Source organism: Glycocaulis sp., assembly GCF_050485565.1.
GTDB lineage: Bacteria > Pseudomonadota > Alphaproteobacteria > Caulobacterales > Maricaulaceae > Glycocaulis.
The window spans coordinates 112,757-168,313 of sequence record NZ_JBJHBQ010000003.1 but is presented as its reverse complement, the minus strand read 5'-3'; the positions used below and the strand labels follow the sequence as shown (position 1 = coordinate 168,313).

Genomic DNA, 55,557 nt, shown 5'->3' with positions numbered 1-55,557 from the left:
GGACCGGGCAATCTGCTCACCCTGATCCTGTGCAATTGCCGGTGCCGCCATCGCCAGAGCGATGAAAGCGGTAGTCGTGAGTGCGGTCGTGCGCATGGAATTCCCCTTCTGCCAACTTGTATGGCTTATAATACCACGTAACGCTGCACCAAGCCCGCACGCTCTGTCAACGCTATCATTCCGATAAGCCCTGAAAAACGCCGCCTGCCTGTTGCACAAAGGGCGCGGCACTCCCCCCGGCACTGGGGAGCGGGAATTGGTATATTGTACGCAAAACCATACAGCTGCATCAAACCCTGGCCTTAGCCATCCTGTTTCCAGGCGGCATCGGACGAGGCGCGCTTTCTTCGGGATTTAAGATGGTACTGGAACCGGTCAGAGCGGTAATACGCCGTGATCTGTTGAACAGCCCGGCCCTCACCGTCGCGCATGATCCGCTCAATGCACAACAGCGGAGAGCCTGCGGGCACGTCCAGCAAGGACGCAACGGCTACAGGTGCGCTTGTCGCCGTTATCCACTGTTCCGCCTCACACACCTCCACCCCGGCCTTTTGCAGCAGCACAAGCATGGGTTCGGTTCCGAATGCTTCGGCCGGAATCTTCCGTGCGATGGCCTCCGGGAGGTGGGTGGTGAGGTGGGAAAAGGGTTCGTCCTGCAATTTGCGAAGCCGGACGATCCGCTTCACTGGCGCGCCGGCTGGCAGGCCCAGAGCCTCGGCCAAGGCTTCGCCGGCACTGGCTGAACTGTGCTCGACAAGCTCGATCTGGGTTTCCAGCCCCATCAACCGCAGGGACTCGATAAGATTATCGAACGAGCCCTTGACCATGGGCGAGAACCCCGGAGCGGAAACAACGGTCCCTCGCCCGCGATGGCGGCTCACCAGCCCGTCGGACGCCAGCTCGTTCAGTGCGCGCTTCACCGTTATGCGCGACACATTCATCAGGCGCGCCAGCTCCTGTTCACCCGGCACGACGTCACCGGATGCCAGAACGCCACGGCGTATCTGGTCACGCAGTATCAGGTAGACCTGATGATAAAGTGGCGTCGGCAGCCGCGCGTCGACCATGCCCGGTGTGAAGTCCATCGTCTGGATGCACCCTTTCAAGAATCCCCGTGCAAGCTAGCGCCTCTTGCACACACTATCAGGCTTTCGGCGCACCAGGCTTGTACCCAATGTGATCAATTTCTTGACCCTGTGATCCGTCAGGCCGCGCACCACACTCACCAAGAACAGTTGCCAGTAACGCTCGAAATAACAGGCGAACAGCGTACGCATCATATTGTGAGAGTTCCTCCTTTGCGACCGGCTGATGGTTTCGGAGCAGGAACTCTCAAAGCTGGCGCGTAAGGCGCACTACCTCTCCTGGCCGGGATATTCTTCTCGTTCTCGTATCAGCCCACCGGAAGCATGTTGCGTAATCCGGTGGGGCTGTCATGTCGGCCTCTCGTGCTTGGGCAAGCACAAATCTTGCGGCCAGCGTCCAGTATCAAGTGCTCCATGCCCTAAAGGCTGGCCAGATAGTCCGCGAAGCGCTGGCCGGCGGCGGGCTGGAAACGTGTGTCTGTCAGGGTGGCGGCGCGCATGCGGTCGAGGCGGAAATTGCGGAACGCCCCGGCCTGTTCACACCACGCGGTCAGTAGCCAGGCTTCGTCAAACACGGTCAGGCCCAGCGGCCAGACCCGCCTTTCGCTTTGATGCTCTGACAGGCTGTTATAGCTCAGATCCACCACGCGCCGTTCGCGTATGGCCTGGCGCAAGAGTCCCTCCCACTGCTCGGCGGAGCGGTCCGTGTCATGGCTGCGTGACACCGCAAGCAAAGGCAGATTGTGGAAACGTTGGGAGCCCTCCCCGCCCAGCACGGCGGCAATCTTGCCGCGGGCGCGGGCGGCCGCGGCGCTGAGCGCAGCCTCGTTGCGCGCCGATAACAGGCGCAGGGCCAGCATCACCGCCTCCATTTCATCCGGACTGAACTGGAGGGGTGGAAGGAAATAGCCGGGCTCCAGCTGATAGCCCAGCCCCGCTTCGCCGCGCACCGGCGCGCCCATGGCCTGAAGGCTGGCGATATCGCGATAGATGGTGCGTTCTGAAACCCCCAGCCTTTCGGCCATGGTATGTGCAGCCACAGGGCGGCGGGCGGCCCGCAACTCGTCCAATACAGCGAACAGGCGAAGCGATTTCACGGCACCATTCTCCGGCACACTCCTGACAGAAACTGTCAGGAGTGGTCCCTAAAGCACCCTCCTGAGCACAACAAGGGAGCCAGAGTGCCATGTCCAGACCATGCCTTGAAATTGTAACCTACACCGTCACACAGGCCGATGAGGCCGATGCCCGGCGTGAAGGCGCCCGCGCCCTGGCTTGCGGCCTGCCCGGTTTCGCCGGCTGGCTGGCGCTGTCTGGCGTGCATGACGGCTCTGAACGCGCCGACCTGGTGGCGTGGACCAGCACGGATTCGGCTGATCATGCTGCGAAAACCGTAGGCCAGAGTGAGGCTTACGCCCCGTTCCGCGCCAGCATCAAGCAGATGGGCACCATGAATCATTACGCTCTGCCCGCTGGCGGGCTGGCCCTGATGCAGCCGGGCGATGGCGTGGAGATCGGATTATTCCGCCTGCGCGAAGGCGTGACGCAGGATGCCCTGCGCACTGCCCATACGGCCATGATCGCCAATCACCTCTCGCGCCAGCCCGGCTGGCGGGGCCAGCGGCTGGTAAGCCTGAATGACGGCACATGGGCCGACCTTGCTTTTGCTGAAACGCCCGCAGCAGCCGAGCGTATCTGCGCCAGCTGGGCAGGTCAGGCCGATTGCGAGGCTTTCCTGGCTATGATCGAGCCGGTCAGCATGAATTTCGGCACCGTGAACTGACCGCATTTCACAACGCGGCGCACCACGCTCATTAAGAACAGATGCCAGTAACGCTCGAAATAACAGGCGAACAGCGTACGCACCATATTGCGAGGGTTCCTCCTCTGCAGCAAACTGACAGGTCTGCAGAAACATGACGGGAGGCTGCCTGCCCATGGCATTTCTAGACAACCGCATTCCACCGCCTCTCGTGGTTCTGGCATCCGGCGCAGCAGGGTGGGCGATAGCGGAGCTGACACCGGACCTAACCATCAGCGTTACAGGTCAGGCCGCGCTCGGCCTGCTGGTGGCCGCGCTGGGCGTTGCGATAGCAGCCTCCGGTATTCTCGCCTTCAGCAAGGCCCGCACCACGGTAAGCCCGATTGATCCCGGTGCCGCGACCGCGCTCGTCGTCACCGGCATCTACAACTACACCCGCAACCCGATGTATCTGGGCATGGTGGTCATGCTGCTCGGCTGGACGATCATCCTGGGCCATCCAGGCGGGCTCGTGGGCGCCGCCCTCTTCGTCGCCTATATCGACCGGTTCCAGATACAGCCCGAAGAACGCGCCCTGCAGGCTCTTTTCGGTGATGCGTTCACCGCCTACCGCGCCCGCGTACGCCGCTGGATCTGAACCTGCCTCGCCTTTCGCATTGACCTTCCCATGATGGTAAGGTTCAGGGTGTGCGCCAGCCGCACCCATGAATGCCGATGGAAAGGACACCGTGATGACTGGCAAGACCGCTACCCTCTACCGCATGGATATGCCGGACCATACCTGCCCCTACGGGCTGAAGAGCCGCCACCTCCTGCGCAGCAAGGGCTACGAGGTTGAGGACCACCTGCTCACCAGCCGCGAGGAAACTGACGCATTCAAGGCCGAGCATGGCGTGAAAACGACTCCGCAGACCTTCATCGATGGAAAACGCATTGGCGGGTATGAGGCGCTGCGCGAGCATTTTGGCCTCTCTACCGACAAAGGTACCAGCTACACGCCGGTCATCGCCCTGTTCTCGGTGGCCGCCCTGCTGGCCCTCGCCGTCGCCTGGCAATCGAACATGCCGATCGTGGGCCTGCACACGGTGGAATACTTCATTGCCATCGCCATGGTGTTGCTGGGCCTGCAGAAGCTGACCAATATCGAAGCCTTCGCCACCATGTTCCTCAATTACGACCTGCTGGCGCGGCGCTGGGTGCCTTATGGGCGCATCTATCCGTTTGCCGAGGCCGGTGCGGGCCTTCTCATGCTGGCGGGCAGCCTTATCTGGCTCGCCTCCCCGGTTGCGCTCTTCATCGGCACCATAGGGGCCATTTCGGTCTTCAAAGCCGTCTATATCGAGCGGCGCAAGCTGAAATGCGCCTGCATGGGCGGCGACAGCCGCGTACCGCTCGGCTTCATCTCGCTGACCGAGAACCTGATCATGATCGCCATGGCGATCTGGATGCCGCTGCGCATGTATGGCGTGATCTAGATGAATATCGGCGAAGCGGCGAAAGCGTCGGGCATTTCGCGCAAGATGATCCGCTATTACGAGGAGATTGCCCTGCTCGAGCCGGGGCGCACGGCCAATGGCTATCGCGTCTACGCCCCGCAGGACATCCACACGCTGCGCTTTATCGGCGCTGCCCGGCGGCTGGGCTTTTCCGTGCCGGATGTAAAGTCCCTGCTCGCCCTGTGGCAGGACCGCTCACGCTCCAGCGCCGATGTCAAATGCCTGACCGACGGGCATATCAAGGCGCTGCGCGACCGCGTGGCGGAGATGAACGCGATGATCGGGACACTGGAAACGCTTGCCAGCGCATGTGATGGCAATGACCGGCCCGACTGCCCGATCATCAACGCGATTGCGGCGCATGATCCCGGTTCACAGCGCAGGTGAACACGGCTGGTAATCACACCCATCGCAAGAAACGGGCTGCTCCGGCCGCAAGCCCGCTCCATAAGCCTCCATCGCCATCACAGGCGCGGCAATGGAGGTATCAATGAATTATGTCGTCAGGGGGCTGGACCCTCAGCCCTTCGCACACCTGTTCGGTCAGTCCGGCGAAGCACTTGAAGTTCAAGGCGTGTTCCGCTTTCAGGCCGAAGCCGGGTCCGGACTGCCCGACCGTGTGGAGCTGCGCGATCTGGAACCGGGCGAAACGGCACTGCTGGTGAATCATGTTCATCAGCCTGCCAATACGCCCTACCGGGCAAGCCACGCCATCTTCGTTCTGGAAAATGCCGTCAATCCGGCAGTTTACGAGAACATCATGCCGCCCGCCCTGCAGACGCGCCTGTTATCGCTGCGGGCGTTTGACGCGGCGCACATGATGGTGGACGGCGATGTTGTGGACGGCCGCGAAGCGCCCGGCCTCATCACGCGCATGTTTGCCAATCGGGCGGTTTCCTATATCCACGCGCATTATGCCAGACGCGGATGTTTTGCCGCGCTCATCGAACGTGAATAAGGACGCCGGGATGCCACAAGCCAGCCAGGCCGAAATCGGGAAAGCCCCATCGCCGCTGGAACGCCTTCTTGCCATCATGGCGCGCCTGCGAGACCCGCAAACGGGCTGTCCCTGGGATGTGGAGCAGGATTTCGCCTCCATCGCGCCCTATACGATCGAGGAAGCCTACGAAGTTGCCGACGCCATCGCGCGCGGTGACATGGCAGATCTGAAATCCGAGCTGGGTGATCTGCTGTTTCAGGTCGTTTTCCACAGCCAGATGGCATCCGAGGCCGGGCATTTCTCCTTTGATGATGTCGCTGACGCCATCGCCGAAAAGATGGAGCGGCGTCATCCGCACGTGTTTGGTGATGGTGATACGCGCGACGCGCAAGGCCAGACAATCGCCTGGGAGGCGCAGAAGGCCGAAGAGCGCGCGGCGCGAAACCCGGACAGCTCTGCCCTCGCCGACATCCCCCTCGCCCTGCCCGCGCTGCTGCGGGCGCTGAAGCTTACAAAGCGCGCCGCCCGCGTCGGGTTTGACTGGCCGGATGCGGAGCGCGTGCTCGACAAGTTCGAAGAAGAAGCGCGCGAGCTGCGCGAGGCCATCGCCGCGAAAGACACCGCGAACATCAAGGAAGAAGTCGGCGATTTATTGTTTGTTTGCGCTAATCTGGCGCGAAAACTTGATGTTGATCCTGAAGATGCCTTGCGCGAAGCCAACGCCAAGTTCGAGCGCCGCTTCCGCGCGGTGGAGACCCGTATGGACGCCGCTGGAAATCCGGTTGCGTCGGCCAGTCTTGACGAGATGGAAGCCGAATGGGGCCGCGTAAAGCAGGCTGAGAGAAATTAGATGGACGGCTGACCGACGCAGGCTAAGAACCGGGAATGTCGCTCAGTTTTGAATTGCAATTACACGCAACCCAACCATAGTTGATTCCAGCCAAATGGGAGGGCGAATATGAAACGCTTGGTTTCAATTGCAGTATTTTCGGCGATTGCTTTAGCAGCCTGTGAATCAACATCATCATTACCCTATCAGCCATCCACTCAAAACGTGTTGGCGGCACAACGTGCGCTCGCGAGTAGCGATGCGAATCTGAGTGTGGGCGCGTTCTCGGCAGCGGACGGCGTGGGCAAGCCGACCTGCCGCCTTATGGGACAACTAGACATAGCGCCGGGAAAAGACGTTGCGACTTTCATCCGGGATGCTTTTGAGGCCGAGCTTTTCCAGACTGGTCGACTCAACGATGAGGCACCGCGTGTGCGAGGTGTGGTAGAAGCAGTCGACGTCGACACCGTTGGAACGGGACACTGGACCCTCACGCTCCGCGTCGCCTCCGACGCTAATCCTGATGGATATACAGTGACATCGACTCATACGTTCTCATCGAGTTTTTCGGCTTATAGCGCGTGCCAGAATGCTGCGACAGCATTCAATCCGGCGGTTCAATCGTTGTTGAATGCCGTAGTTACACACCCGGAGTTTTCGAGTTTAGGGTCTTAGCAGCGCGACGGTGAGCCGGTGCAGGCGAACAGCCTGCGCCGGCTACGCATCCGCCCCGTCATTCAGCACGGCAGCGAATTTCGACCGGAAACGGCCGGCATCCGGCCCGGCGAGCCGCGCCTCGATCCGTATCTGCCCGGTCTTGGCGTCGCGCCGGTCACTGACAACCTCGCCATGTTCATGCAGCCAGGCGGCGATTTCGGCCTGTTCGGGCGGCAAATCCAGCACGATACGCTCATCATTACGGCCAAGCGCCGCGTCGACAGCTTCCAGAAGCGCAGCCACCCCCTCGCCCGTGACGGCGGAAACCGGGTGGACCGATACCCGCGACTTGCTGGCAGCGATGCGTGCCGCCCAGACCACATCGTCGCGCGCTTCCTCGTCAAGCCGGTCGATCTTGTTCCACGCCTCGATCAAAGGCTGGCCATGGGCCGGGCCGCAATCGAGCGCCGTCAGCACGCTTTCCACGTCCGCCTTGCGCCCTTCATGGTCGGGGTCAGACAGGTCGCGCACATGGACGAGGATGTCGGCCTCCCTCACCTCTTCCAGCGTGGCGCGGAAGGCGGCGATCAGCTCGGTCGGCAGATCGGTGATGAAGCCCACAGTATCCGACACCAGTACGCGCCGTCCCGATGGCAGGCGAACGCCGCGCACGGTCGGGTCCAGCGTGGCGAACGGCATGTCCTTGGCCAGCACTCCGGCTGCGGTCAGCCGGTTGAACAGGGTGGACTTGCCCGCATTCGTGTAGCCGACCAGAGCGATTGAGGGCCATGGCGCGGCCTGCCTGCGCGTGCGGTGCAGGGCGCGCGTGCGCTTTACCTGCTCCAGCTCGCGGCGCAGCTTGGCCATCTTGCTGGCCAGCAGGCGGCGGTCGGTCTCGATCTGGGTTTCACCGGGGCCGGCCAGGAAGCCGCGTCCGCCGCGCTGGCGCTCAAGGTGGGTCCAGGTGCGTACCAGGCGCGAGCGCTCATAGGTCAGGCGCGCGAGCTCCACCTGCAGCGTCCCCTCACGGGTACGGGCGCGCTCGGCGAAGATTTCAAGGATCAGGCCGGTCCGGTCGATCACCTTGACCTGCCAGCGCTTTTCCAGATTGCGCTGCTGGACCGGAGACAATGCGCTGTCGATGATGACGGCCTGCGCCTCAAGCGCCTGAATGCGCTCATGGAGCGTTTCCAGCTTGCCCTTGCCGAAGAAGGTGCCCGCTTCCAGCTTGCGCACAGGCTCGATTATGGCGTCGACGGCCTCAAGGCCCAGCGCGATGGCGAGACCTGAGGCTTCCTCAAGGCGCGCATCGGCCCGGCTGGCATCCGTGCCCGGCGGCAATGGATGGATGACCAGCGCGCGTGTCGATGCCGGAGCGGTTTGGGTCAATCGCTATCCCCGTCCGCGCCGTCTTCGGCGCCGTCAAACAGCTGCACCGGCTGGCTTGGCATGATGGTCGAGATCGCATGCTTGTAGACCAGCTGGACCTGTCCATCGCGGCGCAGGAGGACGCAGAAATTGTCAAACCAGGTGACAATGCCCTGCAGCTTCACCCCGTTCACCAGGAAGATCGTCAGCGGCGTCTTGGTTTTGCGGACTGTATTGAGAAACACGTCCTGCAGATTCTGTTTTTTATCGTTCGACATGGCCATCCACCTTTTCCCCGCCCACACAAAGGGCATCACACACAAGGAACGCCATAGGTAGCGGGCGTTGGCCGCGCCTGCAATGGGGTTGGCCAAACACGGTCGTCAACCTTCCACCCCCGCCTCATAAGATTCCCTCAGCGCCCCGGCAAGCGAGCCGGGCGCGCCGTTGGCTACGGGTCTGCCGTCAATGCTGACGACCGGCATCACCATGGAACTGGCCGAGCTGATGAACGCCTCGCGCGCGCTCAAAGCCTCCTCAAGCGTGAAGGCTCGCTCCTCAAGGCGTAACCCTTGCGCAGCGGCGATGCGGATAATGCGCTGGCGGGTGATGCCGTTGAGGATGTCATCGCCTGCGGGCCGCGTTACCAGCACCCCCTCGCCCGTCACGATCCACGCATTGCTGGAACTGCCTTCTGTGACCTCTCCGCCTGCATTGATCAGCCAGGCTTCAAACGCGCCGGCTTCGCGCGCTGCCTGCTTGGCCAGCACATTGGGAAGTAGCGATATGCTTTTGATATCACAGCGTTTCCAGCGGATATCATCGGTCGTGATAACGCCAATGCCCGTTTCGGCGCGCGCTGCCACCGGTACCCGCGGGGCGGGGCGGACCGTGATGACGATGGTTGGCCGCACCGGCTTGACCGGAAAGGCGTGGTCGCGCCTGGAGACGCCTCGCGTGATCTGCAGATAGACCAGCGCATCGCCCAGCCGGTTGCGGCGCAGCGTCTCGCGCAAGGCGATATCCAGCGCCGCATCGCTCATCGGCAGATCAATGCGCAGCTCGCCGAGCGAGCGTTTCAGGCGCGCCAGATGCCCGGCATGGTCGAGGAAGTTTCCATCGCGGACCAGCCAGACCTCGTAGACACCGTCAGAGAACTGAAAGCCCCGGTCCTCGATCTGGATGGCCGGCGCATCGATGGGCAGGTAGCAGCCGTTTACATAGGCGATGCGGGCCATGATGCGTCAGTCTCCGCTGAACAGAAGGAACAGGACCGCAGCCAGCGGCAATATCTCGATCCGGCCGAGAATCATCAGGATCGAGGCGATTATCAGGCCGCCAGTGCCCACTTCGCCATAGGCTTGCCCCGCAATCGGACCGGCATTTGTCAGTGCCGCGCCCGCCACTGACCAGGCAAGCCCCATATCAGCCGCAAACGGCCCAAGCGCCAGAGCGCCAAGCGCCAGAACCACCGGATAGGCGAGCGCATAGGCCCAGACCGATACCAGAGCCGCCTCGTTGACCGCGCGTCCGGCAAAGCGTGATCCGCCAGCGGCAGAGGGCTGGACCAGAAGCAGGATGTCGCGCCCTGCCCGCCGGACCAGCAGGCGCAGGCGGGCCATCTTGATCCCGCCCGAGGTGGAAACGGCCGCGCCGCCGGCCAGCGCCAGCATCAAGAGGGCAATTACGGGCAGGCCCGCGCCTGCCGGACTGACCGAATAGCCAGACGTGGTGACCGCGAACAGCGCATCGAAGAATCCGGCAATCCCCGCCGCAGGGCTGGCCACAAGGGCCAGCATGGCACCGCACACCACCGAAATGATCAGCATGGAGCGCACATCGCCGAACCGGCGCGTCACCCGGCCGCGCGAGACATGCTCGTAAAGCACGGCCATATTGCCGGCACCGAGGACACACAAGGCCGCCAGCACGGCTATGGCGGGCATTGGCAGCCATTCTGTCAGCTCGCCGCCGCGCGGCACGTAGCCGCCTGTGGAAATGCCCGACAGCGCCAGGTTGAAGGCTTCGAACCCGCTGGCGCCAGCAAAAGCCAGCAACACAAAGCCGATCACTGTCAGGCCCGTATACACCCCGCCCAGCCGGACAAGCGCGCGTCCCAGATTGGAGAACAGATCACCGCTATCGATGGTGAGAAGTGATGAGCGGCGCAAGCCGGCACGCCGGTCATCCAGCCCTGCCAGTACCGTGACGGCCAGCACCAGCGTCGCCAGTCCGCCAAGCCATTGCAGGATGGAGCGCCAGACCACCAGGCTGCGCGGCATGGCGTCCGGCTCGGTCAGCGTTGCGCCAGTAGTTGTCAGCGCCGACACCGCCTCGAAAATCGCCTCTATCCAGCCATCTGAAACGGCAGCAAATGATGGCGCGGCCACCAGAGGGCCGGTCATCCACCCCAGCACGAGAAGGCGCAAGGCCGCTGGCGCGCCGACCCGGCGGTCAAGGCCCAGCGTGGCGGCAAGGCACGCCCCGCCGGCGAATACCCCGATCAGGGCGCTGGTGCCCAGCCCCCGCGCGGCAGACGCCTCGCCAAGGGCCGTGGCATAGAGCGTCACAGGCAATGCAGACAGACCGATGACAAGCCAGCTCCAGCCCAGGGCGCGTATCGTGCGGGGAGATGGCTGCATGGGATCAGAAATATTCGAGGGAAACCCGGAAGAGCTGCTCCACCTTGGGAACGGCCGCTTTCAGGGCAAACACTACCAGCCGGTCATTGGTCTCGATCGTCACATTGTCCCGGCGGAAATAGACCTTCTCGCCGCGCACAAGCGCGCAGACCGAGACGTCTTCAGGCAATTCCAGATCGCGCAGCGACTTGCCCACCAGCGGCGATGTGGCCAGCGCCACGCCCTCCAGTGCCTCGGCCTGACCGTCGGCCAGCGTCTGCAGGCCGGTAATACGCCCGCGGCGTATGTGCTGGAGGATGGTGGACACGGTGACGCCGCGCGGATCGATCATGATGTCGATCCCCAGCTCGGTGCGGACATCCTTCAGCCCCGGCTCGTTGACGAGGCAGAGCGTGCGCTGCGCGCCTTCGCGCTTGGCCATGACCGCCGACAGCAGATTGACCTTGTCGTCATTGGTCAGACAGATCGCGAGTTCCGCGTCCTCGACGCCCGCTTCACGCAGCAGGCGGCGGTCAAGACCATCGCCATGGAGGACAACGGTGCGCGACAGGCTGTCAGCGGCGCGTTCCGCCCTTGCCTTGTCCGCCTCGATGATCCGTACACGTACCCCCGCCATGCGCTCCAGCGCCCGCGCCACATACACGCCGATATTGCCGGCCCCGATAATCACCACGCGGCGCGCGCGCTGAACCTGATGGCCGAAAACATCCAGCACCCGTGGCACATGCGGCCCGGCGACGGCCACATAGGCGTCATCACCGACACTGAGCGGATCGCGGTCTTCGGGAATGAACACCCCGCTATCGCGGCGAACGCCGACAACATCCATGCCCAGATCGGGAAACAGCTCACGCAGATGCTCGCGATTGGTGCCGGCGATGGGAGAGCCGTCATCCACCCGCAGGCCCAGAAGCTGAAGCCGGTTATTGGCAAAAGGCGCCGTTGCCGACGCCCCCGGCGTTTCCAGACGCTGCAGGATGGAGCGGCTGACCTCCAGCTCCGGCGAGATCGTCACATCGATGGGCAACGCGCCGCGCGCAAACAGGTCTCTCCAGGACTTTGCCAGATAACTCTGGGCGCGCACGCGGGCGATCTTCAGCGGCGTATCGAAAATCGAATGCGCCACCTGGCACGCGACCATGTTCGTTTCGTCCGAATAGGTAACGGCGACCAGCAGGTCGGCATCGGCAATACCGGCGCGTTCCAGCGTATCGGGGTGCGAGCCATGGCCCAGCACGCCGCGTACATCCAGATCGGTTGTCACCCGGTCGATCAGCGTTTGCGACCAGTCCACCACCGTGACCGAATTGCCTTCGGCGGCCAGCTCGCGGGCGATGCCGTACCCTACCCGCCCGGCTCCGCAGACGACGGCTTTCATCAGCCTTCACTCCCCGTGGCAGGAGTGTCATCGCCATCGCCCTCACCGCGATCTGTTGCGCCCACGCCAAGGCTTTTCAGCTTACGGTGCAGGGCGGAGCGCTCCATACCGATAAACGTGGCTGTACGCGAGATATTGCCGCCAAACCGGCTGATCTGCGCCTTGAGGTATTCACGCTCGAAATTCTCGCGTGCATCGCGCAGGGGCAGCGCAATCATCCGCTCTGTATCCAGTCCGCCAGGACCGCTATCGCGTCCCACGACCTCTGAAGGCAGCGCATCAAGGGTGATGGCCTCGTTCGGGTCTCCTGTAGCCAGAATGAGCACGCGCTCCACATTATTGCGCAGCTGGCGGACATTGCCGGGCCAGCTATGCGCCTGCAGGGCCGCCATGGCGTCAGGTCCGATCTTGCGCGGGGTCAGGCCCGACATGGCCGTCAGACGCTCCAGGAAGTGGCTCACCAGCAGCGGAATGTCTTCGCGCCGGTCCGACAATGGCGGCACGTCGATCGGCACGACCGCCAGCCGATGATAGAGATCCTCGCGGAAGCGCCCCTGCCCGATCAGCGCGCGCAAATCACGCGAGCTGGACGACAGCACACGCACGTTCACTTCCACGTCCACGCCGCCGCCCATGCGCCGGAAGCGCTGCTCCACCAGCATGCGCAACAGCTTGCCTTGAGTCGCCAGCGGCATGTCACCGACTTCATCGAGGAATAGCGTGCCGCCATGGGCCTGCTCCAGCAGGCCGACACGTTCAACGCTTCCATCGGTGCGTTCGGCGCCGAACAGCTCCTCCTCAACCCGGTCAGGGTTCATCATGGCCGCACTGACCGGCACAAAGTTTCCACCCGCGCGCGGAGACCGCGCGTGGATAAGCCGGGCAATCAGCTCCTTGCCGGACCCAGCGGGACCACTTATCAGCACGCGTGAATTAGCTGCTGCAACCCTGTCAATTGTCTGGCGAAGCTGGTTTGCCGCTGTTGATTTACCGATCAGCTCGTTATGCATTTCGGTGCGGGCACGCAGCTCGGCCACTTCGCGGCGCAGCTGGCTGGCTTCAAGGGCGCGTTCCACCGTCAACAGCAGCTTGTCGGACTTGAACGGCTTTTCGATGAAATCGTAAGCACCCTTGCGGATGGCCGCCACGGCGGTCTCGATCGTGCCGTGCCCGGAAATGACGATAACGGGCAGTCCGGGATCGGCCGCGCGGATTTCATCCAGCAGTGCGATACCGTCCAGGCGGCTGCCCTGCAGCCAGACATCGAGGATGGCCAGCGAGGGTTTGCGCTGGCGCACAGCGGCCAGCGCCTCGTCGGCGTCGCCGGCATAGCGCGCCATATACCCTTCGTCTTCCAGCAAGCCGCCGATCAGCTCGCGGATATCGGCTTCATCATCAACGACCAGAATGTCGTGTGCCATGCGTTATGCCTCTCGGGACAGTGCGGACTCATTGGCCGCGTTCGTTGTTTCAAGCAAGGGAAAGGCCAACCGGACCAGCGCGCCGCGATTGCCATCCTCGCGTTCATCAAGCTCCAGCCGGCCGCCATGGTCTTCCATGACCCGCCGCACAATGGCGAGGCCCAGGCCAGTCCCCTTCTCGCGTGTCGTCATATAGGGTTCGGTCAGCTTTGCGCGGTCGGCAAAGGGCCATCCAAGCCCGTTATCGCGCACCTCGATCACGGCCGTGTCATCCACCACTTTCAGAGCGACGGATATCTCCCCGCCCTGCTTGGCTCCGTCCTCATCCAGCCGCGCCAGCACGCTTTCACCGGCGTTTTTCAGGATATTGGCCAGCGCCTGCGCCGTAAGGCGGCTATCGCACTCCACGATGACCGGATGGTCTGGCGTCTCCAGCGGCAGCTTGATGCGCGGCGACGCGACGCGCTGCGAGAACACGGCCCCCTCCACGACGCCCACCAGGTCGGCGGCCTCCATCTTCGGCGTCGGCATACGCGCGAACGCCGAGAACTCGTCGACCATCCGGCCAATATCGCTGACCTGACGGACAATGGTCTCGATGCATTTGTCGAAAATCTCGGCCTGATCGTCAGGTATCTCGCTGCGGTATTTGCGCCGGATACGCTCTGCCGATAGCTGGATCGGGGTCAGCGGGTTCTTGATCTCGTGCGCGATGCGGCGCGCGACATCGCGCCATGCGGCGTTGCGCTGGGCCGAGACCAGCCGCGTCACATCGTCAAAGGTGATAACCAGCTCACCCTCATCGTCGGTAGAGGCGCGCACATTCAGATTGAGCAGCGCGCCGTCATTGCCAGGAATGTCGATCTGCCGCTCGATAAGGACCGCGCGCGAGCGCCGTGCCTCCTCGACGATGGGCGCAAACATACCCAGCACGGTGTCCACCGGCTCGCCCGTGAGCGTGCCTGCCTCCACATCCAGCAGGGTTTCGGCGGAGCGGTTGACCAGCGTGATGCGGTTTTGCGGATCCAGCCCCACCACGCCTGCGCTGACGCCTGTCAGCACGGCTTCGATGAAATTGCGCCGGCTTTCCGATTCCGCATTGGCCTCCAGCAAAGCGCGCCGCTGGCTGTTCAGCTGGCGCGTCATCCTGTTGAAGGCGCGGCCAAGAGCAGCGATCTCGTCATCCTCGCGCTGGACCAGAACGCGGGCATCGAGATCGCCGCGGCGGACCCGCTCAGCTGCGCCTACGAGGCGGGCAACCGGCGTCACCACGCGCGTGGCCGCGCTCAGGGCGAGCCATAGCGCGCCGACCAGGATCAGCGCCACAGCCGCGAAATAGACCAGGATGAAGACCTGGCGCATCCCCTCCTCGCGCGCCACGGCCTGCCGGTAGGAGGCGGTTGCCTCCTCGGCAGCGGTCAGCACGCCCAGATCCACGTACCAGACCACATAGAGATAGGCGTCGTCATAGGCGGGCAGGTTCACCATCAGGCGCACATAAGCCGGACCATCCTCGCGCTGTGTCGGGTCGCTCACGCCGATATCGCGCGATGCTGCGAACTCGTACATCAGCTGTGACGGAGCTACGAAGGGCGGCGCGCCCGGTGCCTCGGCGCGCGCCAGCACGGTCGACTGGCTGTCAATGACGTAGGCGGCAGCGAAATTACGCCCGATGGCCTGATTGCGCAGATATTGCGTGTACTCGATACGGCTCTCGCTCATCGCCGCGACGGCTTCGGGGTAGGACAGATCGCCCGCCATGCTGACCAGTTGCAGTTCGGCCAGATTCAGCTCCAGCGGCGCTTGCGCGCGCCCGACCTCGGCCATGGTCTCGACAAGGGTGGTGACCCGCTCACCGAACCAGAACTCGACACCTCGGCCCAGCACCAGCGCCAGCAGCAAGGCCATCAGGATGGAGGGTGCCACCGCCGCCAGCGCAAACAGCGCCATGAAGCGCATATGCAGGCGTGGTGCGGGCGCGCCAAAGCGCCGCCCCATGAAAATGCGGGCCGCTCTAACACTGACCGCGCCGGCCAGAGCCGCGATGATGAAAGCCGATATTGTCAGCAGGGTGTAGAATAGCGGGGCCAGAGAGCCGATCGCGCCCTGCTCGGAGACGGCCAGAACCGCGCACGCAACCACGCCGATCGCCGCCACGAGAAAGCCGGTGGCGAAGAGCGACATACGCAGGGATTCGACACTGTTTTTGAGCCAGGATGGCAAGCTGATGCGCCTATGTTCGATACGCCCCGGCGCATGTTGGACCGGGTGTGGCCAAATATCAACGCCTAGTGTTGCAACTATTCCTCACCACCGCCATCCATGCCCAGCGCCGTCAGGCGGCGAGCGAGCGTGTTGCGGTTCAGTCCCAGATATCGGGCCGCATCGCGCCGCACTCCGCCGGTGTGGGCCAGCACGGTTTCAATCATCGCCTTGTCCACGATGGCCGCCACATCATTTGCCACATCCTGGCTATGCTCGCTCAGCCGGGAGCCGACAAAAGCGCGCACGGCATCTTCCAGGACCGCCCCGGTGCCCGGCGCTGCCGGTGCCGCCAGCGCCTCCTGCAGAGCCGCAAGCCCCAGCGTTCCCTTGTCGCCCTGCACGGCGAGGCGCGCGGCGCTGCGCTCCAGCTCGGCCACTTCGCCGGGCCAGGGATAGGCGTTGATGAATTCTGCCGCGTCGCGGGCAATCGCAAAGTCAGTGCGTCCGTGCTTTTTCAGGAAATGCTCGAACAGGCGCACGCGGTCCTCGCCGCGCGTACGCAGAGGCGGCAGCTCGACATGGCCGACCGCCAGACGCTCGAACAAGGCCGGTGCCATGACGGTACGCACATCGGCCAGAGCGGTGACGTAAAGGCGGGTGTCCCCCATCTGGTCAAGCTGCTCAAGAACCATGTCCTGAACGGCGTCGTCCCAGCGCTCGGCGCGGCGCAGCAGCAAGCCTGAACCACTGGCCTCGGAAAACACCTGCACGCCTTCGCGTTTCAGCCGGTCAGGCCCGGCCTCGACCAAGGCTTTGCCCGGCTTGCTGGCCCGGTGAAGCGTGCGCGCCGCGCTGGCCCGGCCAGACCCGTCCGGCCCGGTGAAGAGGACAGGCGCGCTAACGCGCGACAGGCGCGCCAGCAGGCGGAAGGCTGTCTGCATGGCCGGGGACCGCCCAACGAGATCCGGGAAGGGGTTAGCGCCGGAGCGTTGCTGGCCTGCCCGCTCGCCGGTATCGAGCGCGCGGCAGGCGGCATCTACCAGATCATCAAGATCGAACGGCTTGGGCAGGTATTCATACGCCCCGCCGCGGACCGCCTGAATGGCTGTGGCCGCCGTCGTCTGCGCACTGATAACCAGTACCGGCGCGTCGGGCCGGACATGCTGCAGCTCTTCCAGCCGGTCGAGAAAGTTTTCATCGCCCAGCAGCACGTCCGCCACCAGAAGGTCAGCGTCGCGCCGCGCCATCCGCTCAATGGCTGATGAGGGCGAGGCGGTAGCGCGCACGTCAAAGCCTGCCCGGGTAAGCGCGCGCGAGATGACCAGGCGCAAGGTCTCATCATCTTCAAGGACGAGAATGCGCCGTCCGCCGCCACTATCCTGTGTCATGCCGCCTCCTCACGCAGATAGATCCGGAACACGGTGCGTCCCGCCCGGCTTTCATATTCCAGCCCGCCGGCATGCAGCTCCGCTACCCGCGACACTAGCGCCAGCCCCAGCCCCTCGCCCGCCGGCTTGCCGGTGACAAAGGGTGAGAAAATCGACTCGCCCAGCTCCTCTGGAACACCGGGGCCATTGTCCATGATGTCAATCTGCAGGCGTGCCTCAGGTGCTACCCCGCCTGGCCGCGCCGTGCGATAGCGGGTGGTAATCTCGATGACGCCATCGCCCCGGTCTGCCAATGCCTCGGCGGCGTTAACGAGCAGGTTCAGCACGGCCTGAAGCACAAGGTCGCGGTCGCCAAAGGCGTCCGGCAGGGACGGATCATAATCCTCCACCAATGCCAATCCCTTGCCGCTGGCCGCCGACATGGAGCGCAGCGCCTCGCTGGCCACTTCGTTCAGGCTGAATGGCGCGAACGGGTGCGGCGCGATATCGCCCACCTTGCTCCAGCGGTCTGCGATGCGCAGCGCCCGGTCCAGCTCTGCCATGATGAGAGCGGCCATCTCCGCCGTTTCAGGGTCTGCCGACGAGGCAATCAGCTGCGCGGCACCGCGCGCGCCGGCCATCGGGTTTTTCAGCTCGTGCGACAGCATTCGGCCAAATCCGGCTGCGGCGTTGGCCGCCCGGTCGCCGCGCGCGACCGCACCGGCCTCCGGCCAGAGGCGGATGGAGATACAGGCACCATCCTTGTGAGGCGCGGCATCAATCGCTGCCCGGCGCGTGCCGTCGGGAAACTCCACACGTACATCATGGGCGAACACCGCCCTGCCCTCGCCGACCGCCCGGCTGGCCACTGTTCTGGCCGCCATGCCCCACGGACCCAGCCCGTCCAGCCTCTCTCCGGTCAGACGCCGCGCGGATCGCTCGAACAGCGCCTCGGCTGCGTCGTTCACGTAGGAGATGATGCCACCGGCATTGATGAGCAGTACCGCACTGGGCAGATAATCGGCAGCCTGGGCGGTCGTGGCATCTGACGGGTTCATGCGGCGCTGCGTATCCCGGCTTCGCGGGCAAGACGCTCCAGCCCGGCAATGGCCCCTGTAACGCTAGCCGCCTTGCACAGCACGCTGCGCCAGTTACGCGCCTCGCCCGGATCATCAAACAGATGGTCCACAAAGCCCGCATAGTGCTTGCGCATGCAGCGCACGCCCAGAATTTCGCCATGAAGGGCCGCGGAGTCCTCTGTCGCCCGCACCAGAGCGCCAATCATGTCCGCCATGGGCGGATCGAGCGCATCGCCGCCCTCAAGCAATGCCCGGCCAATGGCACCGGGCAGCCAGGGCCGCCCGGTGGCGGCGCGGCCTACCATCACGGCGTCCGCGCCAGATTGATCCAGCGCCGCGCGCGCCTCATCGGCATTGGTGATGTCGCCATTGACGACGACCGGGATGGATACGGCGTCCTTCACGGGCCGCACCGCCGCCCAGTCGGCCGTGCCGGTGTAGAATTGCTGGCGCGTGCGGCCATGCACGGTGACCATCTGGATACCGGCATCCTGCGCACGGCGCGCGAGCTGGGGCGCGTTGATGGTGTCATGGTCCCAGCCGAGGCGCATTTTCAGCGTCACCGGCACATCGGTGGCATTGACCGTCGCCTCGATCAGCTCCAGCGCATGGTCGAGATCGCGCATCAGGGCGGAACCGGAGAGGCCCCGCGTCACCTGCCGCGCCGGACAGCCCATATTGATATCGATGATCTCGGCCCCGGCATCAGCAGCGATGCGCGCGCCGATATCCATCCATTTCGCTTCGCGACCTGCCAGCTGGATCACGCGCGGCGCGACATCTGCATCGCCCGCCATGCGGCGCACCACGTCAGCACGGCCCTGCGCCAGCGTTTCACACGCCACCATTTCGGATACCACAAGGCCCGCTCCGAAGGCTTTGGCCTGCTTGCGGATGGCATAGTCGGTGACGCCAGACATAGGCGCGAGAATGCATGGCACGTCCACGCGCACCGCGCCGACGCTGAAACCCGGCCCCTCGGCCATATGTGACACCCTTGTCATAGCCGTGCAGATACAGTGTATGGACGCTGACCGCCAGACGCCGGACAGCGCTCTGCACGGTTTTGGTGCCAGAGTGCTGCACGAAAGAGACCTGATGACGCCATTCAGTGCATGCATCGTTGCCGCAGGCAGTGGCACGCGAGCTGGCCGCAGCCTACCCAAGCAGTTCGAGCCCGTTGCGGGCAAGGCCTTGCTGCGCTGGTCTGTAGAGGCGTTTGCCAGCCACCCTGCCTGCCGGGAAATCATTATCGCCGTGCCTGAAAACCATATCGATATGGCCGCCAAGGCGCTCGAAGGGCTTGATGTGACGCTGGTAGAGGGCGGGACCAGCCGCACGCGCTCGGTAAAGACCTGCATCGACAGGGCCAGCCAGCCGCTTGTCTTCGTGCATGATGCGGCGCGTCCGGGATTGAGCCAGACGCTCATTGACCGCCTGCTGCACGCGCTGGAGAACACATCGGGTGCCGCGCCTGCCCTGCCCGTCGCTGATGCGCTGGCGCGCGAAACCGGGGCGGGCGTCGAGGCCGTGTCCCGCGACGGGTTGATGCGGGTTCAGACGCCGCAGGCGTTTCACCTCGCCGCTTTGAGCTGGGCGTTCGATGAGGCGCGCGGCACGGACTATCCCGACGAAATTTCCCTGGTCCGCGCGGCGGGCCTTCAGGTTAAGCTGGTTGAAGGCGATGAGGCGGCATTCAAAGTGACCTACCCGGACGATTTTGCACGCGCCGAAACCCTGCTGGGCGGGCCGTCCGGCCTGCCGGTCATGGGTACGGGCTTCGATGTTCACAGGTTGACGGCAGGAGACGGCGTCCATCTGTGCGGCGTGTTCGTTTCGTGCGATCTGGCGCTGGTAGGCCATTCCGACGCCGATGTCGGCCTGCACGCCCTGACGGACGCCATTCTGGGCGCTGCCGGTGCGGGCGATATCGGCCAGCACTTTCCCCCCAGTGACGAGCGCTGGCGCGGCGCGGACAGCGCGCAGTTTCTTACCCACGCCCTGCAGCTGGCCCGTGAGGCGGGCATAAGCCCGGTTCACGCCGATATCACGCTCATCTGCGAGCGCCCGAAGATCGGCCCCGTACGCGATGCGATGCGGGCGCGTGTTGCAGAGCTGACCGGCCTGCCGCTGGCGCGCGTGAACATCAAGGCAACCACCACCGAAAAGCTGGGCTTTACCGGCCGGGGCGAAGGGATTGCTGCCCAGGCCGCCTTCACCGGAGTTCTGAGATGAGCACCCTGCCCGCTATTCTCACCGAAACGGCCCGCGAACTGGTGGCTTTGGCCACCGATAAAGGCGTTACGCTCGCCACCGCTGAAAGCTGTACAGGCGGGCTGGTCGCAGCCTCCATCACCGAGATCGCGGGCAGTTCAGCCGTGCTGGAGCGCGGGTTTGTCACCTATTCCAACGCGGCAAAAGCCGAGAGCCTTGCCGTTCCGGTCGCGATGATCGCCCAGCACGGCGCGGTGAGCGAGCAGGTGGCGAGTGCGATGGCCGAAGGCGCGCTTTTCAACTCCCACGCCGATATTGCCGTCGCCGTTACCGGCATTGCCGGACCGGGTGGCGGTAGCGATGAAAAGCCGGTGGGACTGGTCTGGTTCGGTCTGGCCCGGCGCGGGGAAGCCACACGCACCGAACGGCATTTTTTCGACCATCTTGACCGTCATGGCGTGCGCGAGGCTGCGGCCTTCGAGGCGCTACGCCTTCTCACCGACGCGGCCCGCATCTGAACCGACCGGCGTGTAGCGCCGGGCCGCCTCCTCGCGGAAACGCTCGATCAGATAGCGGATGGCGCGTGAACGGCTGGCATCCATCAGGGCGTTGAGCACCGGATTGCGGAAGCGGTAGCGGATCCAGAAGCTGACTTGTGTCGAGCCGTCCTCCAGCTCTGCAAAGCTCCATTCATTGGCCAGCTCATGGAAGGGACCGGAGAGATAGGAGACCTTTATGGTCCGGCCCGGACGGTCCAGCAGGACGCGCGTCGTGAAGCTTTCACGGACAAAGCGGAACTGCACGCGTGCTTCGGCATCCAGCTCACCCACGCCCTCATCCACATCATCACGTATCACGCGCAATGCACTGATAAGCGGAATGAATCTGGGATAGGCGCGCACATCGCTGACCAGATCGAAAAGTTCGTCAGGCCGGTATGGCAGGCGCAGGCTCTCGCGGTGTTCGGATGTCATCAGCTCGCCGCGCTTCAGACCTTGCGGCCCGCTTTCAGCGCCGCCTCACGTGCGTCGCGCAGCCGGGCAAAGTCATCGCCCGCATGGTAGCTGGACCGGGTCAGCGGCGAAGCGGACACCATCAGGAAGCCCTTGGCGCGTGCAATCGTCTCATAGCCCTTGAACTCGTCCGGCGTGACGAAGCGATCCACACCAGCGTGCTTGCGCGTTGGCTGCAGGTACTGGCCGATGGTGAGAAAATCGATGCCGGCTGAACGCATATCGTCCATCACCTGCATCACCTCTTCCTTGGTCTCGCCAAGGCCTACCATGATGCCAGACTTGGTGAACTGGGAAGGATCGCGCTCCTTCACCCGCTCCAGCAGGCGCAGTGAGTGGTAATAGCGCGCGCCGGGCCGGATGGAGAGGTAAAGCCGCGGCACGGTCTCCAGATTGTGGTTGAACACGTCCGGGCGCGCATCGATCACGATTTCGGCCGCACCGGGCTTCCTCAGGAAGTCGGGGGTGAGAATCTCGATCGTGGTGTCCGGGTTCAACCGGCGGATGGCGCGGATGGTCTGCGCGAAATGCTCTGCCCCGCCATCGGCCAGATCATCACGGTCCACCGAGGTGATGACGACGTGTTTGAGCTCCATGGCCGCGGTGGCTTCGGCAACGCGGCGCGGCTCGTCAGTATCGAGCGGTGCGGGCATGCCCGTTTTCACATTACAGAAGCTGCACGCGCGGGTGCAGGTGTCGCCCATGATCATGAAGGTGGCGTGCTTTTGCGCCCAGCACTCCCCGATATTGGGGCAGCCCGCCTCCTCGCACACGGTGACGAGATTATTCTCGCGCACCACTTTGCGGGTCTCGGAGAACACACCGCCAGCGGGGGCCTTCACGCGAATCCATTCCGGCTTTCGCAGCACCGGCGTATCAGGCCGCTTCTGCTTTTCGGGATGGCGCTCGGCGCGCTGCTGCTGGCGGGCATCGAAGAGTGTTGTCATGGCGGGAACATGGCGCGCAAAGCGGCCCGGTTCAAGCATTGTGAACCGGGCCGCTGCGCAAGTCAGTTATGCGTTTGCAGGCTAGATCGCTGCCCCGCCATTGCGTTCGGCGGCCACGAGACGCGGATTGCGGTTAAAAAGCGCCAGCGTCCAGGCACCCAGACCGATGAAGAAGACGATCGATCCGATGAGGAAGCCCAGGGCAGGCACAACACCCAGCGCCCCGACAACGGCCAGCACCAGGAAGAATGACAGCACCCGCAAGCCAAGGCCAATGCCTTCGCCAGAGCGGTTGAAGATGAGGTCTCCGAGCACCACTGCGCCAAATGCGTAGGCCAGCACCATGATGAAGGGGAAGGCAAAGAGCAGGATGATGCCCAGCGGTATCCCGATCACGGTGATGGCGAGGAAGACAAACACCGCCACCAGCAGGATTGGCAGGAAGGCGGCCAGCACCAGCCCCAGCAGGCCCGATGCCCATGGGCGCGCCCGGAAATGATCGGCAATGCCCGATACGGCGCGCGGCGAAATCAGGCAGGCCAGCAGGCCCAGCACGAAGGCGGCGACGCCCATAGCTGTTCCAAACGCCCAGACCGGCGGACCAAAATCGGATACGCGCGGGCCAGTATAGCTGCGGCTGCGGCGCTGCTCGCTGAACGCTGCTTCCTCATAGCTGGTTTCGCCGATGATCTGCGCGCCTTCGGCGATAACGGGCGCATTGGGGCCGCGCACACGCAGCTGGCCGGCGATCTGCGCGCCCGGCATGATTTCCACATTCTCGGCATGCAGCTCTACATCACCGGCTACCGTGCCTTCGATAATCACGGTACGCGCCCGCCCTTTCAGACGCCCTTGCGCGGTACCGGACATGCGGATTTCACTGCCAGCGAGATCCATATTGCCGCCGATCGAGCCGCTTTCATCGATGGCGATCAACGCGCCACCGGCGGCCAGATCACGTCCGATGCGGCCGCCAATGCGGATATCCGCACCGGCAAGGTCCGCGCCGCCCGAAACATCTGCGAGAATGGAGATGTTGGCACCGGCCACCGATACATCCCGGCCTACCGTGCCGCGAATGATGATGTCGCCAGCAGCCAGCTGGACGCTGCCGCCAACATCGGCGGTGATATCCACATTGCCCGCGAGCCCGCTGATATCGCCGCCGACACGGCCGCGCAGGGTCACATCGCCAGCCAGGAACTGGGCGGAGCGGTCCTGATCGAGATCTAGATTGAGGTCGCCGCCAATATACTGCGCGTGGGCGGGCGACATGGCCAGCATCAGCCCGGCCAGTATGCCCGTCTGGGCGAAACGCGCTATCCACTTGCTAAACATCGGTTCAAGCCTTTCTGTGCTGGCTCTGGAATCTGAAATCTCGCGGAACCTAGCGGCGGCAACGTGCATCGCCGCGCTGGGTAAATTCAAGCTGGGGCGCTGACCCGTCTCCGGTAAACGTGACGGCCTCAAGCGCGCGGACGTTCAAGGGACCAGTGACGGTGCCCGATATGACAACGCGCCGTGCGCAGATTGTTCCGCCGGCCAGCTCTCCGCTGATCTCGACCAGCCCGTCCGCATCACGCAAGCGGCGGCGGTTTCCTTCGTCGGCGTAGATATCGACATTGCCCAGGACAGAGCCGCCAAGGCGCGCCGTGCGTACATTGGCGTAGAGCGGCCCCTCGATCCGGGCTTGGGTGTCAAACACCGCTGCATTGAGGCGCACATCGCCATCAACGCTGGAATTATTTGTCAGGCGGATATCCGCACCGTTGGCACGAAGGCTGCCCAGCCGGCCGTTGAAATGCGCGTCGGCAAAGCTGCCGTCCACCTCACCGGCGACATTGCCCTCCAGACGCAGATCCGCGCCGCGAACGCGCAGATCGCCACCGATATTGCCCCGGATGGAGATATCAGCGCCCGTCACCCTGGCATCGCCCAGAACAGCGCCGGCAAAGCTGACATCAGCGCCGGTGGCGGTGAGCGAACCAACAGACATGTCCTGCAAGGTGACATCCGCACCCGTCACGCGCAGTTCGCGCCCTACCCGGCCATCCAGCCGTACGTCAGCGCCGGTTATGCGGGCATCCCCGTCATCATTCAGGGACAGGCGGATATCGCCGCCCATGACGCGTGTGCCGTCCTGGGCAGACGAGCTGGACGAAACAGTAGGAGGCATGCAGGCGACCAGAATGACTGCCGCGGCAGAGACGGTCGTGAGGAGGAGACGATTTTTCATTTTTCTTACCTCTTATGCTGAGGGACCAACCATATCGAAACTCGATAACATATCGAAACTCGATAAGGAAGCGGTTTTTTCGAAAAACGATAAATTTTTGCCGTCTCTCGTGAAATCTCCTGCGGATTTGAGGGGTTGGTTACGGCCTAGTAATGCAGCGCGCGGCCATACGCATCCAGCACGCTCTCATGCATCATCTCAGACAGCGTGGGGTGGGCGAAGACGGTGTGCATCAGCTCGGCCTCGGTGGTTTCCAGCTGGCGCGCAACGACATAGCCCTGAATGAGCTCGGTCACTTCCGCGCCGATCATGTGGGCACCCAGAAGCTCGCCGGTCTTCTTGTCGAACACCGTCTTGATGAGGCCCTGATCTTCGCCGAGCGCAATCGCCTTGCCATTGCCCACAAAGGGGAAACGGCCGACGCGCACTTCGTGGCCCGCTTCCTTGGCTTTGGCTTCGGTAAGCCCCACCGAGGCGATCTGCGGGTGGCAATAGGTGCAGCCCGGAATGTTCGACTTGTCCATCGGGTGGACGTTCTGGCCCGCGATTTTCTCAACGCAGATCACGCCCTCATGGCTTGCCTTGTGGGCGAGCCAGGGCGCGCCGGTAACATCACCAATGGCATAGAGCCCGGAGATGCCGGTGGCGCCATAGCCGTCGGTGACGACATGGCCGCGCTCGATTTTCACGCCCAGCGCTTCGAGGCCCAGATTTTCGACATTGCCGGTAATGCCGATGGCGAGAATCACCTTCTCGACCTCGATGGTTTCCGACTTGCCATCGACCTTGATGGTGGCCTTCGCACCAGACTTGGCTGTTTCCAGCTTTTCCACCTGCGCCTTGGTGATGATCTTGAGGCCCTGCTTCTCGAAGCTCTTCTTCGCCAGCTGGCTGATCTCTTCGTCCTCGGCAGGCAGGATGCGGTCCACCATCTCCACCACGGTCACTTTGGAGCCGAGCGTGGAATAGAAGCTCGCAAACTCCATCCCGATTGCGCCCGAACCGATGACGAGGATGGATTTGGGCAGCGCGTCCGGCACCATGGCTTCCTTGTAGGTCCAGATGGTCTTGCCATCCGGCTCCAGCCCCGCTGCCGGGATGGTGCGCGCGCGGGCACCTGTGGCCAGGATGACGTGTTTGGCTTCGTAGGTGGACGATTTGCCGTCCTTGCCCTTCACGGCGACTTTGGGGGCCTTGGAGCCTTTTTCCAGCTTCGCCTCGCCCTCGATGACGGTGACCTTGTTCTTCTTCAGGAGGTGGCCCACCCCACCGGAGAGCCGCCCGGCGACCTTGCGGGAGCGCTTGACGATGGCCTCGATATCAAAGCGCACATTGTCGGCCTTCAGGCCAAACTCCTCGGCGCGCTGGAAGAGATGGTAGATGTCGGAGGTGCGCAGCAGCGCCTTTGTGGGGATACAGCCCCAGTTGAGGCAGATACCGCCCAGATGCTCGCGCTCCACCACGGCCGTTTTCATGCCGAGTTGCGCCGCGCGTATCGCCGCGACATAGCCGCCCGGTCCGCCGCCAATGACGATGAGATCAAACTGGGAATCGGCCACGGCCCTGTCCTTTCACCTCTGCGCGGCTCAACTGGCCGCAACGTTTCTCTGTCTTGCCGCCAGCGCGGGCGCGGGCGACGGCTTGCCGCTTTCATCAACCGCCACGATGACAAATTCGGCGCGCGCCACGGTGCGCCTATCCCCGCTCATCAGGTTCTCGGCGTCCATCTGCACGCCGACCCGCATCGAGGTGCGACCCACATCAATGACTTCAGAGTGCAGATCGATCATCTCGCCTTCATGGGCGGGCTTTTCAAAGCTGATCTTGTCAGAGGCTGCCATGGTGACATTCATCCGGGCGTGGCGGTAGGCGGCGATCACCGCCGCCTTGCCCATGCGCTCCATAGCGCCGCCGCCATAAAGACGGCCCAGATGATCGGTGTCGCCGGGGAAGATGATCTCCACCATGCGGCTGGCACCATTGGAGGGGTCCAGCTCCGGCAGGCGCGTGCGCGGCACGGGCGGCAGAGCCTCCGGGTTCTCCTTGCGGTCCGCCGCGACCATGACGAATTCGCCTTCGGTACAACGATGGCGCTCACCGGTGAGCATGTCTTCGGCGTCCAGCTGCACGCGCACGCTCAGCGAATGATGGCCCACCATGCGCACCTGGCCGGTCAACTCCAGAAGATGGCCGAGGCGCGCAGGGGCGCGAAACTCGATCTTGTCGGAGGAAGCCGTCACGAAGGGCCGGCGGGCGTGACGCGCGGCAGCCAGAAAAGCCACCTTGTCCATATGCGCCATCGCCGTGCCGCCAAACAGGCTGCCCTGGTGGTTGGTCTGCTGCGGGAAGACCAGATCGCACAGGCGGATGGCACTGTCAGGGCTGGGTTGGATGGCCATCTACAGCAACATCGTCACCGGATCTTCGACGAGCGGTTTGAGCGCGGCGAGGAATTTCGCGCCCGTCGCGCCGTCGACCACACGGTGATCGCAGGTCAGCGTGATCGTCATAACCGTCGCGATGGCCAGCGCGTCATTCTTGACCACAGGGCGCTTCTCCCCTGCCCCGACGGACAGGATCATGCCCTGCGGTTCGTTGATGATGGAAGCAAACGATTTGATGCCCATCATGCCAAGATTGGAGATGGAGAAGGTGCCGCCCTGGAACTCTTCAGGCTTCAGCTTGCGTTCCCGGGCGCGGGCGGCGAGGTCTTTCATCTCTTCGGAGATTTTCGCGAGCCCCTTGGTCTCCGCCTTCTTGATCACCGGCGTGATGAGCCCGCCATCAATCGCCACGGCCACCGCCACATCGGCGTGTTTGTGCATGACCAGCCCTTCATCGGTATAGCTGGCATTGCTTTCAGGCACGCGGATGAGCGCGAGCGCGCAGGCGCGGATCAGCATGTCATTGACCGACACCTTCACACCTTCCGGCGCTTTGGCGTTGAGCTCCGAGCGCAGTTTCAGCAGCGCATCCAGCTCCAGATCAATGCTCAGCGGGAAGTGCGGCACATCGCGGAAGCTTGCCGTCATGCGGCGCGCGATGGTCTTGCGCATGCCGTCCAGCGGCACGACTTCGTATGTGCCGTCTTCCAGATTGAGGCTCGCCACGCTGATCTTGCCGGGTTCGGTCTTGGCGGGCGCGCCCGTCTTGTCCTGCACGGCGTCTTTCTTTGACGCCTTGGAGACGCCTTGCGACAGCGCGGCCTCGACATCGCGCTTCACGATGCGGCCATTCGGGCCGGAGCCTTCCAGATCGCTTAAATCCAGCCCTTCCAGCTGCGCCATGCGCTTTGCCAGCGGCGAAGCCTTGAGGCGGGAATCCCCCCCTCCGTCTCGCTTGCGCTCAGCGTTCACCGCTTCGCGGTTCACCCCACCGTGAACGGGGGAGGAAACCGCATCCTCGCCATTCTTTCCTCCCCCGCGTGCGGGGGAGGTGTCCGCCTTGGCGGACGGAGGGGGGGAATCTTCCTTGGACGATTTCGGTTCCTTGCCCTTGCCCTCATCCTGAGGAGCAGGCTTTTGCGAAGCGGAAGACTGCACGTCTTTCAGCGCGCTCTCATCTTCGCCCTCTTCCAGCAACACGGCGATGACGGCATTGACCTTCACGCCTTCGGTGCCGCCTTCGACGACGATCTTGCCGACACGGCCCTCATCGACGGCCTCGACCTCCATGGTGGCCTTGTCGGTCTCGATCTCGGCGATCACATCGCCGGATTTGACCTCATCGCCCTCTTTGACGAGCCAGCGCGAGAGCGTGCCTTCCTCCATGGTCGGCGAGAGTGCGGGCATCAGGACTTCAATCGGCATTGTCAGCTCCGCTGGATCGTACGGCGTGGGGAACGAGGGTATCGATCATCAGTTCGCTATCCCGCCACGCGGGGTATCGGTGGGGTTGTTTATCTCAGCCTGAAACAGGCCCAGCATTTCGTTCAGGGCAGCATCAGGGCTCGCGGCCTTTCCCGTCTGAGCCAGTGCTATCGCCATATGCCGGGAAAAGTCGGCCAGCAGAATGCCCGCATGGCTGCCGCTTTCTATCACTTCGGTGTCGATATGCACGGTGACGTCGCCGTCATCGGCTCGAAATGCGACGAAGAATGGGGAAGCATCCTGCTGCATGGCACCTACTCCGCGTACGTGACGGCTTTGACCGCCTTGATGATGTCATCGACACCCGGCAGTGCGAGCTTTTCAAGGTTCGCGGCATAGGGCAGCGGCACATCTTCCTGATGCACGCGCGCGGGCGGCGCATCGAGATAATCGAACGCCTCTGCCGTCACGACGGCGGCGATTTCCGCGCCAACGCCCATGCGGCCCCAGCCCTCTTCGGCGCAGACGATACGGTTGGTCTTCTTCACGCTTTCCACCACCGTATCGGTGTCCAACGGGCGCAGGGTGCGCAGATCGATGACCTCGCACTCAATGCCTTCTTCGGCCAGCTTCTCTGCCGCCTGAAGGGCGAAGCCGACCATGCGCGAGTGGGCCGTAATGGTGCAGTCTGTGCCCTCGCGGCGGATTTTCGCCTTGCCGATGGGCAGCACCCAGTCGTCCACATCCGGCACATCAAAGCTCTCGCCATAGATGAGCTCGTGTTCCAGGAACACGACCGGGTTCGGATCGCGGATCGCGGCTTTGAGGAGGCCCTTGGCGTCCGCTGCGTCATAGGGCGCGATCACTTTCAGGCCCGGCACGTTGGCATACCAGGCCGAATAGTCCTGGCTGTGCTGCGCGCCGACGCGGCTGGCTGCGCTGTTCGGCCCGCGGAACACGATGGGACAGCCCATCTGCCCGCCGGACATGTAGAGCGTTTTCGCCGCCGAGTTGATGATGTGGTCAATCGCCTGCATGGCGAAGTTGAAGGTCATGAACTCCACGACCGGTTTCAGACCCGCAAACGCCGCCCCGACGCCCACACCGGCAAAGCCGTGCTCGGTGATCGGGGTATCAACGACGCGCTTTGCCCCGAACTCTTCCAGCAGCCCGCGCGTGACCTTGTAGGCGCCCTGATACTCTGCGACCTCCTCGCCCATGACGAAGACCCGCTCATCGCGGCGCATTTCCTCGGCCATCGCATCACGCAGCGCGTCGCGCACCGTGGTGGAGACCATCTTGGTGCCTTCAGGGATTTCGGGGTCTTTGAGGGAGGAGGATTTGGCCTTCTTCTCACCGCCCTCGTCCTTCGAGACGGATGCTTTCGCATCCTCCTCAGGATGAGGGCTAGCCTCCTCAGAATCCTTTTTACCCTCATCCTGAGGAGCGCTCTTCTGCGAAGAGGCCGATTTCACCGCCTCATCGCTCTCGCCTTCCTCTTTCAGAATGGCGATGGGCGCATTGACCTTCACGCCTTCACTGCCCTCTTCGACCAGCAGTTTGGCGACGATGCCTTCCTCAACGGCTTCCACCTCCATGGTGGCCTTGTCGGTCTCGATCTCGGCGATCACATCGCCGGATTTGACCTCATCGCCTTCCTTGACGAGCCAGCGGGCGAGCGTGCCTTCCTCCATCGTGGGAGAGAGAGCGGGCATGAGAACTTCGATAGGCATCAGGCAGCCTCAGGTTTGAAGTTGAGCGCGTGCTCACGCATGCGCACGGCAAATTCGGTCAGGGTGTTGAGCGGGCGGATCAGGACCTCCAGGCGCGCCATGCGGCCTTCGCTGTCCAGCGTGATCTTGTCGAAGCCCACAAGGCCCTTGCCGGCAACGGCCCCGGTGAATTCCAGCAAGATCTCATCACCGTCTATCCACTCGCGGCGATAGGCGAAGTCATCAATGCTGGCGATCACCCCGGCAAGGATGTGGATGATGTAAGCCTTGTCTGCGCTGGGCTTCCACACGACGGGGGAATGCAGCTCGCACCCATCCGCGATAATCGCGGACATCGCGCCAGCGTCTTTTGCTGCTACGGCCTCGTGCCAGGCATTGAGGAAGGCGCGGGCCGTCATGCGTCAGCCTCGATCAGCACGTCGGTGTAGAGCTCGGACGGATCGGGCTCGGGGCTCGACTGGGCGAACTCGGCCGATTCCTGGACGATCTTCTTGATCTCTTTTTCCATCTCTTTGAGCTGGTCCTCGGTGGCAAACTTGCCTTCGAGAATGCGCTTCTTGGCGAGATCGATCGGGTCCTTGTGCTCGCGATATTCGTTCACCTCGTCGCGCGTGCGGTATTTGGCCGGGTCGGACATGGAGTGGCCGCGATAGCGGTAGGTCTTCATCTCCAGAATATACGGCCCCTTGCCGGCGCGGGCATGCTCTACGGCCTTCTTCGCGGCCTCGTAGACGGCGTTCACATCCATCCCGTCGACTTCCTCGCCGGGGATGTTGAACGACACGCCGCGCTTGTAGAGATGGGTTTCGGATGAGGAGCGCTTAACGCTCGTACCCATGGCGTACTGGTTGTTCTCGATGATGTAGATCACCGGCAGGTTCCAGATCTTGGCCATGTTGAAGCTCTCATAGACCTGGCCCTGATTGGCGGCGCCGTCGCCGAAATAGGTGGCGCACACCTTGCCGTCCTCGCGATAGGCATTGGCGAAGGCCAGGCCCGTTCCCAGCGACACCTGCGCGCCGACAATGCCGTGCCCGCCAAAGAACTGCTTCTCGCGGCTGAACATGTGCATGGAGCCGCCCTTGCCGCGCGAATAGCCCCCTTCGCGGCCCGTCAGCTCGGCCATCACGCCATTGGCGGTCATGCCGGCGGCCAGCATGTGGCCGTGATCGCGATAGCCGGTGATGACCTGATCGCCCTCGCGCAGCGCGCTCTGCACGCCGACCACAACCGCTTCCTGACCGATATAGAGATGGCAGAAGCCGGCAATCAGCCCCATGCCGTAAAGCTGGCCCGCCTTCTCCTCGAAGCGGCGGATCAGCAGCATGTCGCGATACCAGCCGATATATTCGTCTGCGCCGGGCCCTGCGGGCTTCTTAGAGCGGGACGGAGATTTGGAGGAGGCAGGTTGCCGAGCGGCCATACTTCACACGCGAAATAATATCGCGCTCCCTTGTCAAGAACTGACGCGGGAGTATCAGACAGACGCCTGCCGGGTAAAGCCTGAAACGGTAGTTTTGCGTATGCGAAGAAACGCGCTGCGGTGCAGCAATGTTCAGTATGCGATGGGTTGCGGCTCGAGGCGCACAATGATCTCGTGCGGATGTGCAAAGTTGAGCACATCCCTCGCCCGCTCCTCGACATAATCGAGATCCAGCTCGCCTGAAGCCGGGGAAAGCCGGGCCACCCGGTCTTCGAGCCGCATGCGCTCGGCGCGGGCATCAGCGAGTTCTGCTTCTGCCTGGGCAATGCGCGCGGAGACGACCGCCTGCTGCACGAAGCCACGGTCAGAATAGAAGGCGTGATGGGCCACATAGCCCAGCACGCCCACCATAACGCCTATCAGGATGAAGCGCTTCAGCGCATTCATACCCGCCTCCATCCACCGTCCGCCTTTTGCGGATCGAACGGCTGGAAGCTATCGCGATAGCGTAAAGGAAACGTTAGGCGAATCGTTAATCAGGGCGATTCGGATGCCTATTCCGCAGCGATGGCGCTGCGCCCCGCATAGACCGCCATATCGCCCAGCTCGGCTTCGATACGCAGAAGCTGGTTGTACTTTGCGGTCCGGTCTGCGCGCGCCAGCGAGCCGGTCTTGATCTGCCCGCAGTTGGTGGCGACGGCGAGGTCGGCAATCGTGTTGTCCTCGGTTTCGCCAGAGCGGTGGCTCATCACTGCGCCATAGCCGGCACGCAGGGCCATCTCGACAGCATCCAGCGTTTCAGAGAGCGTGCCGATCTGGTTGACCTTGACCAGAATGGCGTTGGCTGCACCCTCCTGGATGCCACGGTGGAGACGCTGCGGGTTGGTCACGAACAGATCATCGCCCACGAGCTGGCAATCGCCTTCCAGCGCTGCGGTAAGGAGGTTCCAGCCCTCCCAGTCATCCTCGGCCATGCCGTCTTCGACAGAGATGATGGGATAGGAGGCGACGAGACCCTGCAGATAGGCGGTGAAGCCCACGCCATCATAGGTCTTGCCCGCGCCTTCCAGCACATATTTGCCATCGCGGAAGAATTCGGTGGAGGCGACATCCAGTGCCAGCACGACGTTCTCGCCCGGCTTGTAGCCCGCATTCTCGACAGCCGCCATGATGGCATCGAGCGCCTCTTCGGGGCTGCGCAGATTGGGCGCAAAGCCACCCTCATCGCCGACATTGGTGTTGAAACCATCAGCCTTCAGACGCGCGCGCAGGGCGTGGAAGATTTCCGCACCGCACTGCAGTGCATCGGAAAACCGGTCAAAGCCGGTCGGCATGATCATGAATTCCTGGAAATCGATGGGATTGTCCGCGTGTGCGCCGCCATTGATGATGTTCATCATCGGGGTCGGCAGGACGCGGGCATTTACCCCGCCCAGATAGCGGTAGAGCGGCATATTGGCCGACAGGGCCGATGCTTTCGCCGCTGCCAGCGACACGCCCAGCATGGCGTTCGCGCCGAGACGCGCCTTGTTGGGCGTGCCATCCAGCGCGATCAGCGTCTGGTCGATGCGGCGCTGCTCCTCGGCGTCAAAGCCCGCCAGCGCATCGAAAATCTCACCCTCGACCGCCTCAACCGCCTTGCGGACACCCTTGCCGCCATACCGGTCACCGCCATCGCGCAGCTCTACCGCCTCGTGTGCGCCCGTGGAGGCACCGCTGGGGACAGCTGCGCGGCCGATGGAGCCGTCTTCCAGTTCAACATCCACCTCAATCGTGGGATTGCCCCGGCTGTCGAGAATCTCGCGCGCAATGATGTCGGTGATGGCGGTCATGGGGCGTTGTCCTTGGCATTAAAGGCGCGGAGAGGGTTCACCCGCGCCGAAAAGGGTTTCTGGCGCGCTTGATAGCCGAGGGCCGGTCAAGACAAAAGCCCCGCGCGGGGAATCGCGCAGGGCTTTGATCAGAACCGTATGTGCCGCGCCATCACGGCGCGGAACGGATCAGTCTTCTTTCGGCGTGAGAATCTGCTTGCCGCGATACATGCCGGTCTTCAGGTCGACATGGTGCGGACGGCGCAGCTCGCCGGTGTCCTTGTCCTCGACATAGGCCGTGGTGCCGATCGCGTCGTGGCCGCGGCGCATGCCACGCTTGGACGGGGAGGTTTTGCGCTTAGGGACCGCCATGGGTCTCTCCTGAACTTGTCGTTTTCAAAAATCTGTCTGGCCTCGCGATTGCGCGCGAAGCAGTGAGCGGCGGGCTATACCTGTTTGCAAAGACCAAGGCAACCGCTCTGGTGCGCCCCATCTGCGAGTGTGATCGGGTTACAGGTGATTCGCATCGCGTTTTGCGCTAGTATCCCCTCAAGCAGTCCCGCCCGCAGGCCAGACGACATCAAGGCTCGGAACTTACTGTTGAGATGAGTCGGTAGGACCTCTGGCGCGGACTGCGGTTCTATGATCCCCCTCACACCAGCCTTGAATGCTCCATGGCTGCCGCGATGAAGCTGGCAAACAGCGGATGCGGATCGAAGGGGCGTGATTTGTATTCCGGGTGGAACTGCACGCCGACAAACCAGGGATGGTCCTTGTGCTCGACAATTTCGGGCAGCAGGCCGTCCGGTGACAGTCCGGAGAAGATGAGGCCGTGGGCCTCCAGCTGCTCACGGTAGGCGATATTCACCTCATAGCGGTGGCGGTGGCGCTCGGAAATAAGCTCCTCGCCGTAGATTTCCCGCGCTTTGGTACCGGCAACCAGCTGGGCCGGGTAGGCCCCCAGACGCATCGTGCCGCCGAGATCGCCCGCTTTCGAGCGGCGTTCCAGCTCATTGCCCTTGGCCCATTCGGTCATCAGGCCGACCAGCGGCACTTTGGGCTCGCCAAACTCGCTGCTGCCTGCGCCCTCAATGCCCGCCAGATGGCGTGCGGCCTCGATGACGGCCATCTGCATGCCAAAGCAGATGCCGAAATAGGGAATCTTGCGCTCACGTGCGAATTTCGCTGCCGCGATCTTGCCTTCCGCGCCGCGCTCGCCAAACCCGCCCGGCACCAAAATGCCGTGCACGTCTTCCAGGGCGCTGAAGGCATCAGGCTGCTCGAACTGCTCAGAATCCAGCCAGCGCAGCTTGACCTTCACCTCATTGGCGATACCGCCATGATTGAGCGCTTCCATCAACGATTTGTAGGCGTCGATCAGCACGGTGTACTTGCCCACAATGGCGATGGTCACCTGCCCGTCAGGCTCGTTCACAGCCTTTGAAATGGCCTGCCACTGCGTCAGATCAGGCTCGGGCGCATCATCAATCCCGAAGCGCTCCAGCACTACGCGGTCAAAGCCCTGGGCATGGTATTCCAGCGGCACGTCATAGAGCGAAGACGCGTCGCGCCCCTCGATCACCGCGTTTTCCGGCACATTGCAGAACAGGGCTATCTTGCGCTTGTCCGACGGCTCGATCGGTATCTCGCACCGGCACAGCAGAATGTCCGGCTGGATGCCGATGGAGCGCAGCTCCTTGACCGAGTGCTGGGTCGGCTTGGTCTTCATCTCGCCGGCTGCCTTGATGAAGGGCAGCAAGGTGACGTGGATGAAGATGGCGCGGTCGCGGCCCAGCTCCTGGCCGAGCTGGCGGATGGCTTCAAAGAAGGGCAGGCCCTCGATATCGCCCACCGTGCCGCCGATCTCGCACAGCACGAAATCGACATCGCCCGCGTCAGACAGGACGAACTGCTTGATGGTATCGGTGACGTGCGGGATCACCTGCACGGTTGCGCCGAGATAATCGCCGCGGCGCTCGCGCTCGATGATCGTGGAATAGATCCGCCCCGTCGTGATGTTGTCGCCGCGCGTGGCCGACACGCCGGTAAAGCGCTCGTAATGGCCAAGATCGAGATCGGTCTCCGCCCCGTCCTCGGTGACATACACCTCGCCGTGCTGATAGGGCGACATCGTGCCCGGATCGACATTGAGATAGGGATCGAGCTTGCGCAGCCGGACGCGGTATCCGCGTGCCTGCAGGAGCGCACCAAGAGCGGCTGAAGCGAGGCCCTTACCAAGAGAGGAGACCACGCCGCCGGTTATGAAAATGTATCGCGGCATGGAAGGACGGGTTAGCGCAGAATCACGCGGCGGGAAAGCCACGCCCTGTCACCACATGTGAGAAAAGCCGAAAAAAGCGCAGCGGTTCAGCACCGGTGCCGCAGCAGGCAGAAGAATGAGCCGTACCCTGGCGTGTGCAAGAAGCCCGGCCAGCCGGTCCTAGCGGCCCGGCTCTTCGTCAGCGTCAGCAGGCGTGTCGCTGGCCTCGCCCTCGAACGGCGCAGGCACGTCGGCGGGCTGGTCAGCCGTTTCAGCGGCGGGTGCCTCGTCTGCCGGTATCGGCTCGCCGTCATCATCAAAGCTGAAGGGCAGCGGCCCGCGCTCGTCCTGCGTGCCGACACGGTCGATGACCGATTGCCCGGCGCCGTCCATTCTCGACAGCGCTGCAAGTGCAATCGAGTTCGCCATGAATACGACGCCCAGGATCATGCTGGTCCGGGTCAACAGATTGGCTGCGCCCCGGCCGGACACCATGCCGCCCGGCCCGCCGCCGCCAATACCCAGGGCACCGCCCTCGGAACGCTGCATCAGCACGACCGCGACCAGCGCAATCGCCACAAGAATCTGAATGATAAGCAGAATAGTGGTCATGGAGCCTTGAAACGCCTTGTTTTCCGCAAGGCGAAGGCCCGGCGGAGGATCAACTTGCCGCGCGTTGTAGCTCAGCCTCTTTTGATTTGCCACTCTCCAACTGCCGCACAGGCGCAAGCCGCCGGCGAAGGGCCTCAACGGTCTTCTCGATTTCCTTAACCGAGGATTCAACAGAGTCCCCGCCCGCAAAGGCCGCCAGCACGCCCATCGCCAGCTCTTTTATCAGGTTCAGATTGGCCATCGTGAACCCGCCCTCGCCCATCACCTCTTCACAGACCTGATAAAGCGCGAACGCAATCCGGGACGCCTCGCCCGCGCTCTGGCGCGCCAGACGCAGCCGCAATTCCTTGGCCGTGCGCGTCATATCCTCAAGGTCGAGCACTGCCACGTTTCCGGAACTCAGCTCACGCAGGCCCACCTCGACACCGACCGTCAGGCGCATGCACAGGCGGCGAATGCGTTCGGCCTCCACCGTGCGGCGCGCTTCGGCAATCCAGCGATTGGCCTCGTCGATCGCGCCCTCATCACCTTCAGTGACAACCTGCAGCGTATTGGGCGCGTCCACCCGGTTGCCAGCACCGATACCCCGGTCAATGTCCTTGCGGCGGTCCGGCCCGATATAGTCGCTCGTGACAACGAAAGGTTTGCGCGCCTTGACCAGCGTGCGGATGCGCTCTTCGGCGAAGGCAGTGGAGAATGGCCGGATGATGACGTCATCAACGCCAGAATCGATGGCCTGCTTCATCATGTTGCCGTCGCGCACCCAGCTGGTGAACGCGAACACGACAAACGGATTGCGGCCAAGTTCGCCCGCGCGCACCGCACGCACTGCGCGCAGAAGCTCGTTTTCGTTATTGACGAGTTCGGCAATGATCAGATCCGGAGATGTGTCTTCCAGACGCCGCTTGAACTCGTTGATCGAGCTAAGGCAGCTGATCTCACGGAAGCCGATCTCGTGCAGCGCATAGCGCGTATTACGCAGATTGACCCCTACCGGGTCGAATAGCAGCACCGAAGCGCGCCGATAATCGATATTCCTCATCACACCACCCATCACAGGAGGTCTTTTGCCTCCCCCGCTTGATGGCACAATGCCAGTGAAGTCTGAAAATCGCCTTACGAAGATAGGTTAACAAGGCGTGCAAAAACTCGCGGATCAAGGCTCGCTCCGCCGACCAGCGCGCCATCAACGTCCGGGCAGGCCAGCAGCTCACCGGCATTGTCCGGCTTCACCGAGCCGCCATAAAGGATGCGCAGCGCCTGTGCGTCCGCTCCGGGCCATGCAGCGCGGATCGCCGCATGCATCTCCTGCGCCTCGTCCGGTCCGGCGCTTCGCCCGGTGCCAATCGCCCAGACAGGCTCATAGGCGATAACGATTTTTTCGGCGCGGGCTTCGGGCAGACTGGCCGCCAGTTGCGCCAGAACCGTCTCGACAGCCCGGCCTTCCTCACGCTCCTTGAGGTTTTCACCGATGCAGAGAATCGGCGTCAGCCCTTCGCGCAGCGCCGCCTCTGCCTTGCTGCGTACCAGGGCATCGCTCTCGCCGTGGCCACTACGGCGTTCGGAGTGGCCGACAATGACATGGCTGCAACCGAGATCTTTCAACATTCCTGCAGAGATATCGCCGGTATAGGCACCGTCAGGCTCTGGCGAACAATCCTGCGCGCCCAGCGCAATGGCCCGGCTGGCGAGCAGCTCCCCAAACGCATGCAGCAAGGTGGCAGGCGGGCAGACCAGAACGTCCACCTCACTGGCCGCAAGGGCATCCTGAAAACGCTCCACCCAGGCCGTATCGGCCACCCGGCCGTTCATTTTCCAGTTGCCTGCGATCAGCGGGCGGCGAATTGTCATGATAGGTCAGTCCCCTGCGGCAAGCACAACTGAGCGATACCAGCCCGCCCGGCGCGGAGCAAACCCTGTTGGTTTCGCGCAGGCAGCAGCCTTGCCCGGCGCGTCTGCCACCGCTAGGGTCCCGCGCCTTGGCCAGCCAAGCCTGTTGCAGCCCTATTTACTGGTGTTATTGAAGCTCCATGCTCTCATCGATCCGAAACCTTGCCCGCTCTCCGATTGCTGTTCTGGTCATCATCGTTCCGGTGGTCGCCGCCTTTGCGCTGTTCGGGATCAACGACATCTTCACCGGCACCGGCAATGCGGTTGCCACGGTAGGGTCCGAACGCGTGACGCTACAGGATGTAAACCGGGCCATGCAGCGCGAAATGCGCCGCCTGCAGATGGAAAATCCGCGTATCACCCAGCAGGAAGCTGATGAGGCGGGGCTGGGCGATAATGTCATGAACCTGCTGGTTGCGCAGGCCGCTATCAATGCGCAGGCCCGTGAGCTGGGCATTGCAGCAACCGATGATCAGGTCTTTGAGCTAATCCACGGCGCCCCAGCCTTCCAGAGCGTGTTCTCCAACCGCTTTGACCCGGCAGCCTATCAGGAATGGCTGCGCCAGGAAGGCTGGACGGCCAATGCTTTCGAGGCGCAGCTTCGCGGTGATCTGCGCCGCCAGCAGTTTATCGATGCGGCTCTGGCCGGTGCGACACCGCCCGCGATCTTCGGTGAAATGCGTGCGCGCTATCAGGGCGAGACGCGTACGATCCGCGCCCTCCTGATCCCGCCTGCACTGGCTGGCGATGTGGGCACACCGGACGACGAGACGCTGGAAGCGTTCATTGCCGAGAACGAGGCATTCTTCACCCTGCCCGAACAGCGCCGCATCACGCTGGTACGCCTTGATCCGCAACTGGTAGCGCCGGACGTTGCCGTGGACGAGGACGAGCTGCGCGAGCTTTACGAGATGCGCCGGGAGACGGGGGAACTGGCCGACGCGCCGCTGCGCACCTTCCTGCAATGGGTCACGCCCGACCAGCAGACGGCGGAAAACATCGTCGAGCGGCTGGGTGCCGGCGAAGCCCCGGCCAGCATCGCTGCGGCAACCGGGCTGGGCGATCCGGTGCGCCTTGAAGAGGTCGAACAGTTCGCCATACCCGATCAGGTCATCGGGCGCGCAGCGTTCGAGATGACGCAGGGCGAAGCGCGCGCCGTTCAGGGGCGTCTTGGCTGGCGCGCCGTCTATGTTGAAGCGGCTACCGATCCCGAAATTCCCGAGTTTGAAGCCGTTGCCGACGAACTTCGCGCCGAGCTGGCTGGCGACGCGGCGGACTACCGCGTGCTTGACGCACTAGCCGAGTTCGAGGACCAGCGCGGGCGGGGCGCAACGCTGGAAGAGGCCGCAGAGGGCGCAGGCATTCCGCTGGAACGCTTCGACTTCATGACGCCTGACGCGTTTGAAATTTCGTCGGGCGCGCCGCTGATGAGCATCATCCGCGAGGAAACCATACTGGAGGCCGCGCGCACCACGCAGGAGGGCTTCGAGTCCGATCTCACCCAATTTGGTGACGGCGGATATTTCATTCTTCGTGTTGATGCCGTCCGGGGAAGCGAGCTGGCACCGCTGGCTGATGTCCGCGAACAGGCCGAAGCTTTCTGGCGCCTGCGCCAGATCGATGACCGGCTGCAGGACACCGTTACAGAGGCTCTGTCGCGAGCCGAAGCCGGCGAAAGCCTTGATGCCATTGCCGCCAGCATTCCCGGGACCCGTGTGGAGGAAACCACGCTGACGCGCGGGCAGACCGCAGGCCCGTTCACGCAAACCCTGGTCAACGCCGCTTTCCGCGCCCGTCTGGATACGCCGTTTGAAGCGCGCGCAGGCGATCAGCGCACGCGGACGGTTGCAATTGTCACGGCCATTACGCCCGGCTCTGCCGAGCTTGATAGCGAGGCACGCCGGGCCGTTACCGAGGGCTATGAGAGCGATATCGTCATCGCGCTGGAGCGGGCTCTGCTCGACAGCTATGATGTGCGGATCAATACCCAGTTGCGAGACGCGGCCCTTGGCCGCACAGAAATCGACTAGGCGGTGGCTCCATGGCGCTATCGCGAGCCGATATCGACGCGGCGATTGCCCGCTGTCAGTCGCATGGGCGCGTTCTCGTAACCGCTCGGCGTGTCGATGATCTGGAAACACCCGTCTCCGCTTATCTGAAACTGTCGGGCGCAGCGCCTTTCAGCTGCCTTCTGGAGAGCGTCGAGGGCGGCGCCTACCGGGGGCGCTACTCGGCCATCGGCCTTGATCCTGACCTGATCTGGAAAAGCGAAAACGGCACAGCGTCCATAGCGCGCGCCGCCGGTTCCAATGGCCGTCCTGACCGGTTTGAACCGGCTGGCGCGCCTCTGGAGTCTCTCAGGGCACTGATTGAGGAATCGGCGCTGGACATGCCCGGCGGGCTTGCGCCCATCGCTGCAGGGCTATTCGGCTATCTTGGCTATGACATGATCCGCGAGGTCGAGCGTCTGCCATCACTGGCCGCGCCCGATCCGCTGGGCACGCCGGACGGGCTGCTGATGCGGCCGCGCGTGATGATCGTATTCGATGCCATTGCCCAGGAAATCACAGCCGCCGCCCCTGCGCGCATCAGCAAGGGCGAAAGCGCACGCGAGGCGGTCGAGGCCGCCGTCCGGCGTATCGAAGCGGTGTTTGAGCGCCTTGATGCGCCTGCATCGGGCCACCGCGCCGGGACACCGGCTGCGCCCATGGACGCCCCTGCCAGCAATATGGCCGAAACGGCCTTCCGGGCGAATGTGGAGAAGGCAAAGGCGTATATCCGCGCCGGTGACGCCTTCCAGATTGTGGGCAGCCAGCGCTTTTCCGCGCCGTTCAGCCTGCCGCCTTTCGCGCTCTATCGTTCGCTGAGGCGCACCAATCCGTCGCCATTTCTGTTCTTCTTCGATTTCGACGGCTTTGCCATTGCCGGCTCCAGCCCGGAAATCCAGGTGCGTGTGCGCGATGGCAAGGTAACGCTGCGGCCGCTGGCAGGCACACGCCCGCGCGGCTCAACGCCCGAACAGGACGCGGCCAACGAAGCAGAACTGAAAGCCGATCCCAAGGAGCTGGCAGAGCACCTGATGTTGCTGGATCTCGGCCGCAATGATGTGGGCCGTGTGGCGAAGCCCGGCAGCGTGCGCGTGACAGAACGCGAGGTGATCGAGCGCTACAGCCACGTCATGCATATCGTGTCCAACGTCGAAGGCAAGCTTGATCCTGAGCATGACGCGGTATCGGCGCTCTTTGCCGGCTTTCCTGCCGGCACGGTTTCAGGTGCGCCCAAGGTGCGCGCCATGGAGATCATCGACGAGATGGAACCCCACCGGCGCGGGATATATTCCGGCGCGGTGGGCTATTTCGGCGCCGATGGCAGCCTTGATACCTGCATCGCCCTGCGCACCGCCATCATCAAGGATGGCACGATGTATGTGCAGGCAGGCGCAGGGATGGTGCTTGATTCCGATCCTGAATCCGAGCGTCAGGAATCGATCAACAAGGCAAAGGCGGTGTTTCGCGCCGCCGACGAGGCCTGGCGCTTCGCCTAGCTTGCCGTCTGGCTTGACCGGCGCTGCGCGCGTGCCGCCGCCAGCTGCGAGACCGTCACCAGTTCCACCCCTGCCAGTTCGGCGCGCTCTGCCAGCGTTTCCAGCGCGGCCAGCGTCATCGCATGGGGGTGGCCGATCGCGATAGCCGACCCGCTTGCCAGCGCGCGGTCCAGCGCCTGATCAATCGCCGCGTCTACCGCTTCGCGCGTCCGGACATGATCGAGAAAGATGTCGCGGCGTAGCGCCGGAAGGCCCGCGCGCGCGGCTGCGCCGGCTGCCACGCTGCGCGGATGGGTAAGCGAATCGACAAAGATCAGCTGCGACCCGCGAAGGGATTCAAATACCCGCTCCATGGCCGCCGCGTCTGCGGTCATGGCGCTGCCCATATGGTTGTTGAACCCGGATGCACCCGGCACACGCGACAGCGCCCAGCGGAGCCTGCGGGAAATCTCTGCCGCATCATGCGCGCGTATCAGCGCATTGGGTCCGGGATCTGCCAGCCCTACCGGCTCCATTGGCAGGTGCAAGAACACCTCCAGACCCTCGCGCGACGCCGCACGCGCAATCTCCGGCGCGGCCTGCGCAAATGGCAGGATGGATAGCGTAAGGGGCAGGCCAGCGCCGATAAACGCATCGGCTACCGACCGGTCCGGCCCGATATCGTCAATGATGACGGCCAGCATGGGCCGGGAGCCCGCAGATACGGGCATGGCACCGGACAGAAATGGCAAGGCCGCATCTGGCAAGACCGGCGCCAGATCAGCCCCAGGCGCCAGTTCGGCGGTGATGTCTGCCGGTTGCACGGCAGGCTCCACCGCATCCCGGTTGCCCAGCTGAAACGCCAGCCCGGCAAGCAGCAGCATCGCCGCGGCGGCGGCGCTGGCCATGTGGATGACGCTGGTTGCGGGCGAGGACATGAAAATCATGCATAAGGTGAGTCGCAAACGTTGGCGGCCTTGCATTGCCCGACTAGATTGCCTCGCCGCACCGCAATATGGACCGCCCAGACATGCTGCTGATCATCGACAATTACGACAGCTTCACCTTCAACCTGGTTCACTATTTCCAGGAACTCGGCGCGCAGACCCGCGTGATCCGCAATGATGCGATGAGCGCTACGGACGCGCTGGCGCTGGGTGCTGAGGCTATCGTCCTGTCGCCCGGACCGTGCGACCCGGACCGCGCGGGCATCTGCCTTGATGTGCTGCGCCAGGCACCGGCGGATCTGCCAATTCTTGGCGTGTGCCTTGGCCATCAGGCGATGGGACAGGTCTATGGCGGCAAGGTGGTGCAGGCGCACGAGATCATGCACGGCAAGACCAGCCCGATCACGCATGACGCTACGGGCGTGTTTGCCGGCCTGCCTTCGCCCTTCGCCGCAACGCGCTACCACTCGCTGGCCGTCGAGCTGCCGGAAACCAGCGACATGATCGTCAATGCCCGCACGGCAGACGGCGAGATCATGGGGCTGCGTCACCGCTCCCGCCCCGTGCATGGCGTCCAGTTCCACCCTGAATCCATCGCCTCCGAGCATGGCCACACCCTGTTGAAGAATTTTCTGGCCGAAATTCCGCGCCGGACAGGCAAAGCCGCATGAGCCAGATGCGCCCGGCCATCTCCGCCCTTGCAGGCGGGAAACTGCCTGCGCGCGAGGCGCTGGAGGCGGCCTTTGACGCGCTGATGGAGGGGGAGGCTGATCCGGCGGAGATTGGTGGCTTCCTGATTGGCCTGGCCGCCATTGGCGAGAATCCGGACGTTCTGGCAACCGGCGCACGCGCCATGCGCGCGCGCATGCGCACCATCACCGCGCCCGCTGATGCCATCGATACGTGCGGAACCGGCGGCGATGCACGGGGAACCTGGAACATCTCCACCGCCGCCGCACTGGTCGCGGCCAGCGCCGGAGCAGTTGTCGCAAAGCACGGTAACAAGGCCGCCTCATCGAAATCGGGCTCGGCAGAAGTGCTGGAATCGTCCGGCGTCAATCTGATGGCCTCGCCAGAGCAGACCGAGCGAGCGCTGAACGAGGCTGGCGTCGCCTTCCTGTTCGCGCAGGCCCATCACGGTGCGGTGCGCCACGTGGCCCCTGCCCGCAAGACGCTGGGCGTGCGCACCGTGTTCAACCTGCTGGGGCCGCTATCCAACCCTGCCGGAACGCGCCGCCAGCTGCTGGGCGTGTTCGACCGGCGCTGGCTTGTACCGATGGCGCAGGCTTTGCGCGATCTGGGCGCCGAACGGGCCTGGATCGTCCATGGCGAGGACGGTCTCGATGAGATCACCACCACCGGCGCGACCCATATTGCGAGCCTGGAGGCTGATGGCAGCGTGCGCGAGTTTACCGTCACGCCTGAAGATGCCGGCCTTCCCCGCGCGCACCTTGATGATCTCAAGGGCGGGGAACCGGCCGAGAATGCCGCCGCCCTGCACCGCCTGCTACAAGGCGAAAAGGGACCTTACCGCGATATCGTGCTGTTCAATGCCAGCGCCGCGCTGGTGCTTGCCGGAAAGGCAGAGGGGCTGAAAGACGGAGTGGCACTGGCAGCAGCCGCTATCGACGATGGCCGCGCCGCCGCCACGCTGGAAAAGCTCGTCCAGATCACCAACACCTGAGGAATGCCGCCCATGACTGACACGCTGGAGCGCATCGGCGTTTACAAGCGCGCTGACACCGCGCGCCGCAAGGCGGCGATCAGCTATGCCGACATCTCCGCAAAGGGCCAGGCTGCGCCGCCCGTGCGCGGCTTTCTTGATAACCTGCAATCCCGGCTAGCCGCAGACGGGCTGGCCCTGATCGCGGAGATCAAGAAGGCAAGCCCCTCACGCGGCCTGATCCGCGCTGATTTCGACCCGCCTGCGCTTGCCCGCGCTTATGAAGCAGGCGGCGCGGCCTGCCTCTCCATCCTTACCGATACCGAAAGCTTTCAAGGCAGCGACGCGCATCTGGTGGCGGCGCGCGCGGCCGTGTCCCTGCCCGTATTGCGCAAGGACTTCCTCTATGATCCGTGGCAGGTGGCAGAATCGCGCGCGCTGGGGGCTGACTGCATTCTCGTCATCATGGCGGCCGTGGATGACGCCCTTGCCGCCGATCTGGTGGCGGAGGCCGCGCACTGGAATATGGATGCCCTTATCGAGGTGCATGACCGCGCAGAGCTGGAGCGGGCCCTCGCCCTGCCCTCGCCGCTGATCGGCATCAATAACCGCAATCTGCGCACGTTCGACGTGACGCTGGCCACATTCGAGGCGCTGAGCGCCTCGGTGCCCGACGACCGGTTCCTGGTGGCCGAAAGCGGGATTTTCAACGCCGATGACGCTGAGCGCGTGCGCCGATCCGGCGCAAAAGCCCTGCTGGTCGGTGAAAGCCTGATGCGCCAGGACGATGTTGCCGCAGCGGTGAAAACCCTGATGAACTTCGCCTGAGAGCGGGCGCAACCCTTGACGGCCGAGCGGAACAGGCGTAGAACAAACCGTGGCCTTTCTGGCTTTGTTCCTTTGTTGACTGGAGATCAGACCCCCTCATGCTGACCCGCAAACAACACGAGCTTCTGCTCTTCATTCACAAGCGCCTGTCCGAGGACGGCGTTTCCCCGTCTTTTGACGAGATGAAAGAGGCTTTGCAGCTGGCATCGAAATCCGGTGTGCACCGTCTGGTCAGCGCGCTGGAGGAGCGCGGCTTCATTCGCCGTCTTGCCCACCGCGCCCGCGCGCTCGAAGTGCTCAAACTCCCCGATGCCTCCGCGCCGCGCGTCAGTCCAGCGAGCAATGTGGTCAGTGGCAATTTCGCGCGCCGGGAGATGGAAACCGATTCGGTCGACGTGCCGCTGCTCGGTAAAATCGCGGCTGGCGTACCGATCGAGGCGATCCAGCACGAAACCGACCGGTTTGGCGTTCCCTCCCAGATGGTGTCTTCGGGCGAGCATTTCGCGCTGGAGGTCGAAGGAGATTCCATGATCGAGGCGGGCATTCTCGACGGTGATTTTGTCATCATCCGGCGCGGTGACACGGCCAGTAATGGCGAGATTGTCGTTGCGCTTGTGGATAATGAGGAAGCCACGCTCAAACGCATCCGCCGCAAGGGCGGGTCGATCGCCCTGGAGGCAGCGAACCCGGCCTATGAAACCCGCATTTTCGGGCCGGACCGGGTACAGGTTCAGGGCCGTCTGGTGGGGCTGATCCGCCGCTATCACTGACCCTTTGGGGCCGAAGCTGGCAAATGCAGCTAGCTCTCCCGCTCCCGTCCCCAGACGCGGGCCGCACTGCCATCATTGGCACCGCGAAGGCGGATGATGCGCCCGTCACGAACCCAGAATTCGGCGCTGCCCAACTCTGCGCGGGCCGCATCGTCCAGAACCGGCACCGCGCAACGGCGCTTCTGCCAGGCGCTTACCGTGCCGCGCGCGACCACCAGGTCTGCGCGTACGCAATCTTCCTCCAGCGAGGCGGGATGCTCGCTGACCGCTACGCGCAGCCCCTCGGCCGTGATGACAAGACAGCCCAGCGGATCGCACGCATAATCACCGCGCGGCGCGGCGCTGAGCCCGGTTCCGGCACGCTGCAGCAACACCCCAGCCTCAAACCGGCCCCGGCGGCGGTCACTGACCTGCCAGTCCAGACGCTCGCCGGTTTCACTCGAAATGCTTCTCGAAACCAGAACGCCAGAGGATGTGATCATCATGTCGGGCGGGGCCTGCAGCGCCCACAGGGACAGCGCCCCGGCAGCAAACGGAACGCCCGCCACCCGCACCAGCCCTCGCCCCAGCGTCGCCAGTGCAAACCCGGTCGCATAAAGACCGAGCACGATCCCGCCCGGCGCCAGCGCGGGCAAGGCGGCGCCGGGCAGCGATGACGTCCATGTCGCGATCGCCAGCACGATATCCATGCCCATTGCGCTTACCATCAACGGCAAGCCTTCCAGCCCGAATGGGGCCAAGAGCAGCCCCACGACGCCGGCCGGCATCACCCAGAAGCTGAATACCGGCATGGCGACAAGGTTTGCGCCAAACCCATAGGCGGCCATGCGCTGGAAATGGAAGGCGGCAAACAGCCCGGTTGCGCTGCCCGCCACAAGGCTGGTCACGGCGAGCCCTGTAAACGCCGCCTGCACGCGGGCAAACCAGCCATAATCGGCTATGTCGCGGGTGATCCGCCATCTCTGCCAGGCTTCATAGACGGCAATCAGGGCAGCGGTCGCGGCAAAGCTCATCTGGAAACCCGGCTCGATCACGCTTTCCGGGTTGAACGCGATGATGATGAGCGCGGCCAGTGCAAGCGACTGAAAAGACACCGCTCTGCGGCCTATCAATACCGCCGTGAACATGACCGCAGCCATCACGAAGGCGCGCTGGGTGGAGATCGCACCGCCCGACAGCAGCAGATAGCCAAGAGCGGCGAGGAGCGCGATCAGCGCTGCAGGCTTTCGCGGATCATGCGCGCGGGCGAAAGGTTCGATCGAGGCGATGAGCCAGCGCACGGCGAAGTAAATGCCGCCAGCCAGCAGCGCCATGTGCATGCCTGATATGGCCAGCAAATGACCAAGCCCGGACAACCGCAGCGCCTCGGCATGGGCCTCGGTGACGCCTGAGCGCTCCCCGGTCAGCAGCGCGGCGATGACCGGCCCTGAGTTTGGCCCGGCTGCATCCGAAATGCGCTGCGCCAGCCGCCATCGCCACGCCAGAAACGCCCGCTGGCTCTCATTTCCGGCAATGTCTTCCGTCTGGGGCTGGGAGATGGAAAACCCTGAGAGGGCAACCCGCTGGTACCAGGCCGCCCGCGCGCCGTCATAGCCGCCCGCCGCCGCAGGTCCGCGCGGAGGTGACAGGACGGCGCTGACGCGAATGCCATCGCCGGGGGTCAGGGTTTCGGTATTGATCCGCAGGCGCACCCGGTAAGGTGCCGTATCGGCGCGCTGGAGGCTGTCGACACGCAGCAGCACGCGCCCCGAACGCCCCCGGCGCTCAATGCGCTCCACCCAGCCCGTCACGGTGCGGGCGCGGTCGCTGATCTCGATATGGGGCGGGGCAAGGGACAATGTCCGGCCCTGAACATGGGCGTGGCCCGCCAGCGCGCACGCGCTCAGCACCGCCGCCGCCAGCAGAGCGGGCCGCGCCGTCAGCAACAGACCGGCTGCAAGGCAGATCAGGGCTGACAGCCAGAATACAGGGATCAGCGCCGCATCCGGCTCTGCAGGGACAGAAAGATAGACCGCCGCACCCAGCCCGGCGGCAAGCGGCACCCACAAGATCAGATCGGCCGGGCGGACGGCCCTTGACGGCAATACAGGCTGCAAAAGACGGCTCAATGCCGCGGCTGCGCCGCCCGATGCCGGGCTGCATTCCCGCCTGATTGACGCCCGGACCGCGTGGATGTAGCGGCGCATGCAGCCACCCTGTGTTGTCACTTCAGCGGTGAGACTATCTCTTTACGTGCCTAACATGCTAATCATCCCGCTCCTTCGCAGCGCAGCAACATCTCGCACGTGCAAAACAGACAAGACATCATCACGCGCTTTGCGCCCTCGCCCACCGGCTTCCTCCATATCGGAGGGGCGCGCACCGCCTTGTTCAACTATCTTTTTGCGCGTCAGGCAGGCGGCCAGTTCAAGCTGCGCATCGAGGATACGGACCGCGAGCGCTCCACCACAGAAGCCGTGGATGCGATTCTGGCCGGCATGAACTGGCTGGGGCTGGAATGGGATGGCGATGCCGTTTCCCAGCACGCCCGCGCCGACCGGCACCGCGAAGTGGCTGAAGAGCTGGTCGCGCAGGGAAAAGCGTTTCGTTGCTATTGCACGCACGAAGAGGTGGAAAAGCTGCGCGAGGAAGCCTTTGCTGAAGGCCGCGCCCTGCGCTCTCCCTGGCGCGATGGCGGCACGCCGCCCGATGACCGCCGGTTTACGGTCCGCTTTCGCGCGCCGGACAGCGATGTCACGCTGAATGACGCCGTTCAGGGCGAAGTGCGCTGGGCCGCCAAGGAGTTTGACGACCTCATCCTGCTGCGCGCCGATGGCAACCCGACCTATAATCTCGCCGTGGTGGTCGATGACCATGATATGGGCGTCACCCACATCATCCGGGGCGACGATCATCTGGTAAATGGCGGGCGCCAGGCCCAGTTGTATGATGCGCTGGGCTGGGAGCGGCCTGTTTTTGCCCATATCCCGCTCATTCACGGGCCTGATGGCAAGAAGCTGTCCAAGCGCCATGGCGCGCTGGGCGCGGAAGCCTATCGCGATATGGGCTATCTGCCGGAAGGCTTGCGCAATTATCTGGCGCGCCTTGGCTGGAGCCATGGCGACCAGGAATTGTTCAGCGACGCCGAACTGATCGCCGCCTTTTCGCTGGACGGGCTGAACAAGGCCCCTGCCCGGCTCGATTTCGACAAGATGGCGTTTGTAAACCACCATCATATCCGCCAGGCCGACGATGCGCGGCTTCTGGCGCTGCTGATGGAGCGTCTGGAGGGTCAGGACGGGCTGGTCAGCGGCGCGGTGGCGCACGCCCGGTTAACACCTGCCATGGATATGCTGAAAGAGCGTTCAAAAACACTCGCCGAAATGGAATCGCAAGCCTATTTTCTCCTCCGCGAACGCCCGTTCAGCCTTGATGATGCGGCGCGCAAGCACCTGTCTCCCGATGCACTCGCGCGGCTTTCCCGCCTGCGCGGCGTGCTCGCCGCACATAATGACTGGAACAGCGAGTCCCTGGGCGCCGTGCTCAAGGCATTTGCAGAATCCGAAGGCGTTGGCTTTGGCAAGATCGGCCAGCCTTTGCGCGCCGTACTGACCGGAGGCGCCCCGGCGCCCGATATGGGCCTGGTGCTGGGATTGCTGGGCCGCGACGAAACACTTGCCAGGCTGGACGATCACGCCCGCCTGGACTGAACAGACCTGACTTACGTGAAGGGATTGGACCGATGAAGAACAAGACCGACAAAACGGGCTCCGCCCAGCTGACCATTAACGGGAAAACGATCGAGCTACCGGTTCTGGCTGGCTCCGTAGGCCCCGATGTCATCGATATCCGCACGCTCTATCGCGATGCGGGCGTGTTCACCTACGATCCGGGCTTCACCTCCACAGCCAGCTGTGAAAGCCAGATCACCTATATCGACGGCGATGAAGGCGTACTGCTCTATCGCGGCTATCCCATTGACCAGCTGGCGGAAAACTCCTCCTTCATCGAGGTGTCCTACCTGCTGCTGCACGGCGAGCTGCCCTCGGCCAAAGAGCTTGAGGCGTTTGACTGGACGATCCGCCGTCACACCATGCTGCACGACCAGTTCGACCAGTTCTTCCGTGGCTATCGGCGCGATGCGCACCCGATGGCGGTGATGGTCGGCACGGTTGGCGCACTGGCCGCCTTCTACCACGACTCCACCGACATCAATGATCCCAAGGCGCGCACCATTGCCAGCCACCGCATGATCGCAAAAATGCCGACGATTGCGGCGCGGGCGTTCAAATACTCGGTCGGCCAGCCCTTCATCAGCCCGCGCAACGAGCTGGACTACGCCTCCAACTTCCTGCGCATGTGCTTTGCGGTGCCAGCCGAGGATTATGAAGTTTCGCCGACGCTGGCCCGCGCGATGGACCGCATCTTCATCCTGCACGCCGATCACGAGCAGAACGCCTCCACCTCGACGGTCCGCCTTGCCGGTTCGTCCGGTGCCAATCCGTTCGCCTGTATCGCGGCCGGCATTGCCTCGCTGTGGGGCCCTGCCCATGGCGGTGCCAACGAGGCCGCGCTCAACATGCTGGAAGAGATCGGGTCGGTTGACCGTATCCCTGAATTCATCAAGCGCGCCAAGGACAAGGATGATCCGTTCCGCCTGATGGGCTTTGGCCACCGCGTCTACAAGAATTACGACCCGCGCGCGAAAGTCATGCGCACCACCTGCCATGAGGTGCTCGACGAGCTGGGCGTGAAGGACGATCCGCTGCTTCAGGTCGCACTGGAACTGGAGCGTATCGCTCTGGAAGATCCGTATTTTGTCGAGAAGAAGCTCTACCCGAATATCGACTTCTATTCGGGCATCACGCTGCGCGCGATGGGCTTCCCCACCGAGATGTTCACGGTGCTCTTCGCGCTGGCCCGCACGGTTGGCTGGATCGCGCAATGGTCTGAAATGATTGAAGACCCGACCCAGAAGATCGGCCGCCCGCGTCAGGTCTTCACCGGCGCAACCGAGCGCGCCTACCAGCCCGTCAGCAAGCGCTAGACCTTATTTCGGGCCAAGTTCGATGAGGGCGCGGGCGGCATTGACGCTCGCGCCCTCGCCGTTTCCGGCCATGAGTTTCGTGGTTTCCACCAGCGCCTTCGAGACCGTGCTGCGATGCTGCGCATCATCGATCAGCCTTGCCATTTCCGGCACCAGATGCTCCGGCACGGCGCGGGTCTGCAGACGTTCAGGCAATAGTTCCCGGCCAGCTGCCAGATTGACCAGGCTGACATAGGGCGCCTTCAGCATAAAGTTCCAGGCGATGGCCCAGGCAACAGGCCCCAGCCGGTAGCCGACCACGCTCGGCACGCCCATGCGTGACAGCTCCAGCGTTACCGTGCCTGAGCACGCAAGGGCTGCGTCGGCGGCGGCAAAGGCGTCAAGGCGCTCTTCCGGTCCCACCACGATCATTCCAGAGAGCGTATCGCGGCTCGCCAGCCGGTTGCGCACAGACTCCGCGACCGACGGCGCCACTACCGTCACCAGACGCAGGTCAGGGCGGTCTTTCGCCAGCGCTTCAGCCGTAGCGGCGAAATCATCAAACAGCCTTTCGACCTCCGCCTTCCTGCTGCCAAACAGGACCAGTATGACGCGCGCATCGTCAGTAATTGCGTGCTGGCGGCGGAAGCCTGCGCCGTCGCCCGTCAGGTCACGCTCCAGCGCCGGGTTGCCCACCACGATGGTCGGCAGGCCGTAGGGTTCAAAATACTCCGGGTCGAACGGGTGAATGGCCAGAAGATTGTCGACCGCCCGCGCAAGCGTCTTGGCCCGGCCGGGGCGCGTCGCAAAGGCTTGCGGGCCGATATATTTGACGATGCGCGCGCCCGGGCAGGCTTCACGAACTTTCCACGCCACGCGCAGCATGAAGCCCCAGGAATCGATCAGCACCACCTGATCAGCATTGAACGCGGCCGCCGCGCGCGCGCAGGCATCCGAGCGCTCATGCACCTGACGCCAGACGCGCAGGCCGTCAAAGAGGCCCAGGACCGACAGCGCTGACAGATCGATATCAGTGGCGACGCCTTCAGCCGCCATGGCTTCCCGGCCAACACCAGCAATCTCCACGCCCGGGCTTGCAGCGCGCAAGGCCCGGATAAGCTCCGCGCCCACCATGTCACCAGAGGGTTCGGCGGCCACGACAAATACGCGTAAAGGCCGGTTAGCGGGGGCCATGGGAGTTTGTCCGTTCAGCTGTCCGGCGAAACGCCGATAACGAAAATGCCGTGGCGGCGCGCGGCGGCGTCAACGGCGTCACTGCCCAGGATCAGCGCCGCACCCGCCTCGACAGCAATGCCTGCAAGACCCGCTGCGGCCGCCCGCTCAACCGTTTCCACCCCCACGACCGGAAGATCGATCCGGCGCTCCTGCTGCGGCTTTGGGCGTTTGGCCAGCACGCCGCGCGGGGTCTGGCGCGTGCCGCGAATATTCTCCGGCAGGCCCGCGACGCGCTCCAGCATGGCGTCGGTGCCTTCCTGCGCCTCCAGCGCCAGCACCAGCCCGTCGCACACGACGGCGCCCTGCCCTGCGTCCAGCGCCCCGATAGCGGCCGCCATCTGCATGGCCTTGGCGATGTCAGGCTGGTGAGGTGCGGCATCTACATCGCCGCCGATTAGTCCGGCGGCCGCCAATAGCGAGGAGGACAATTCGTCTGCGCCCACAACCTTCAATCCGCGTGCCTCGAAAGCCTTCACCACCACGCGCAGCAGCGCATCGTCTCCGCGCACGGCAGCGGCGAGCAGTTTTGGCAGAAGCTTCGCGCCCTCAAGGTCCGGCACGAAGCTGCGAAAATCAGGACGCGTCACGATGCCGGCGAAACAGACCGCGTCACAACCTGCAACCCTGAGGTCTTCCACCACATGGCCAAACTGGCCGATCGTGCGCACCAGTGGATCGGTGTAATCGGCCGGATCAGCAAAGCCGGACAGCGCAATCACACAGCCAAGCCGTCCGTCAGCCGCACATGCCTGCGCCACCAGGCGCGGCAATGCACCGCCACCTGCGATCAGGCCAAGGCGTGTCCAGCTGGTGCTCATCGCTGCTAGCCCTGTTCGGGGCCGCAAAGCGGGCGTGCTGCTGGGGCCTTCACGAAATTGATGATCTCCATCACCTCGGGGCGCTGCTCGAACAGGCGGCTGGCATCCTCTACCCGTTCGGAAAACGCGCCTTCTGCGGCAAAAATCAGCCGGTAGGCGGCGCGCAGATCGTGGATGAGATCGCGCGAAAAGCCGCGCCGCTTCATACCCACCAGATTCAACCCGGCCAGATAGCCGTGATTATCGACCATCCCATAAGGGATAATGTCACCGGTTACGGGCGCGCCGCCGCCTACAAATGCATAGCGGCCAACGCGGCACTTCTGATGGATGGCAGACAGTCCGCCCATGATGACGTAATCGCCAATCACCACCTCGCCGCCAAGCGTGGCATTGTTGGCGAACACCACATTGTCGCCCACCACGCAGTCATGCCCGACATGGGCGCCGACCATGAAATAACCCCCGGAGCCGACGCGGGTCGTGCCGCGGGCGGTCTCGGTGCCCAGATGCATGGTGACATGCTCACGCATCGTATTGCGGTCGCCTATCACCAGGCTGACATCGCCGCCCTTGTATTTGAAATCCTGCGGGGGCGAGCCGAGCGCCGCAAACGGATGCACCAGGCAGTCAGCACCGATTTCAGTCTGGTTGCGCACGCTGACATGGGAGACCAGCCGCGTACGGTCCCCGATCTTTACTTTCGGGCCGACCTGGCAGAACGGTCCGATTTCGACATCCTCGCCCAGCTCGGCTCCCGGTTCGACAATCGCGGACGGGTGGATAAGCGTGCTCACGATGCCTCTCCCTGGCGCTGCGCCGATGTAGCGGAGAACGCGGCGTCAGCCACTTTCACCCCGTTGACCAGCGCGTCGCCTTCAAACCTGAACAACCCTCTGCGGTTGGCCACCACACGGACCGGCATCTCCAGAACATCTCCCGGACGCACCGGCTTGCGAAACCGGGCCCTGTCCACACCGATAAACAGGATCAGGGTGTTGGAGATATCGGCGTCGAGTGTTTTCGACATCAGCAAGGCGCCTGTCTGGGCCAGCGCCTCTATCATCAGCACGCCGGGCATGACGGGATTTTCGGGGAAGTGCCCCTGAAAATAGGGCTCACCGGCTGACACACATTTGATGCCGATTATGGACTCGCCCTCGACATAGCTGTGCGCGCGGTCCACCAGCAAGAAAGGGAACCGGTGCGGCAGACGCATCAGGATTTCATCCGGCCCGATAACGCTGGCAAGGTCGGTCATGCGCACCCCATTGCTCACCCGAAGGTCACTCGTCACCCTTGTCCTGCCCTGCAGCGCGGCCACCGTCAACCGTGCGCCGTTTCGGCGATGCCAGGCGTTTGAGCAGGGCAAGTTCACGAAGCCATCCGCGGATCGGCTGGGCGGGCTGTCCGGCCCAGGTTTCACCCGCTGGCACATCCCCGGCCGGTGAGGCATTGGCCGCAAGCCGCGCCCCGTCACCAATAGTGACATGGTCAACGATCCCGACCCGGCCACCGAACTGGGCTCCGCGGCCGATATTCACGCTGCCTGAAACTCCCGCGAACGCGGCCATCAGCGTGTGGGCGCCTACCTGAACATTGTGCGCGATGTGACACAGATTATCGAGCTTCACCCCGTCGCCCAGCGCGGTATCGCCAAACATCCCGCGATCTATGGTGCAGTTCGCACCGATACGCACATCGTCGCCAATCACGACGCGACCGAAATGGGGAAGCTCCAGAAGACCTTGCGGGCCTGGCACCAGGCCAAAACCGGCCTCGCCGATCACGCTGCCCGGTCCGATCCGGCAATTGCGCCCGATCACCGCAAATCCGATGACAGCGCACGGGCCGATATGTGTGCCGTCGCCGATCTCGACGCCGGTGCCGATGACCGCATTCGGACCGATATGGCAGTTCTCGCCAACAGATGCACCGGCACCAATATACGCGCCGGGGCTGATAACCGTCCCCGGCCCGATGACAGCGGATGGATGTATCGCGCTGGAGGAATCATTGCCGCGGGGGGCAATCACCCGTGGGGCCATGACAGCAAAGGCTGCCTTGGGGTGTTTAACGGTGATTAGCGCCGATCCGGGATGAAGGCTCTGCCCGCTCAGCGCGTCGGCAGACCCGATGATGACACAGGGGTGGGAGGCAATTGCCTCCAGCGGTTTCGATGACTCAACGAATACCAGGGTTCCGGGCGACGGAGCGCTGGCAGAGGCTACATCAACAGCGCTGCAAACAGGATTGCCGGCGAGCTCGGCATTGAGCTCACCGGCAATGTCCTTCGCGTTCAGCTCGCCGACACGGTGATAGAACCGGAAGTCAACGGCCACTGGACTAACGTCTACTGACCATTCTCGGGAGCGCGGACGCGCGTCACCGGCGTCGTCTGGATACGCTGGTTCAGACGCTCGACCACCGTAGACGTCACATCCACGCTGTCGGCCGCGAAAACGACCTGCGAACGGTCGAGGAGCACAGTCGCGCTGCGCTCGTTCACGACCTCCTGCAGGACACCTTCCAGCGCTTGCAGAACGGGCTGAAGAGCCTGACGCTCGGTTGCCACAAGCTCCTGCTGGCG

General features: G+C 63.6%; 57 protein-coding genes (2 of these 57 only partly in view). 17 read left to right on the top strand and 40 right to left on the bottom strand.

The annotated features are described in order from the left end of the window. The 4 genes from ACQ5ID_RS04665 to ACQ5ID_RS04650 all read right to left on the bottom strand — a co-directional run. On the bottom strand, positions 1–96 hold the start of the coding sequence (locus ACQ5ID_RS04665; RefSeq protein ID WP_429911302.1) for a TonB-dependent receptor. Its footprint begins 2,079 nt before the window's first position; only the first 96 of its 2,175 coding nucleotides appear in the window; its start codon is at positions 94–96; its stop codon lies beyond the left edge, outside the window. A gap of 206 nt (positions 97–302) precedes the next feature. Continuing rightward, entirely contained in the window at positions 303–1,085 is a 783-nt protein-coding gene (locus tag ACQ5ID_RS04660) for a GntR family transcriptional regulator (RefSeq protein ID WP_429911301.1), read from the bottom strand. A 36-nt stretch (positions 1,086–1,121) separates the two neighbouring features. Further along, positions 1,122–1,280, bottom strand: a complete 159-nt coding sequence (locus ACQ5ID_RS04655) for a hypothetical protein (RefSeq protein WP_429911300.1) — start codon at positions 1,278–1,280, stop codon at positions 1,122–1,124. Positions 1,281–1,504: 224 nt separating this feature from the next. Beyond that, entirely contained in the window at positions 1,505–2,182 is a 678-nt protein-coding gene (locus ACQ5ID_RS04650) for a helix-turn-helix transcriptional regulator (RefSeq protein ID WP_429911299.1), read from the bottom strand. A gap of 89 nt (positions 2,183–2,271) precedes the next feature. Here ACQ5ID_RS04650 and ACQ5ID_RS04645 point away from each other — a divergent pair, with 89 nt between their 5' ends. The 7 genes from ACQ5ID_RS04645 (at position 2,272) to ACQ5ID_RS04615 (ending at position 6,787) form a co-directional block, all read left to right on the top strand. Beyond that, positions 2,272–2,868, top strand: coding sequence for a hypothetical protein (locus ACQ5ID_RS04645; RefSeq protein ID WP_429911298.1), 597 nt, complete (start codon positions 2,272–2,274; stop codon positions 2,866–2,868). Between the two features lie 154 nt (positions 2,869–3,022). After that, positions 3,023–3,484 carry a methyltransferase family protein gene (locus ACQ5ID_RS04640; RefSeq protein ID WP_429911297.1) on the top strand — a complete coding sequence of 154 codons (462 nt, stop codon included), beginning with the start codon at positions 3,023–3,025 and terminating at the stop codon, positions 3,482–3,484. A 94-nt stretch (positions 3,485–3,578) separates the two neighbouring features. Beyond that, on the top strand, positions 3,579–4,322 hold the full coding sequence (locus ACQ5ID_RS04635; RefSeq protein ID WP_429911296.1) for a MauE/DoxX family redox-associated membrane protein: 744 nt from the start codon (positions 3,579–3,581) through the stop codon (positions 4,320–4,322). After that, positions 4,323–4,730 carry a Cu(I)-responsive transcriptional regulator gene (locus tag ACQ5ID_RS04630; RefSeq protein ID WP_429911295.1) on the top strand — a complete coding sequence of 136 codons (408 nt, stop codon included), beginning with the start codon at positions 4,323–4,325 and terminating at the stop codon, positions 4,728–4,730. A gap of 103 nt (positions 4,731–4,833) precedes the next feature. Beyond that, entirely contained in the window at positions 4,834–5,301 is a 468-nt protein-coding gene (locus ACQ5ID_RS04625; RefSeq protein ID WP_429911294.1) for a DUF1203 domain-containing protein, read from the top strand. A gap of 10 nt (positions 5,302–5,311) precedes the next feature. Beyond that, complete coding sequence (mazG, locus tag ACQ5ID_RS04620) at positions 5,312–6,133, top strand: nucleoside triphosphate pyrophosphohydrolase (RefSeq protein WP_429911293.1); 822 nt, start codon at positions 5,312–5,314, stop codon at positions 6,131–6,133. A gap of 108 nt (positions 6,134–6,241) precedes the next feature. Next, the gene (locus ACQ5ID_RS04615; RefSeq protein WP_429911292.1) at positions 6,242–6,787 is read left to right on the top strand and encodes a hypothetical protein; all 546 of its coding nucleotides are present in this window, start codon (positions 6,242–6,244) and stop codon (positions 6,785–6,787) included. Between the two features lie 42 nt (positions 6,788–6,829). Here the strand turns inward: ACQ5ID_RS04615 and hflX are convergent, their stop codons facing one another. From hflX to dusB, 10 genes are all read right to left on the bottom strand, one after another. Beyond that, positions 6,830–8,158, bottom strand: coding sequence for a GTPase HflX (hflX, locus tag ACQ5ID_RS04610; RefSeq protein WP_371394437.1), 1,329 nt, complete (start codon positions 8,156–8,158; stop codon positions 6,830–6,832). Beyond that, the gene (gene hfq / locus ACQ5ID_RS04605; protein ID WP_127566732.1) at positions 8,155–8,415 is read right to left on the bottom strand and encodes an RNA chaperone Hfq; all 261 of its coding nucleotides are present in this window, start codon (positions 8,413–8,415) and stop codon (positions 8,155–8,157) included. The genes hflX and hfq overlap by 4 nt, the downstream gene beginning before the upstream one ends. Before the next feature lie 105 nt (positions 8,416–8,520). Continuing rightward, positions 8,521–9,375: a D-amino-acid transaminase gene (locus ACQ5ID_RS04600; RefSeq protein WP_429911291.1), complete on the bottom strand. Its 855-nt coding sequence runs from the start codon at positions 9,373–9,375 to the stop codon at positions 8,521–8,523. Positions 9,376–9,381: 6 nt separating this feature from the next. Continuing rightward, complete coding sequence (locus tag ACQ5ID_RS04595) at positions 9,382–10,779, bottom strand: potassium transporter TrkG (RefSeq protein ID WP_429911290.1); 1,398 nt, start codon at positions 10,777–10,779, stop codon at positions 9,382–9,384. Positions 10,780–10,783: 4 nt separating this feature from the next. Continuing rightward, entirely contained in the window at positions 10,784–12,157 is a 1,374-nt protein-coding gene (trkA, locus tag ACQ5ID_RS04590) for a Trk system potassium transporter TrkA (RefSeq protein ID WP_429911289.1), read from the bottom strand. Beyond that, positions 12,157–13,578, bottom strand: coding sequence for a sigma-54-dependent transcriptional regulator (locus ACQ5ID_RS04585; RefSeq protein WP_429911288.1), 1,422 nt, complete (start codon positions 13,576–13,578; stop codon positions 12,157–12,159). Before ACQ5ID_RS04585 ends, trkA begins: the two co-directional genes overlap by 1 nt. A 3-nt stretch (positions 13,579–13,581) precedes the next feature. Next, entirely contained in the window at positions 13,582–15,762 is a 2,181-nt protein-coding gene (locus tag ACQ5ID_RS04580) for an ATP-binding protein (RefSeq protein WP_429911287.1), read from the bottom strand. Positions 15,763–15,878: 116 nt separating this feature from the next. Further along, positions 15,879–17,171: a response regulator gene (locus tag ACQ5ID_RS04575; protein WP_429911286.1), complete on the bottom strand. Its 1,293-nt coding sequence runs from the start codon at positions 17,169–17,171 to the stop codon at positions 15,879–15,881. Further along, entirely contained in the window at positions 17,168–18,208 is a 1,041-nt protein-coding gene (locus ACQ5ID_RS04570; protein WP_429911285.1) for a two-component system sensor histidine kinase NtrB, read from the bottom strand. Before ACQ5ID_RS04570 ends, ACQ5ID_RS04575 begins: the two co-directional genes overlap by 4 nt. Further along, on the bottom strand, positions 18,205–19,215 hold the full coding sequence (gene dusB / locus ACQ5ID_RS04565) for a tRNA dihydrouridine synthase DusB (RefSeq protein ID WP_429911284.1): 1,011 nt from the start codon (positions 19,213–19,215) through the stop codon (positions 18,205–18,207). Before dusB ends, ACQ5ID_RS04570 begins: the two co-directional genes overlap by 4 nt. Positions 19,216–19,252: 37 nt before the next feature. On the opposite strand from dusB, the gene ACQ5ID_RS04560 reads away from it, so the two are divergent. Together ACQ5ID_RS04560 and ACQ5ID_RS04555 are read left to right on the top strand one after the other, a co-directional pair. Further along, on the top strand, positions 19,253–20,464 hold the full coding sequence (locus ACQ5ID_RS04560; protein ID WP_429911283.1) for a bifunctional 2-C-methyl-D-erythritol 4-phosphate cytidylyltransferase/2-C-methyl-D-erythritol 2,4-cyclodiphosphate synthase: 1,212 nt from the start codon (positions 19,253–19,255) through the stop codon (positions 20,462–20,464). Continuing rightward, a complete protein-coding gene (locus ACQ5ID_RS04555; RefSeq protein WP_429911282.1) occupies positions 20,461–20,961 on the top strand; it encodes a CinA family protein in 501 nt (166 codons plus the stop codon). The genes ACQ5ID_RS04560 and ACQ5ID_RS04555 overlap by 4 nt, the downstream gene beginning before the upstream one ends. On the opposite strand, the gene ACQ5ID_RS04550 is transcribed toward ACQ5ID_RS04555, so the two are convergent. The 18 genes from ACQ5ID_RS04550 to tpiA all read right to left on the bottom strand — a co-directional run bounded on the left by ACQ5ID_RS04550 (position 20,929) and on the right by tpiA (position 38,138). Further along, on the bottom strand, positions 20,929–21,417 hold the full coding sequence (locus ACQ5ID_RS04550) for a type II toxin-antitoxin system RatA family toxin (RefSeq protein ID WP_429911281.1): 489 nt from the start codon (positions 21,415–21,417) through the stop codon (positions 20,929–20,931). The genes ACQ5ID_RS04555 and ACQ5ID_RS04550 overlap by 33 nt on opposite strands. Before the next feature lie 14 nt (positions 21,418–21,431). Further along, entirely contained in the window at positions 21,432–22,403 is a 972-nt protein-coding gene (gene lipA, locus ACQ5ID_RS04545) for a lipoyl synthase (protein WP_429911280.1), read from the bottom strand. Positions 22,404–22,484: 81 nt separating this feature from the next. Further along, on the bottom strand, positions 22,485–23,741 hold the full coding sequence (locus tag ACQ5ID_RS04540; RefSeq protein ID WP_429911279.1) for a hypothetical protein: 1,257 nt from the start codon (positions 23,739–23,741) through the stop codon (positions 22,485–22,487). A gap of 49 nt (positions 23,742–23,790) precedes the next feature. Beyond that, on the bottom strand, positions 23,791–24,639 hold the full coding sequence (locus ACQ5ID_RS04535; RefSeq protein WP_429911278.1) for a hypothetical protein: 849 nt from the start codon (positions 24,637–24,639) through the stop codon (positions 23,791–23,793). 146 nt (positions 24,640–24,785) lie between these two features. After that, positions 24,786–26,198 carry a dihydrolipoyl dehydrogenase gene (lpdA, locus tag ACQ5ID_RS04530; protein ID WP_429911277.1) on the bottom strand — a complete coding sequence of 471 codons (1,413 nt, stop codon included), beginning with the start codon at positions 26,196–26,198 and terminating at the stop codon, positions 24,786–24,788. A gap of 27 nt (positions 26,199–26,225) precedes the next feature. After that, positions 26,226–27,038 (bottom strand): acyl-CoA thioesterase, encoded by an 813-nt coding sequence (locus ACQ5ID_RS04525; protein ID WP_429911276.1) that lies wholly within the window; start codon positions 27,036–27,038, stop codon positions 26,226–26,228. After that, complete coding sequence (locus tag ACQ5ID_RS04520) at positions 27,039–28,448, bottom strand: pyruvate dehydrogenase complex dihydrolipoamide acetyltransferase (protein ID WP_429911275.1); 1,410 nt, start codon at positions 28,446–28,448, stop codon at positions 27,039–27,041. It lies immediately after the preceding gene. A gap of 48 nt (positions 28,449–28,496) precedes the next feature. Beyond that, positions 28,497–28,757, bottom strand: a complete 261-nt coding sequence (locus ACQ5ID_RS04515) for a DUF5076 domain-containing protein (protein WP_371394415.1) — start codon at positions 28,755–28,757, stop codon at positions 28,497–28,499. Positions 28,758–28,762: 5 nt separating this feature from the next. Next, the gene (locus ACQ5ID_RS04510) at positions 28,763–30,181 is read right to left on the bottom strand and encodes a pyruvate dehydrogenase complex E1 component subunit beta (protein WP_429911274.1); all 1,419 of its coding nucleotides are present in this window, start codon (positions 30,179–30,181) and stop codon (positions 28,763–28,765) included. After that, positions 30,181–30,579 (bottom strand): nuclear transport factor 2 family protein, encoded by a 399-nt coding sequence (locus tag ACQ5ID_RS04505; protein ID WP_429911273.1) that lies wholly within the window; start codon positions 30,577–30,579, stop codon positions 30,181–30,183. The genes ACQ5ID_RS04510 and ACQ5ID_RS04505 overlap by 1 nt, the downstream gene beginning before the upstream one ends. After that, entirely contained in the window at positions 30,576–31,604 is a 1,029-nt protein-coding gene (pdhA, locus tag ACQ5ID_RS04500; RefSeq protein ID WP_429911272.1) for a pyruvate dehydrogenase (acetyl-transferring) E1 component subunit alpha, read from the bottom strand. Before pdhA ends, ACQ5ID_RS04505 begins: the two co-directional genes overlap by 4 nt. 132 nt (positions 31,605–31,736) lie before the next feature. After that, positions 31,737–32,051 carry an FtsB family cell division protein gene (locus ACQ5ID_RS04495; protein ID WP_429911271.1) on the bottom strand — a complete coding sequence of 105 codons (315 nt, stop codon included), beginning with the start codon at positions 32,049–32,051 and terminating at the stop codon, positions 31,737–31,739. A gap of 107 nt (positions 32,052–32,158) precedes the next feature. After that, on the bottom strand, positions 32,159–33,436 hold the full coding sequence (gene eno, locus ACQ5ID_RS04490) for a phosphopyruvate hydratase (protein WP_429911270.1): 1,278 nt from the start codon (positions 33,434–33,436) through the stop codon (positions 32,159–32,161). A gap of 168 nt (positions 33,437–33,604) precedes the next feature. Next, positions 33,605–33,787: a 50S ribosomal protein L32 gene (rpmF, locus tag ACQ5ID_RS04485; protein ID WP_036513502.1), complete on the bottom strand. Its 183-nt coding sequence runs from the start codon at positions 33,785–33,787 to the stop codon at positions 33,605–33,607. Between the two features lie 280 nt (positions 33,788–34,067). Next, positions 34,068–35,696 (bottom strand): CTP synthase, encoded by a 1,629-nt coding sequence (locus ACQ5ID_RS04480; protein WP_429911269.1) that lies wholly within the window; start codon positions 35,694–35,696, stop codon positions 34,068–34,070. 159 nt (positions 35,697–35,855) lie between these two features. Further along, positions 35,856–36,287, bottom strand: coding sequence for a preprotein translocase subunit SecG (secG, locus tag ACQ5ID_RS04475; RefSeq protein ID WP_429911268.1), 432 nt, complete (start codon positions 36,285–36,287; stop codon positions 35,856–35,858). A 49-nt stretch (positions 36,288–36,336) separates the two neighbouring features. Further along, entirely contained in the window at positions 36,337–37,341 is a 1,005-nt protein-coding gene (locus ACQ5ID_RS04470; RefSeq protein WP_429911267.1) for a response regulator receiver protein, read from the bottom strand. A 62-nt stretch (positions 37,342–37,403) separates the two neighbouring features. After that, positions 37,404–38,138, bottom strand: a complete 735-nt coding sequence (tpiA, locus tag ACQ5ID_RS04465) for a triose-phosphate isomerase (RefSeq protein WP_429911266.1) — start codon at positions 38,136–38,138, stop codon at positions 37,404–37,406. A 179-nt stretch (positions 38,139–38,317) separates the two neighbouring features. Here tpiA and ACQ5ID_RS04460 point away from each other — a divergent pair, with 179 nt between their 5' ends. After that, a complete protein-coding gene (locus tag ACQ5ID_RS04460) occupies positions 38,318–40,207 on the top strand; it encodes a peptidylprolyl isomerase (protein ID WP_429911265.1) in 1,890 nt (629 codons plus the stop codon). Positions 40,208–40,218: 11 nt separating this feature from the next. Continuing rightward, positions 40,219–41,721 (top strand): anthranilate synthase component I, encoded by a 1,503-nt coding sequence (gene trpE / locus ACQ5ID_RS04455; RefSeq protein WP_429911264.1) that lies wholly within the window; start codon positions 40,219–40,221, stop codon positions 41,719–41,721. Here the strand turns inward: trpE and ACQ5ID_RS04450 are convergent. Then, positions 41,718–42,638 (bottom strand): divergent polysaccharide deacetylase family protein, encoded by a 921-nt coding sequence (locus tag ACQ5ID_RS04450; RefSeq protein WP_429911263.1) that lies wholly within the window; start codon positions 42,636–42,638, stop codon positions 41,718–41,720. The two genes, trpE and ACQ5ID_RS04450, sit on opposite strands and share 4 nt — an antisense overlap. Positions 42,639–42,730: 92 nt before the next feature. Between ACQ5ID_RS04450 and ACQ5ID_RS04445 the strand changes: the two genes are divergently transcribed. From ACQ5ID_RS04445 to lexA, 4 genes are all read left to right on the top strand, one after another. Then, positions 42,731–43,318, top strand: a complete 588-nt coding sequence (locus tag ACQ5ID_RS04445) for an anthranilate synthase component II (RefSeq protein ID WP_429911262.1) — start codon at positions 42,731–42,733, stop codon at positions 43,316–43,318. Beyond that, positions 43,315–44,331: an anthranilate phosphoribosyltransferase gene (trpD, locus tag ACQ5ID_RS04440; RefSeq protein ID WP_429911261.1), complete on the top strand. Its 1,017-nt coding sequence runs from the start codon at positions 43,315–43,317 to the stop codon at positions 44,329–44,331. Before ACQ5ID_RS04445 ends, trpD begins: the two co-directional genes overlap by 4 nt. Before the next feature lie 12 nt (positions 44,332–44,343). Further along, on the top strand, positions 44,344–45,138 hold the full coding sequence (gene trpC / locus ACQ5ID_RS04435; RefSeq protein WP_429911260.1) for an indole-3-glycerol phosphate synthase TrpC: 795 nt from the start codon (positions 44,344–44,346) through the stop codon (positions 45,136–45,138). 98 nt (positions 45,139–45,236) lie between these two features. Next, a complete protein-coding gene (gene lexA / locus ACQ5ID_RS04430; RefSeq protein WP_429911259.1) occupies positions 45,237–45,908 on the top strand; it encodes a transcriptional repressor LexA in 672 nt (223 codons plus the stop codon). Between the two features lie 29 nt (positions 45,909–45,937). On the opposite strand, the gene ACQ5ID_RS04425 is transcribed toward lexA, so the two are convergent. Next, positions 45,938–48,094, bottom strand: coding sequence for a ComEC/Rec2 family competence protein (locus ACQ5ID_RS04425; protein ID WP_429911258.1), 2,157 nt, complete (start codon positions 48,092–48,094; stop codon positions 45,938–45,940). A 99-nt stretch (positions 48,095–48,193) separates the two neighbouring features. On the opposite strand from ACQ5ID_RS04425, the gene gltX reads away from it, so the two are divergent. Together gltX and gltA are read left to right on the top strand one after the other, a co-directional pair. After that, positions 48,194–49,597, top strand: a complete 1,404-nt coding sequence (gene gltX / locus ACQ5ID_RS04420) for a glutamate--tRNA ligase (RefSeq protein WP_429911257.1) — start codon at positions 48,194–48,196, stop codon at positions 49,595–49,597. A gap of 32 nt (positions 49,598–49,629) precedes the next feature. Beyond that, positions 49,630–50,934: a citrate synthase gene (gene gltA / locus ACQ5ID_RS04415; RefSeq protein WP_429911256.1), complete on the top strand. Its 1,305-nt coding sequence runs from the start codon at positions 49,630–49,632 to the stop codon at positions 50,932–50,934. 3 nt (positions 50,935–50,937) lie between these two features. Here gltA and lpxB read toward each other — a convergent pair whose 3' ends face one another. The 6 genes in view from lpxB to ACQ5ID_RS04385 are tightly spaced (at most 25 nt apart) and all read right to left on the bottom strand, a layout consistent with a single transcriptional unit that may run on beyond the window. After that, positions 50,938–52,107, bottom strand: a complete 1,170-nt coding sequence (gene lpxB, locus ACQ5ID_RS04410) for a lipid-A-disaccharide synthase (protein WP_429911255.1) — start codon at positions 52,105–52,107, stop codon at positions 50,938–50,940. A 14-nt stretch (positions 52,108–52,121) separates the two neighbouring features. Continuing rightward, positions 52,122–52,967 (bottom strand): LpxI family protein, encoded by an 846-nt coding sequence (locus ACQ5ID_RS04405; protein ID WP_429911254.1) that lies wholly within the window; start codon positions 52,965–52,967, stop codon positions 52,122–52,124. Positions 52,968–52,972: 5 nt separating this feature from the next. Continuing rightward, complete coding sequence (gene lpxA, locus ACQ5ID_RS04400; protein WP_429911253.1) at positions 52,973–53,764, bottom strand: acyl-ACP--UDP-N-acetylglucosamine O-acyltransferase; 792 nt, start codon at positions 53,762–53,764, stop codon at positions 52,973–52,975. After that, a complete protein-coding gene (fabZ, locus tag ACQ5ID_RS04395) occupies positions 53,761–54,228 on the bottom strand; it encodes a 3-hydroxyacyl-ACP dehydratase FabZ (RefSeq protein ID WP_429911252.1) in 468 nt (155 codons plus the stop codon). Before fabZ ends, lpxA begins: the two co-directional genes overlap by 4 nt. Positions 54,229–54,253: 25 nt before the next feature. After that, a complete protein-coding gene (gene lpxD, locus ACQ5ID_RS04390) occupies positions 54,254–55,309 on the bottom strand; it encodes a UDP-3-O-(3-hydroxymyristoyl)glucosamine N-acyltransferase (protein ID WP_429911251.1) in 1,056 nt (351 codons plus the stop codon). A gap of 11 nt (positions 55,310–55,320) precedes the next feature. Then, positions 55,321–55,557: the 3' portion of an OmpH family outer membrane protein gene (locus ACQ5ID_RS04385; RefSeq protein ID WP_429911250.1), read on the bottom strand. 360 nt of this gene lie beyond the right edge of the window; only the last 237 of its 597 coding nucleotides appear in the window; the start codon falls outside the window, past its right edge; it ends in the stop codon at positions 55,321–55,323.

Excerpts from the sequence above, each read along its gene's own strand:
- ACQ5ID_RS04535 (WP_429911278.1), bottom strand. The coding sequence starts at position 24,639 with ATGAAAAATCGTCTCCTCCTCACGACCGTCTCTGCCGCGGCAGTCATT.
- ACQ5ID_RS04635 (WP_429911296.1), top strand. The coding sequence starts at position 3,579 with ATGACTGGCAAGACCGCTACCCTCTACCGCATGGATATGCCGGACCAT.
- tpiA (WP_429911266.1), bottom strand. The coding sequence starts at position 38,138 with ATGACAATTCGCCGCCCGCTGATCGCAGGCAACTGGAAAATGAACGGC.
- ACQ5ID_RS04630 (WP_429911295.1), top strand. The coding sequence starts at position 4,323 with ATGAATATCGGCGAAGCGGCGAAAGCGTCGGGCATTTCGCGCAAGATG.
- gltA (WP_429911256.1), top strand. The coding sequence starts at position 49,630 with ATGAAGAACAAGACCGACAAAACGGGCTCCGCCCAGCTGACCATTAAC.
- ACQ5ID_RS04575 (WP_429911286.1), bottom strand. The coding sequence starts at position 17,171 with ATGACACAGGATAGTGGCGGCGGACGGCGCATTCTCGTCCTTGAAGAT.
- ACQ5ID_RS04560 (WP_429911283.1), top strand. The coding sequence starts at position 19,253 with ATGGACGCTGACCGCCAGACGCCGGACAGCGCTCTGCACGGTTTTGGT.
- ACQ5ID_RS04600 (WP_429911291.1), bottom strand. The coding sequence starts at position 9,375 with ATGGCCCGCATCGCCTATGTAAACGGCTGCTACCTGCCCATCGATGCG.
- ACQ5ID_RS04655 (WP_429911300.1), bottom strand. The coding sequence starts at position 1,280 with ATGATGCGTACGCTGTTCGCCTGTTATTTCGAGCGTTACTGGCAACTG.
- trkA (WP_429911289.1), bottom strand. The coding sequence starts at position 12,157 with ATGAAAGCCGTCGTCTGCGGAGCCGGGCGGGTAGGGTACGGCATCGCC.
- ACQ5ID_RS04520 (WP_429911275.1), bottom strand. The coding sequence starts at position 28,448 with ATGCCGATTGAAGTCCTGATGCCCGCACTCTCGCCGACCATGGAGGAA.
- mazG (WP_429911293.1), top strand. The coding sequence starts at position 5,312 with ATGCCACAAGCCAGCCAGGCCGAAATCGGGAAAGCCCCATCGCCGCTG.
- ACQ5ID_RS04480 (WP_429911269.1), bottom strand. The coding sequence starts at position 35,696 with ATGCCGCGATACATTTTCATAACCGGCGGCGTGGTCTCCTCTCTTGGT.
- ACQ5ID_RS04470 (WP_429911267.1), bottom strand. The coding sequence starts at position 37,341 with ATGGGTGGTGTGATGAGGAATATCGATTATCGGCGCGCTTCGGTGCTG.
- ACQ5ID_RS04615 (WP_429911292.1), top strand. The coding sequence starts at position 6,242 with ATGAAACGCTTGGTTTCAATTGCAGTATTTTCGGCGATTGCTTTAGCA.
- ACQ5ID_RS04445 (WP_429911262.1), top strand. The coding sequence starts at position 42,731 with ATGCTGCTGATCATCGACAATTACGACAGCTTCACCTTCAACCTGGTT.
- ACQ5ID_RS04585 (WP_429911288.1), bottom strand. The coding sequence starts at position 13,578 with ATGGCACACGACATTCTGGTCGTTGATGATGAAGCCGATATCCGCGAG.
- ACQ5ID_RS04525 (WP_429911276.1), bottom strand. The coding sequence starts at position 27,038 with ATGGCCATCCAACCCAGCCCTGACAGTGCCATCCGCCTGTGCGATCTG.
- ACQ5ID_RS04660 (WP_429911301.1), bottom strand. The coding sequence starts at position 1,085 with ATGGACTTCACACCGGGCATGGTCGACGCGCGGCTGCCGACGCCACTT.
- ACQ5ID_RS04640 (WP_429911297.1), top strand. The coding sequence starts at position 3,023 with ATGGCATTTCTAGACAACCGCATTCCACCGCCTCTCGTGGTTCTGGCA.
- trpC (WP_429911260.1), top strand. The coding sequence starts at position 44,344 with ATGACTGACACGCTGGAGCGCATCGGCGTTTACAAGCGCGCTGACACC.
- ACQ5ID_RS04510 (WP_429911274.1), bottom strand. The coding sequence starts at position 30,181 with ATGCCTATCGAAGTTCTCATGCCCGCTCTCTCTCCCACGATGGAGGAA.
- lipA (WP_429911280.1), bottom strand. The coding sequence starts at position 22,403 with ATGACAACACTCTTCGATGCCCGCCAGCAGCAGCGCGCCGAGCGCCAT.
- ACQ5ID_RS04645 (WP_429911298.1), top strand. The coding sequence starts at position 2,272 with ATGTCCAGACCATGCCTTGAAATTGTAACCTACACCGTCACACAGGCC.
- ACQ5ID_RS04505 (WP_429911273.1), bottom strand. The coding sequence starts at position 30,579 with ATGACGGCCCGCGCCTTCCTCAATGCCTGGCACGAGGCCGTAGCAGCA.
- ACQ5ID_RS04405 (WP_429911254.1), bottom strand. The coding sequence starts at position 52,967 with ATGAGCACCAGCTGGACACGCCTTGGCCTGATCGCAGGTGGCGGTGCA.
- secG (WP_429911268.1), bottom strand. The coding sequence starts at position 36,287 with ATGACCACTATTCTGCTTATCATTCAGATTCTTGTGGCGATTGCGCTG.
- trpE (WP_429911264.1), top strand. The coding sequence starts at position 40,219 with ATGGCGCTATCGCGAGCCGATATCGACGCGGCGATTGCCCGCTGTCAG.
- ACQ5ID_RS04580 (WP_429911287.1), bottom strand. The coding sequence starts at position 15,762 with ATGTCGCTCTTCGCCACCGGCTTTCTCGTGGCGGCGATCGGCGTGGTT.
- ACQ5ID_RS04570 (WP_429911285.1), bottom strand. The coding sequence starts at position 18,208 with ATGAACCCGTCAGATGCCACGACCGCCCAGGCTGCCGATTATCTGCCC.
- eno (WP_429911270.1), bottom strand. The coding sequence starts at position 33,436 with ATGACCGCCATCACCGACATCATTGCGCGCGAGATTCTCGACAGCCGG.
- ACQ5ID_RS04450 (WP_429911263.1), bottom strand. The coding sequence starts at position 42,638 with ATGTCCTCGCCCGCAACCAGCGTCATCCACATGGCCAGCGCCGCCGCC.
- dusB (WP_429911284.1), bottom strand. The coding sequence starts at position 19,215 with ATGGCCGAGGGGCCGGGTTTCAGCGTCGGCGCGGTGCGCGTGGACGTG.
- hfq (WP_127566732.1), bottom strand. The coding sequence starts at position 8,415 with ATGTCGAACGATAAAAAACAGAATCTGCAGGACGTGTTTCTCAATACA.
- ACQ5ID_RS04550 (WP_429911281.1), bottom strand. The coding sequence starts at position 21,417 with ATGACATCCGAACACCGCGAGAGCCTGCGCCTGCCATACCGGCCTGAC.
- ACQ5ID_RS04625 (WP_429911294.1), top strand. The coding sequence starts at position 4,834 with ATGAATTATGTCGTCAGGGGGCTGGACCCTCAGCCCTTCGCACACCTG.
- ACQ5ID_RS04460 (WP_429911265.1), top strand. The coding sequence starts at position 38,318 with ATGCTCTCATCGATCCGAAACCTTGCCCGCTCTCCGATTGCTGTTCTG.
- trpD (WP_429911261.1), top strand. The coding sequence starts at position 43,315 with ATGAGCCAGATGCGCCCGGCCATCTCCGCCCTTGCAGGCGGGAAACTG.
- ACQ5ID_RS04595 (WP_429911290.1), bottom strand. The coding sequence starts at position 10,779 with ATGCAGCCATCTCCCCGCACGATACGCGCCCTGGGCTGGAGCTGGCTT.
- rpmF (WP_036513502.1), bottom strand. The coding sequence starts at position 33,787 with ATGGCGGTCCCTAAGCGCAAAACCTCCCCGTCCAAGCGTGGCATGCGC.
- ACQ5ID_RS04495 (WP_429911271.1), bottom strand. The coding sequence starts at position 32,051 with ATGAATGCGCTGAAGCGCTTCATCCTGATAGGCGTTATGGTGGGCGTG.
- lexA (WP_429911259.1), top strand. The coding sequence starts at position 45,237 with ATGCTGACCCGCAAACAACACGAGCTTCTGCTCTTCATTCACAAGCGC.
- ACQ5ID_RS04425 (WP_429911258.1), bottom strand. The coding sequence starts at position 48,094 with ATGCGCCGCTACATCCACGCGGTCCGGGCGTCAATCAGGCGGGAATGC.
- ACQ5ID_RS04555 (WP_429911282.1), top strand. The coding sequence starts at position 20,461 with ATGAGCACCCTGCCCGCTATTCTCACCGAAACGGCCCGCGAACTGGTG.
- ACQ5ID_RS04540 (WP_429911279.1), bottom strand. The coding sequence starts at position 23,741 with ATGTTTAGCAAGTGGATAGCGCGTTTCGCCCAGACGGGCATACTGGCC.
- pdhA (WP_429911272.1), bottom strand. The coding sequence starts at position 31,604 with ATGGCCGCTCGGCAACCTGCCTCCTCCAAATCTCCGTCCCGCTCTAAG.
- fabZ (WP_429911252.1), bottom strand. The coding sequence starts at position 54,228 with ATGACCGACCTTGCCAGCGTTATCGGGCCGGATGAAATCCTGATGCGT.
- ACQ5ID_RS04515 (WP_371394415.1), bottom strand. The coding sequence starts at position 28,757 with ATGCAGCAGGATGCTTCCCCATTCTTCGTCGCATTTCGAGCCGATGAC.
- lpxB (WP_429911255.1), bottom strand. The coding sequence starts at position 52,107 with ATGGCCCCCGCTAACCGGCCTTTACGCGTATTTGTCGTGGCCGCCGAA.